Here is a 51,052-nt window from a genome sequence, read left to right as displayed (position 1 = left end):
TGTCTGCGGAGTCGCTTTTTTTGTTTTTAGGCTGTGATGCAGGATTAAACTGCTTCCGTATCACTCGCCAAAGAGGAATCGCTGTTGGCGATGGGATGACGAACGATTTTAACTTCATAGAACGTGATTTTATTTTCAATAATATAGTCCGGAATTTGACGGTGGCTATGGGATTCGCGGAACGCTTCGCTTTTCGTCCAGCCTTGGAAGTTCTCCTTTTCTTTCCAGCGTGTACTGATCGTTACTTCCTCATAATCCTTCGTGTTTTCAGTCAGCAGCACTTCCAGACCGAGAAAACCTTCCATTTTTTCAACTTTTCCTTCTTTGTTAAATCTTTCGATGAGTAGATGTGCATTGCCCGGTGTGATTTTAGATGTATTTGTAACGATAACCATATTAAATTCCTCCTGAATGATGTGGTATGGTCGGTATAATAACCGGATAGCCATTCTCAAATTTGATGGTAGCGTTCATTTCATAAATGTCGCGAAGAAAAGCAGACGTCAAAATCTCACGGGGTTCGCCGGCAACGGCGATTCGTCCCTTTTTAAGCGCAATCATATGATGACAATAGGCCGCAGCTTGCTGCAAATCATGCAGTACCATAACAATCGTCAAGCCGGACTCGTGATTGATACGCCGCAGCATATCCATAACTTCAAATTGGTGGGCGATATCCAGAAAAGTAGTCGGTTCATCGAGCAAAAGAATATCCGTTTGTTGGGCCAAGGCCATTGCAATTCGTGCTTTTTGTTGTTCACCTCCCGATAGAGTATGGAACATCCGATCTGCATAGGGCTGGATGCCCGTGATCTTCATGACATGGTCCACGATTTGCTGGTCCTGTCCGGTATGGCGTACCCTCAAGCCCTTGGCATGAGGAGATCTTCCGTAAGCGACCAGCTCGCGGACCGTCAATAACGGCAGCATATCCTTCATTTGCGGTAGCATTGTAATCGTCTGGGCAAAATCACGCCGCTTGTATTCCTGCACGGGCTTGCCGAGGACGGAAACCTGACCCTGATCCTGCTTGAGCAGCCGGGTCATGATCCGCAAAAGCGTGGACTTGCCTGAACCGTTCGGTCCGACGATCGCGGTGAGCTGACCAGCGGGCAAGGTGATATTCACATCGTCCAGCTTGAAATACCCACGTTGTATGGAGATATGCTCACCCTGAATGGCTGTCATCCAAAATTCCCCCGTTTCTTGAGCAGGATTAAGAAGAACGGTGCCCCGATGACGGCCAGCAAAATACCTACAGGCAGTTCAATCGGGTCAAACCAGGATCGCGCCACCGTATCTGCGAGAACAACCAGCGTTCCGCCGCCCACAATGGAAAGGGGAAGGAGGAAACGATAATCTTCCCCGATCAGCAGCCGTATGACATGGGGAACGACCAGTCCTACAAAGCCGATCAACCCGGCTACACTGACTGCTGTACCGGCAAGCAGGGCAGAAAGCAGGATAATGAGCATGCGTTGAAGCTCTACTCGCTGGCCCAGCAGCTGTGCTGAATCGTCGCCCAGCAGCAGTAGATTAGCAGGTTTAATCGCAAAGAAAGAGGCGATTAATCCAATGATGGCGTAAGGAGCCATGAACTCTAGATGATGCCAACTTCTTCCGTTTAATCCGCCGGATAGCCAAGGAAGAACGGCCTGTACGCGGTCGCTGTACATGACCATTACGCCGTTGGTGAGTGCGCCCAGCAGCGCGTTGATCGCAACGCCAGCGAGCACAATTTTAACAGGCGATGCCCCTCGGTCCCAAGCCAGCAGATAAATGACGATTGCGCTCAGAAAGGCTCCCAAAAAGGCGGTTATCGGAAGAAGGTAGCTAAGCTGTGGAAGCATCACCATGGTAATGACGGCGGCAAGTCCACCTCCAGCCGATACACCAATAATGCCAGGGTCAGCCAATGGATTTTTCATAACACCTTGAAGAAGTGCTCCGGAAGCTGCAAGACAAGCTCCTACGAGTAAACCTACTAATACTCTGGGTAGCCGGAGATCCATCAGGATCGTGCGATATGTAGAATCATCATTATGTAGCAAAACATGATTAATTTCTTGAAGTGGAATCGACACCGAACCGTAGGCCAGACCGTACACAGAGACGGCCAGCAGTAGAATCGGAAGGGTAATCCAGGCGATGGTGCGTCTTCTGGCGCGCTGTAGTTTGTTCATCTCCATCGCCTATTTCGCCGGATACAGCTTTTGATGCATCAAATCCAGCGCTTTAGTGACACGTGTGCCCGGATTCGTACCGAACAGATCTGAAGGTAAAACCTCGACCTGATTGTTTTTGACTGCTCGGATTCCGTTCCAAGCTGCATTTTCCTGCATTTCCTTTATAAATGCGGCTTTAACATCTTCCGTATTGCCATGGGTCATGATGAAGATGTAGTCAGGGTCAGCCTGTATGATGCGTTCTGTGTTCAGCTGCGCGTATTGTGGGAAATTTTGCAGGCCCGGAAAATCAGCGGCGATGTTGGAGCCACCTGCAGCTTCCAGAATGTTTCCACTCAGTGAATTCGGCAGTGCCGCCATATACGTAGCCGGGGCTCCGTATACTAGCAACACCTTCGGTTTGGAGGCAGAAGCGGTTTCCTTTTGCAGCTTAGCTATTTGTTGGTCAATTTGCTGATTTAGCTTCACGGCCTGAGCCTGCTTTTGCAGTAATTGTCCGAACAGCGTAATTTGCGACTGAATATCGTGAACTGAATTGGCTCCCGTCAGCAGCAGCTGTGAACCGACTCCTTCAATGGCTGGAATGTCTTTTTCATTCATAGGATAATTGCCTAGCACGACATCCGGTTTGAGCATCGTAATTTTCTCCAGATCGACTTCATGAGTGGAGCCTACTTGCTGAACATTCTCAGCAGCAGGTACGACGGCAGTTCCATTGGAGGTGGGCCTGCCTACGGCAGTTCCACCCAATGCGTATATGATATCCAGATCGCCATTGCTGAGCGCAATGATATGTTGTGGGACCTTTTGAAACGCCAACGTCCGTTTTGAAAAATCAGTAACTTGAATCGCCGCACCGCTTGTCGTACCAGAAGTGGCAGATACGGATGCACTGGTTGGTTTGTGATCTGCGGTCGAGGCACCATTACTACATCCCGTAAATGCCAATAAAAGCGCTGCGGACGACCACAACACATAAGATTTCATGTTATTCCTCCTGCAATTTTTGAGTTAAACAATAATGATAATCATTTTCATTTATGTATAAGAGAATGATAATGAATATCACTGGGGATTGTCAATTGAAAAAAACAAATTTTAAATAAATTTTGAACTAAAAATAAAAGGGATATATTCGAATTATAGAAGAAGGAACTACAAATTTTTCTTAAAAAATAGCATATATCAAGGGGTTATGTACATGCAAATACATATTGACATTTTCGAAAAGTGTAAGATATATTGGTGATGGGTTTACTTTATTTTGCGAAATTCTGGAATAGAAAGGTGGGAAGACACGGCTCAAAAAGAGCTATTTTTTTTAATTATCAATTGAGAATGATAATCAATTACTTAAATTCTCGTGGGGAGGGACTGCTGTCATAATGAAGAAGGGGTATTCTGCAATTATTGCTGTGTTTCTGCTGGTGAGTGTGCTGAGCTTTTGGCCAACTTCGTCATCTGTAGTAGCCGCTGCGGCTTCTCCAAAATTGGCGGATGGTACATACACGCTCAAATACAATATCCTCAAGGCAGAAAATGATTCGGTGTCCATGGCTAATGATTATTTTGAAAAACCAGCTAAGTTGTATGTAAAAAAAGGTCAAATGACCATGCAAATTAAGCTGAATCATAGCGAATGGACAACCGGGTTTAAAGTAGATTACAAAGGCAAAATCATCGATACAAAGGTCATCCATAAGGATGCCAAAACCGATACCCGCACCGTACAATTTCCAATTACGAGTGTGAACAGCCCGCTAATCTCTAAAATCCATGTTACTGTCCCTGCGTATAACTACGATCATGATTATACGATCCGCTTCGCTTTTGATTCCAAAAGCGTCAAAAAAATAGCAGCCGTCCAGTCAGCAAAATCAACTAAATCTTCCAAGAAGTAAATTCAAGCCATCTTTATCGTTCATAAAATCAACATAAATTCAAGCATAAAAAATTGAGGAGTGTGTGTAGATATGAATATGGTAATGAATCGCTTTGAGCAATTTTCTTTTAAGAAGGTATTTGTAGCATTGATCATGACAGCGCTTGTTTTTGCACTCGTTGCTCCATTCTCAGCTAAAGCGGCAGCAGCCGACGGCACGTATAACGTAGACTATACTGTTTTGAAGGATCAAACCAATGAAACTTCTCGATTGGATAGCTACCTGACGAAGCCTGCTCAGGTTACGGTAGCTAATGGCAAAAATGTCGTTCGTCTGACTGTGAAAAGCAGCAATCTGATTACAACGTTCAAAGTAGAGCAAAATGGCGTACTGCAAGATGCGACTGTAGTAAGCACAGATACTGCTAGCAACACTCGTGTAGTGGAATTCGAAGTTGCTGATCTGAATGCAAAAGTGAATGCTTACGCTGAAATCACAATTCCAGTAATCGGCTACACAGGCAAGTACGATGTACAACTGCAATTCGACGAAATCTAATCCAAAATAAAACGTAAAAGGAGATTAAAAACATGAACATGATTATGAATCGTATGGAAAAATTGTCTTTGAAAAAAGTAATGCTTACTGTACTGATGGCAGCGCTTGTTTTTGTGGTACTAGCTCCATTTTCTGCCAATAAAGCGAATGCGGCTTTGCCTAATGGAACGTATCAATTGCCTTATACCGTTTATAAAGATGGAACCACTCAGCCATCCTACATGGATACAAATGGTTATGTGAAAAAACCAGCCACACTGATTGTTACGAATGGTCAATATAAAGTGAGAGTAGCTATTACCAAAAGTGCTTGGGTTACTGAATTCAAAACTCAACAAAGCGGTCAGTATGTGAATGCGACTGTAGTAAGCACATCAGGGGATACAAGAATAGTCGAATTCCCTGTAACTAGCCCGTCTCAAAAATTGAACGTTAAACTGCATGTAAGTGTGCCTGCAGAATACACTGGTGGTATTCCGTACGATCACGACTATGTGGTTCAATTCCAATTCGACGACAGCGATATCTAAGACTTCTTTTTGAAAATATAATTTTGAATTGAATACTCATTTGGAGCTTAGTTTCAAAGCTCCAAATGAGTATATTTTAAGTAGGGGGATACATCACCTTGAAAAGCCGATTTAACAAATTTATAACGACATTTGCTGCTGTTTTAATGTTGTTTTCTTTATTTTCACCGTACGTAGGAGCAACACCTGAGGATGAGTTCACTTCGTTGAATTTGCCCGATTTAAGCACTACAGTCACTAGTGCTACTTATGCTACTTATGAGATTCCGGTAGAAGTGCCCAGCACATATGCTGAGCCTACCAATGCTGTGACCACTACTGATGCGACCTATGCAGATGGAGAATACCTGATTGATTACAAACCTTTAAGAAAGACAGTCAGCGGTAGCACTAGGGATTCAAGCTTCAAAACAAACTATACCTATCCTGGAGATTTGATCATTAAGGATGGAAAATACCATTTTTCATTTAAGTTTGCGGAATCTCAAGGTCTTTCGAAATTTTTAGTTGAACAAAACGGGGAAACAGTTCCCGCAAAAATAGAGGTGGATTCTGGGAAAACTTCCGGGACTGTAAGCTTCGATGTTTATGATTTTCATCAAAATGTAAATACGGAGTTTGGATTTAATAGCAGTTCTCCATGGTATGTAGATACCGATCCAGACCGTTCAGTGAAGGAATGGATTGAGTTTGATCCTTCCAGTTTGAGACTTAAAAACTCAACGGAGAATCCAACGGTTCCACCTGTAACACCACCGGTAACGCCTCCTAATACAGGAGAGAAACTCGCTGATTTGGACTTTACCCTTTTGAAAGATGAAAGCAATGAAAAGTCAATGATGGATGGGTATACGGAGAAACCAGGCTCTCTAATTGAGCGTGGTGGTAAACGATATGTCCAATTTACATTAAAGAACAGTAAGCAGATTGATGGTTTCAAGGTAGAGCAAGATGGAGTGTTAACCGACACCTCTGTTGTAAGTGAAGATCAAACTGCGAATACACGAATGATCGAGTTTGAAGTAAAAGATCTGCCTGCCAAGCTCAACGCATGGGTGAGCATCAACTGGCCTGAGCTGGGCTACGTGAATACTTATAATGTAGATCTTCAGCTGGCTTCTGTATCCGTACCATCAGATTTGGCGGATGGAACGTACTCGATTAACTTTAACGCGCTGCATGCCACAAAAGATCAATCGTCAGCCATGGCACAATATCTGTTGTCTCCAGCGACTTTGACGGTATCGAAGGGGCAAAAAGAAGTTTCCTTTACCATTAAAGACAGCACCACAGTAACGGAGTTCAAAACAGAACAAAACGGAACGTTAACAGATGCGGATATTGTAAGTGAGGACAAGACAGCCAATACGCGTGTTGTGAAATTCAAAGTAGCGGATTTGGACGCGATTTTAAATGCACAAGTACATGTGAGCACGACCTATCCAGGTGGGGTTTATGAAATGGATCATAAACTTCGTCTTCAGTTCGATAAAAACAGTATCTCGGGAACGGACAACGGTTCATCTCCAGTAACGTCAAATCTGGACTTCACGCTGTTAAAAGACGGTTCAAGTGAAAAGTCAATGATGGATGGTTATACAGAGAAACCAGGCGCTTTGATTGAACGTAATGGCAAGAAGTATGTACGTTTTACATTGAAAAACAGTAAGCAAATTGATGGCTTTAAGGTAGAACAAAATGGACTATTAACTAATGTTGCTACAGTAAGTGAAGACAAAACTGCGAATACACGAGTTATTGAATTCGAGGTTAAAGAAATACCTGCTAAGTTAAGCGCATGGGTAAGCATCAACTGGCCTGAGCTGGGCTACGTGCATACTTATAATGTAGATCTTCAGCTGGCTTCTGTACCCGCACCATCAGATTTGGCGGATGGAACGTACTCGATTAACTTTAACGCACTGCATGCCACAAAAGATCAATCGTCAGCCATGGCACAATATCTGTTGTCTCCAGCGACTTTGACGGTATCGAAAGGGCAAAAAGAAGTTTCCTTCACCATTAAAGACAGCACCACAGTAACGGAGTTCAAAACAGAACAAAACGGAACGTTAACGGATGCGGATATTGTAAGTGAGGACAAGAATGCTAATACACGTGTTGTGAAATTCAAAGTAGCGGATTTGGACGCTATTTTGAATGCACAAGTACATGTGAGCACGACCTATCCAGGTGGGGTTTATGAGATGGATCATAAACTTCGTCTGCAATTTGATAAGAGTAGCATCACTAATGCAACATCCCCGGTTGATCCTGGGACGCCAGGTACGCCTGGAAAAGTTTTAGCTGATGGAACGTATTCGATCCAGTTCAATGCATTGCACGCAACAAAAGATCAAAAATCGGCAATGGCGCAATATTTATTATCTCCGGCAACACTGACGGTATCAAAAGGCAAGTATGAAGCTTCCTTCACGATCAAAGACAGCGCCACAGTGACGGAGTTCAAAACAGAACAAAACGGAACGTTAACAGATGCAGATATCGTAAGCGTGGACAAGAAAGCGGACACACGTGTTGTGAAATTCAAAGTGGCCGATTTGGACGCTATTATGAATGCACAGGTACATGTGAGCACGACCTATCCAGGTGGGGTTTATGAGATGGATCATAAGCTTCGTCTTCAATTTGACCGCAGCAGCATTGCAGTAAAAGGAACAGACGGCGGCACAACTCCCGTGACTGAAAACGGCAGATACAGCATTGATTTCTCCGTACTCAAAAATGGAAGCAATGAAATATCTGTGATGGATGGCTATATGCAGAAACCAGCCACGCTGTTAAGACAGTCCGGTAAAAATGTGATTCAGATCAAAATGGACAAGAGCAGTTGGATTAAAACGTTCAAAGTAAATGGTGCAGAGGCTCAGGTTGTCGATCAATCGAGCTCCGCAGATACAAGAACAGTACAATTCGAAGTACCCAATCTGTCGGATAAAGTGACAGTAAATACGCATGTCATCGTACCTGGATTGGATTTGGGTGGCATCCCTTATGACCACGTATATGATGTGCAGTATCAATTCGAGCCTGCTACCATTCGCAGCTTTGTCGAGCCTTCCTCTTCGGGTGCAGCTGATCCCATTGTTAAATTGGATTTCGACAAGCTTGCCAATGGTAAATATGCTTTGAAATTCAGTATCGTTTTGTCTGATGGTTCCACAGGAGTGGATTCTCCGGCTCAACGCTTCATCACTGACGAATCGGCGCAATTGGTCGTGGAAGGCGACAAACGGTTTGTAGGTCTGAAGCTGCAAAACAGTAATGAAGTGAAGGCGCTGCGCATTTGGGACAACGCAAGCGGGGACTACCGAGACGCAGAAGTGACACAGGAAGATGCAGCAAGCAATACGAAGCACGTTCGTTTTAGCGTGAATGACTTTAAAAACAATGTAAAAGGCCAACTGGTTGTCTATGAAGCCCCTAAAGTGGCAAGTGCCACTCCGATGGTCTTTAAGACTGAGGATCGGGTAGAGAAGGTATACGATTTTGAATTTAAATTTAACACCAGTGATGTTTCTTACTACAACGAAACTAAAGCAGACGAAGTAGAGCAAGGGAAAAACAACTTAGCGGATGGAGAGTACAGTGCGAACTTCCGTGTGCTGGCGAACGGAACGGACAAGGATTCTCTAGCGGCTCCTTTTGTACAGAGTCTAGCGAAGTTGATTGTGAAAAATGGGAAGGTTCAGGCTCATGTAACCGTTACGGACAACCAGGCTTTGAAGCTGTTCCAAACGGATTTTGAAGGCCGTTATGCCAATCCGACGATTATGGGTTCGGACACCAAAGGTGATACGCACACTATTGCGTTCGAAGTGCCTGATCTGGATAAAAAGTTGAGTGTGTACACACAGGTATATCTGCCTGAGAAATACATTCTAAATGAGAAATTCGGCGGACAGATTCAATTTGACCGTGCATCGCTTAAAGGTGAGGGAGTCAATGCAGCTACAACTGCAACCGCTACTGAACCGACAGCGGCCTCTACGGACAAGGCAGCAGAAACGACCACACCTGTGACAGAAAAAAAACCAGTAGTTGAGCAACTGGCTCAAACGGCTTCCGAGAAGCAATACACGATTAATTACAACGTATTTAAAGAAAAAACGAGTGAAGCTTCCGTTATGGACGGTTATCTCGACAAGCCAGCCACACTGATTGAAAAGGGAGACAAGCGCTATATCCAAGTGACCTTGAAAAATAGCTCTTGGATGCCAGCTCTCCAAGTAGAGCAAAACGGTACCCTGAAAGATGTGGAAGTAATCTCGACATCCGGCGATACACGTGTCGTTCAATTCGAGGTAGGGGACTTGTCTCAGAAAATTGGTGCTTACACACACGTCATTGTGCCTGGTTTGGTTCTTGGCGGAGTGCCGTATGATCACTGGTATACAGTTCAGTTCCAATTTGATGAAGAAAGCCTAAAAGCGAAGTAGCCTCAGGTTGTGATAATCAATGTAGTCTGAATAACAGCAAAGTTTGTATGCGAGCAAGTCTTGGTGCCCCGGCATCAAGACTTGTCAGCATTTACATACCCGAGGAATTTGCAAAAATCCAATAAGCGACTTCTAATGAACAATATGTAGATCGAAATGGTCTAGTTCGTCTATATATTGCACCTTGGAGCGACTGGGATCGAATTTTGCAAAATCCGGATACCCGAAAAGTTGGGGCTCCTACTGTTTTTCTATATTTTGAATTGAGGTGACTGGATTTTCATGAAACGGTATATAGCATTGGCTCAAGGAAAAACATTTGGTTTGTATATGTTAATCGGCATCGTGATCTTGTTGCTGGCTGGATGTTCGGGAGGGGCACAGGCCGGGCAGAACCAGAGCGATGGTTCGAAATCAGCGGCAACATCTAATGCAACCGGAAAGTCGTCTGACGGTAAAGCTCAAGCTCCTCGTATTGTGGCGACTACGGTAGCCATTGCGGAAATCACGGATGCACTGGGCCTGGATTTGGCAGGCAAGCCGACAAGCACGAAAGTGCTGCCTGACCGTTACAAGGATGTGCCTGATGTGGGTAATCCGATGAGTCCTGATATGGAAAAAGTGATGTCATTGAAGCCGACGGACGTACTGTCGGTGACGACACTGAAATATGATCTGGAGCCTAAATTTAAAGATTTGAAAATCAATGCCGAATTTTTAAATTTTGAAAGTCTCGCGAATATGCAAAAAGAAATTCAAAAGCTGGGAGACACGTTTGGCAAAGCCGATAAGGCCAAAGAGATTAATGGAGCTTTGGATGCGAAAGTTGCCCAGATTCAACAAAAGATCAAAGGGAAGAAATCCCCTAAAGTATTGATTTTGCTGGGAGTACCAGGAAGCTATCTGGTGGCTACCGAGCATTCCTATATTGGGGATCTGGTTAAAATTGCAGGCGGAACCAATGTGGTTCAGGGCGAGAAGGTGGAGTTCATTGCCCACAATACCGAAGCCTTGCAGCAATCCAACCCCGATATCATTTTGCGCGCTGCACACGGGATGCCGGATGAAGTAGTGAAAATGTTCGATGAAGAGTTCAAAACTAACGATATCTGGAAGCATTTCAACGCTGTGAAAAATGGGCATGTCTATGATCTGCCTGAACCGTTGTTTGGCACAACAGGGAATTTAGCGGCAAACTCGGCGCTGGATGAGCTGATGAAAATGCTGTATCCTTCGAATTAAAGGAAGCTGATGACATGTCCAAAAAAGTATGGAGCCTTATTGTTGTAATTGTCTTGCTCGTCGGCGTCATGCTGTATTCAGCGATGACAGGCAGTCTCAAGGTGGATTTGAGTCAGTTGATGACCGGATTGTGGACAGGTACAGATGATCAGGTGAATGTGGTCAAGGACCTGAGACTACCGAGAATTTTCGTGTCCGTGATGGCAGGTGCAGCACTTGCAGTAGCGGGTGTTTTGCTGCAAGCCGTCATGAAAAACCCACTGGCGGATGCAGGGGTTATCGGCATTTCTTCGGGAGCGGCATTGATCTCGCTGATTGCGGTGACGGTCTTTCCTGCGCTTTATTTCTGGATGCCGTTCTTTTCATTTATTGGCGGTGCGTTAGCCTGTCTAATGGTTTATGGTTTTTCATGGAAATCTGGCTTGCATCCGATTCGTCTCATTCTGATCGGGGTGGCTGTGAACGCCATTTTTTCCGGCCTAGGTCAGTCGTTTAACTATCGAGGCAGTTATGCAGTCACTAGCATTAATCAGGTTACCACTTCAACCTTGTCTATGAAAAAATGGGTAGATGTCGAGGTTATTGTGACCTATGGCGGGATTGGGCTAATTTTAGCCATGCTCGTGTTCTCTTGGTGCAATTTCTTGTCCCTTCAAGATAAAACAGCTAAAAATCTGGGATTCAATGTAACGCGTGCACGACTTTTGATTTCTGTGATTGCAGTGCTGCTTGCAGCAACGGCTACAGCCATCGCGGGAGTGATTGCCTTTATCGGTCTGCTCGTTCCGCATTGTGCCCGCTACCTAGTTGGCTCGGATCATAAGTGGTTGATTCCATTTTCCGCCTTATGCGGCGGCTTGCTGCTGCTGCTCGCGGATACACTGGGGCGGACAGTGCTTGCTCCCAATGAAATCCCGGCTTCTATTATTATGGCCGTCATTGGCGGGCCGTTCCTGATATTCCTGATCAGAAAGGCGGATCGCACCTATGGACATTAAGGATATAACCTTCTCTTATGATCGGAAAACAGATCGTCTGCATGCTATTAATGCTGTTATTGAGTCGGGACGGATCACTACCATTATCGGTCCCAACGGATGCGGCAAATCAACGCTGCTCAGCGTGATGTCCAACAATGCTGTTCCCCGCTTGGGCCAAGTGATTCTGGACGGCAAGGAGATAGCCCACTACAAGCCCAAGGAGCTGGCCCGTCAACTGGCGGTAGTCCATCAGCAGAACGAGGCACCTTCCGACTTGACTGTAGAAAAGCTCGTAAGCTTCGGCAGGTTGCCGCATAAGAACATGTTCACAGCGAGGCGTGACGAGGATGAGGAGGCGATTGAGTGGGCAATAGCCTGCACTAACCTGAACGAACGTAGAACTCGCACATTGGATCAGCTCTCAGGAGGAGAACGGCAGCGTGTATGGATTGCAATGGCCTTGGCACAGCGGACGCCAATTTTATTTTTGGATGAGCCGACCACCTATTTGGATATGTACTACCAGCTTGAAATTTTAGAGCTCATTCGGCAGTTAAACCAGGAACATGGACTGACAATCGTGATGGTGCTGCATGATATCAATCAGGCTATTCGGTATAGCGATGTGATGATTGCCATGAAGGAAGGGCGTATTATAGCGAACGGCCCACCTACAGAGGTCGTTACATCTGAACTGATCCAGACGGTCTATGACGTGGAGGTCGTAATCAAACAGGATGATGAAGTCGGCATGTACCTCATTCCGTTAGGTGTCGGGGTTTCCTGACAATTACAAGCGCATGGAACATCAATGCCGCGACTGAATAACGCGTCTGTCCTAACGGCATCTCAACGAATTTAGAACATGAAAATGGTTCTGGTCCATGTGTTTGTCAGGCGACAATGGTGGAGACAGAAGCATTTTTTATTTTATTTATAAGATATTGGATGAGATTCAGGGGCGGTTATGCTTATACTACGGTTCGAATCCGATCTTTTGTGTGTTATACTATTGCCGTCGGTAATTTTGTGTTTAGCACTTTACTAATGATAAGGATGGTATGCTTATATGATCAGTACAAGCGGCGTAACGCTTCGTTATGGTAAACGCCCACTTTTTGAAGACGTAAATATCAAATTTACTCCTGGGAACTGCTACGGCCTGATTGGGGCGAATGGCGCAGGTAAATCCACCTTTTTGAAAATTCTTTCCGGTGAAATTGAAGCCAATTCTGGCGAGGTTCACATGACACCGGGTGAACGGATGGCAGTCCTCAAGCAGAACCATTATGAATACGATGAATTCCCGGTTCTGGAAACCGTTATTATGGGCCACACGCGTCTGTATGAAATCATGAAGGAAAAGGATGCGCTGTATGCCAAAACGGAATTTACCGAAGCGGACGGTCTACGTGCCGGTGAGCTTGAAGGTGAATTTGCGGAGCTGAACGGATGGGATGCCGAGCCGGATGCAGCTTCCTTGCTGATCGGTCTTGGTATTCCCCGTGATCTGCATGACAAGAACATGTCTGAGCTGAGTGGTAATGACAAGGTACGTGTTCTCCTGGCTCAAGCGTTGTTTGGTCGTCCGAACAATTTGCTGCTCGATGAGCCTACCAACCATTTGGACCTGGAATCCATTCAATGGCTGGAAAATTTCTTGATGGACTATGAAGGCACCGTCATTGTCGTATCCCATGATCGTCACTTCCTGAACAAGGTATGTACGCATATTGCGGATATTGATTTTGGCAAAATCCAGATGTACGTCGGCAACTACGACTTCTGGTATGAGTCCAGCCAGCTTGCGCTTGCCTTGACTCGTGATGCCAACAAGAAAAAGGAAGAGAAGATCAAGGAACTGCAAGCCTTTATTCAGCGCTTTTCTGCGAATGCTTCCAAGTCCAAACAGGCTACTTCACGTAAAAAACAACTGGATAAAATTACGTTGGATGACATCCGTCCATCGAACCGTAAATATCCTTTCCTGAACTTCAAGCCTGAACGCGAAGCAGGCAAACAACTCCTGACAGTAGACCGCCTCAGTAAAACTGTTGAAGGCGAGCAAGTGCTGAATGAGTTCAGTCTGGTTGTGAACAAAGGCGATAAAATCGCGTTTGTTGGCCCGAACGGCATGCCTAAATCGACGCTCTTCCAGGTGTTGATGAACGAGATCGAAGCGGATAGCGGAGAATTCTCTTGGGGGATTACAACTAGCCAGGCTTATTTCCCGAAAGATAATTCCACCTATTTTGAAGGTGTGGATATGAATCTTGTGGAGTGGCTGCGTCAATATTCCAAGGATCAGGACGAAACGTTCCTGCGCGGCTTCTTGGGACGTATGCTTTTCTCTGGAGAAGAAGCGCTTAAGAAAGCAAGTGTGCTGTCCGGGGGCGAAAAGGTTCGCTGTATGCTGGCGAAAATGATGCTGAACGGTGCCAATGTGCTGTTGCTGGAAGAACCGACCAATCACTTGGATCTGGAATCCATTACAGCGCTGAACAATGGTCTGATTGATTTTGACGGTACTATATTGTTCACATCCCATGACCACCAGTTTATTCAAACGATCGCGAATCGAATCGTGGAAATTACACCAAACGGCGTAATCGACCGTACGATGAGCTATGATGAATACTTGGAAAATGAAGAAATCACAAAATTGCGTGAACGTATGTATCCGGTAGAAATCGGCTAAAATCCAAACCGGCTAACTTCAACAACTAGATAAACGAAAGAGGAGCTCCTTAGGCCATTTAGATGGCGGGGAGACTCCTCTTTTTCGTTTTTGTGTCATGCCCATAGCTTACTCGGTTCCGAAGTGAGGTAAGATAGACCTCGTCCGATTTTGCGTACAATATATATACTATGGGGTGGCTTATGATCCGCCTGTACGACGGCGTTGGTTGTTCGGCTTCTTCGTATTTTGGCTTTTCAGTGTTTTGGCGGAACCGCCTTGAAAGCCGCCCTGCTGTGAAGCGCCGGACTGCTGTTTTTTTTGTGCCAGCTTTTCCCGAATGGCATCTGCGAGATTAACTTTACGTGGTTCATTGGCATCGCTCATGAATAAATTCCTCCTGTTGCCGCCAGATTCATGTCAATCATGCTGGATTGAATAAAAACGCGGCTGTGTCCTCATTTTATACGTTTTTAAAAGAAGGGACAAGGGCAACAATGATAACACACATCTGGGGTGGGGTGGAAGAGAAAACCTCTGTTTTTTGCGTGAAGGAAAAAATGTTTTGTATAACCTACAGGAATGGGGCCTGGCAATACTTTTTCGTTGTTACTACAGCGATGCAGAGCGGAAAGACTGTTTCTCTAGACCCACACAAAGTTCGTCTGCTATCCTGAAAATAACAGTTAACCAAAGAAAATTGATATTATTCAGGGCAGCAACGCTGCTATTTTTATTTTTGGGCCCGGTGAGATCGTTCTGCTGGGAACTATATATTTGAAGGAGTGTCCTACGTTGTGGTAAATGTCTATGAAGAGATACGAAAAGGTGAGCGTGGGGCGTGGGTGAGCATTGCTGCTTATCTCTTGCTGTCCGCCTTTAAGCTGATTAGCGGATATATATTTGCTTCTAGCGCGTTGCGGGCGGATGGCTTCAATAATGTCACCGATATTGTAGTGTCGGTTGCTGTACTGATTGGACTGAGAATTTCCCAAAAGCCACCGGACTCTGACCATGCCTATGGACATTTTCGGGCAGAAACGATCGCGGCGCTGCTGGCGTCCTTTATTATGGCTGTCGTCGGTTTGCAGGTGCTTATTGATGGGATCGGGAGCATTTTCAAGGGCGGAAAGCAAATACCGGATATCACCTCCGCGGGTGTAGCTGTGATTTGTGCAGTGATTATGCTGGGAGTGTACCTTTACAATAACAGACTGGCACGGCAAATTAACAATAAGGCTTTGCTGGCAGCGGCCAAGGATAATCTATCGGATGCACTTGTCAGTGTTGGGGCAGCAGTTGGCATTATCGGCGCACAGTTCGGCCTACCCTGGCTGGATACTGTAGCTGCGATCGCGGTAGGATTCATCATTTGTAAAACAGCGTGGGATATTTTTAAGGATTCCACGCACAGCTTGACCGATGGATTTGATGAGCAAGAGCTGTCTGACTTACGGAGTACGATTGCCTGTATACCTGGAGTAGAGGGGATTCGGGACGTTAAGGCACGTGTACACGGCAATCATGCGTTGGTGGATGTGGTCATTGAGGTCAATCCACAACTCAGCCTGATTGAAGGGCATCGAATCAGCGACCGGATTGAGGAACGTCTGCAAGAGGTTCATAATACGATGCATGTCCATGTCCATGTAGAACCCAAATTATAGATTAATTATTGAATAGTTAGCGTTAAAAGTGACTTTAGACCTATATGCAAAAGGCGTATACGCTTCCTTTTGTGACGTTTGGATTATATCTCTCTTCCTGCTGCTTTTACTATAATGAAGGCATGTCCGGCTATATTCGTCGGAATTGGATTTGCTCTTCAAATTCGTAAAAACAGCCAGGAGGTGCAACATTGAGAAGACGCGTGATGGGAATGCTCATGACGTCAGCCGCGCTGTTGGCAGCAATTCATGTGGCGCCGGGTCAGGTTGACGCAGCGGCATCAACAGCATCCACAGGACAGAAGGCAGTTATTCAGGCGGCTGTAAAGCTTAGATCCGGTCCTTCGACTACAGGGGATGTAGTCAGCTTTATGAAGCAGGGAGAGGCCGTAACGGTATTGGAGAAAACAAACAGCTATTGGTATAAGATCAAGACTTCTGATGGAGTAACCGGATATACTAGCAGCTCCGACAAGTACATAAAAGTTGGCGCTACCAGCGTCGCTGCTGCTGTCACTTCATCTGCCAGCCGTAAACCGGAAGCCGCAGAGTCAGTTAAAAATGTTTCAGCTAAAGAGGCTGTAGCCTCAGTGAATAGTTCTGCCGGTCAAACGAAAGCCACGATTCAAACGTCCGTTCGTTTGCGGGCGGAGGCATCCACTTCTTCCGAGGTTTTGGGCTATTTGAATGCAGGGGATGTCGTTACGATTACTGATCCAAGTAATGCCTATTGGTTCAAGGTTACCAATGCTGATGGTACGGTGGGCTATGTCAGCTCGTCTCCACAGTATATTCGTATTGGTGAGGGCGTTGTTGTGCAGCAGCCTGTGGCTGCTCCGGTGACAACCACTCCTGATACTACCGCAATACCTGTGACAGCATCTCCTGCGTCAACTACGAACATGTTTTCCGGTGATGCAGCGGCTGCAATAGAGCAGGTTATTAATACGGGGATGACTTATCTCGGAACTCCATATGAATATGGTTCGGATCGTAACAGTACGGCTACTTTTGATTGCTCGGCATTTACCCGTCAAATTTTCCGTCAGGCTGTAGGTATCCAGCTTCCGGCAGATTCCCGTTCACAGGGTGAGTGGATCAAGCAAAACAGTCAGCCGAATATGGACATGACTACGCTGAAGCGTGGCGATTTACTCTTCTTTACAAATTATAATGCATCTTCCGGGGCGTACACGTCCTTAGATAATTCCTCTCAAACGATTACACACGTAGCTGTATATTTGGGAGACAACAAGCTTCTCCATACGTTTTCTGTAGCGGGTGGCGGTGTAAAAGTTACGGATTTCAGCAAGCCTTGGCAGGACCGTTTCCTGTTTGGGGGCAGCGTGATTCAATAAAAGCGCCGTTAACCGTAAAAAAGCTGCATCAAAAAAGGATGTTCCACAGCCCTGTTGACCAGGGGGGGAACATCCTTTTTTTATAAACATTAGAATATTGCTTTTGTACAGCTAGCATCCGATAACTATGAAACCCGTCTTCTTCCGGTAAAGAGTGAAATGACGAACAACACCAGAAATATCACAAATAATATTTTAGCGATTGTAGCAGCTATGGACACGACGATACCAAAAAAACCTAAGATTCCGGCGATCACAGCAAAAATTAAGAATAAAGCGGACCATTTTAGCATGTTCTGTATCCTCCTTTAATTGTATATAATGTGGCATACTCACGCCCCGATAGAGCGTGGTTGCAGATGACGGTGACTTCTATAGATTACTCGTGGCTGTGCCATCGTTATATGTTGTTTTAAACGGTGCGAGAGTCCGTGAATCATAACGTTTGGAGCGGAGAAGAAGCCAGCCTGGACGTTGTTTCGTGTCTGAATCTAAAGGGTAACTATGCAGTAATCATAAACATCATCGTGAAAGACGAAAGAGAGGTTACGCCATGTTAACACAGGTCAGCATTTTTATTATTGCTATCGCATTTGCAGTTCTCGTTATTTTCCTCATTAAAACGTTGAAAGCAGCACAAGGCTCACTGGATAAGGTGACTCAAACCTTACAGGATGTGCAAAAAACGGTAGATGAACTGAGTTATGAAGTAAAACAAACGGTTCGACATGCGAATGACATCACCGCAGATGTTGATCATAAATTGAAGCAAGTGGAGCCAGTGATGGAATCGGTTAGAAACTTGGGGGAGGTACTCAGCGAAGTGACGCTGGCTGCCAAGCAGGCTTCAACAGCGTTAATGACACGGTTTCAGAAATCGCATAGCGCTGCGAGTAATACTTCCAGAACGGATAATGCGATTAAGGCAACGACACCGAATAGACCTTTGACCGCAACGGAGCGGACGGTTCAGAGCTACAATGCGACTTATGAGGAGCCTGCGGCCAAGCCGGGTAAAAACTGGTTGGGTTATGTAGACATCGCTGCTGGGGTGTGGCAGAAAATGCGTCAGTAGCATAGTGGCTGAACCGTAAACTACAGGAAATTCATTGAAAGGGTGAGATTTATGATGAAGACGTTATTACTAGCTGCTGGTTTGCTCACTCCCTTTTCCGGACAGGATACGGTTCAGCAAACCGTTTCCCCGCAAACAGCGGGGCATATGGTTAGGACTGTGCAGACGATACCCGCTCCACATGCTGTACCAGCAGATTTTCATACCTTAAATGGCATATCTTTGGATGATACACGTGCCGATGTATTGAAAAAGCTGGGCAAGCCACTACGAGTCAAAAAGGATATGCTGCTGCTTTCTACAGAATACCAATATCCAGATGTTGTAGTTGGTATGCGTGATGACGTCGTTTCTTATGTGCATGTAGACCCTGCTGCCGGTCGAATCAAGGTAAATGATGAGTGGCTGCCGCTGCAACGGAAAACGCTGGATCAGGCGCTGGGTGGCTCGCAATTCACGGCGGAAGACGGAGAGGTCTATGTACGCGGACAACGTGCAATCAAAGTGTTTATGGATGAGACGTCTGATAAACCTAAGTATGTCGAGTTTTTTGATGAAACGGAATGGTAATTGATTTTTCCGAGGCGTGACATAACATGGAAGTTTCAAATGGATGTGTGAAGTGTAATAGTCAGAGAAGTCAATCCTTAAAGGAGCGTGAGAAACATGAATCAGACCAATCATAAATCTTATGCCAAAGTGGTAGATAACGGTGTACAAGCCGTTGAAGCAGTAAATGAGTTGCGTAACACGGGCTATCGTTATGAGGATGTGTTCGTGCTCGCTCATGATCAGGATCGGACAGATCGTATTGCCGATACAGTGGATGCCAAGGAAATCGGGATTAAGGAAGAGGGCGTTTTCGACTCATTAGCCAACTTGTTCCGTTCCCGCGGCGATGAGCTTCGCGCTAAAATTACTTCCTTGGGATTTACAGATACCGAAGCTGACTTTTATGAAAAAGAACTGGATCAGGGTAAAGTGCTGGTCATTGCTAAAAAAGCGTGATATTGCTGTTCACCATAAAAGCAGAGTGGCATTAGATTCGAAAAAGAGGATGTTGACCGCAGCACAAGTGTTTCGCGGGTCCTCCAAAAACATAGATAAGGAATGGGGTTCCAGCCTCATTCCTTATCTATGTTTTTGGAATGCCTTCTTACGGAAACACTACTTCTATTGAACAAGGGTGTTGCCGTTTAAGCAGGTATAGTATAATACATGAGTTACAGATAAGGAGAGGCCAATGAGAATTCTAATTGTTGACGATAACCCGACGAATGTCATTATTATTCGTGAAATACTGAAAAAAGAAAATTATCGGGATGTGATCTCTGCTAGCTCGGCCGCAGAAATGTTGGAGCATCTGGGAATCGGCGATCGTACCATTAGTCTTCGACCCCGTCCTTCAGATATTGATTTGGTGCTGCTGGACATGATGATGCCTGAAATGGACGGCATTGAAGCTTGCAGTATTGTGCAGGAATATGAGCATTTAAAAGATATCCCGATTATTATGGTAACGGCAGTAGGCGATTCCAAAAAATTGGCCGAAGCTCTGGATGTGGGAGCCGTCGATTATGTCACAAAGCCGATCAACAAGGTAGAGCTAATGGCGCGAATCCGGTCTGCTTTGCGTCTCAAACAGGAGAAGGACTGGCATAAGGATCGGGATCAGCGAATTCAGGATGAGTTGAAGCTGGCCGCGATGGTGCAGCAGGCGGTGCTTAGTCCTGCCATTCAGGACCCGGTACTGCAAGTGAATGCGCTCTATCAGCCTTCCTTTGAACTGGCAGGGGATTTATATTCATGGTATCCGTTAGGGGAGGGGCGATATGCCATCATTTTGCTTGATATGATGGGGCATGGCATTTCTTCCTCGCTGTTCTGCATGTTTATTGCGTCTGTACTTAAGGATACGGTGACCACATATGTGGAGCCTGAGAAAGTCATACAAGAGCTAAATCGTCGTTTTAATCAACTGGATCTGGGCAAGCAGCTGGTTCAGTATTATTTTACGGCGATTTATATGGTGATTGATACCCGTTCACGGCGAATTGACTATGTAAATGCGGGACATCCTCCCGGTTTGCTGTTCAACCAGGATGGCAGCATTACCAAATTTGACCGTGCATGTAGCCCGGTTGGTTTGTTTGATAAGATTGATGCAGAAATGCACACGATTCATTATGAAGGAACTGGACATATCGCTTTGTATACGGATGGCTTGCTGGAAGCGGTGGAAGGTGAATATGAGGAGCAGTTGGAGTATCTGACTGAGTGCCTACGTAAGTATGAGGATTGGAATGAAGAAGCGATGCTGGATGCATTTTTTCGTAATGAGGCGCCACAGGATCGCGATGATGATAAGTGCCTGATCTGGATTTCATTGAAAGAGGGAGAGAGCTTGCATGAAAATCAGAAATAAACTGCTGATCGGCTTTGGATCGCTTATGGCGATCCTCCTTGTGCTGACGCTAATCAGCTATGACCGTATGGGGAGCCTGAATGAGCAGCTGAATCAGGTTTACCAGGACCGATATGTGAAGGTCCGGAAAACAACGGCTATTCGCGGTCAGGTGAATGATATGGCCAAAGTTATGGCCAACCTGATTTTGAATCCGGGCTCCTCCGTCGGCGAGGCCAAACGTGAGCTCGATGATATTTCCGCTACTGGAACGAAAGTGCTGGCAAGTCTGCAAACAAACTCAGGCACCAGTGAAGAGCAGCAGCAGGTTGATCGGGTAGCCGTCGCCTGGAATGAATTTCTAAGTTACGAACAAAGGTTAGTTTCCTTGCTGGGACAAGATCGCATTGATGAGGCTAACGCTTTCCGCAATAGTACTGGTTTGCCTGCTCAAGAGGAGGCAATGGACAGCATTAATGCCCTTGCCGTTTTTCAGGATCGGGAGATTGATAACGACATGAAGCAAGCCAATCAGGCCTATGAGGAATCTGTACAGATTACCACAATTCTGATGGCCGCCGGTCTGATCATGGGCTTACTGGTTATTTTGTGGGTGCTCCCAAGCATTGCCAAAGGTCTAAATATCGTTAGTCTCATGATTAATGGTTTTGGCAAGGGAAAGTACAGGGCCATCAGCCGAATGAGTGTTGCCTCCAAAGATGAAATCGGTGAGGTCGCTCGTGTATTTCAACAAATGGCCGGGGACTTGGAAGAAAAGCGGAAATTCGAGCATTCTGTCCTTCAAACGCAGAAGGATCAAACTTGGCTTAATGCCAATACTGCTCGGGTGACTGAGCTGTTCCGTGGTGTGAATTCACTGGAGCAGGTTGCTCAGATGTTCATTAGTGAGTTTACGCCCATCTTGGGAGGCAGCTATGGAGCTATCTATTTGCAAGGAAAAGATGTAGAAGACAACCGTTTTAAGTTATACGGCTCCTATGCAAAGGTGACTGGCGAAAATTCGATTAGGGACGTTATCCATGTGGGCGAAGGGTTGCTCGGACAATGTGTTCTGGATCGTAAGCCGATCTTGATTACAGAGGCTCCTGACGGATATTTGTCCATAGGCTCTGCCTTAGGAGAAAGTAAGCCAGTGGGAATTATGATTTTCCCTATTTTGTTCGAGGATGAGTGCATCGGTGCTATAGAAATAGCGTCACTGGATCGCTTCAGTGATCTGGAAACGAAGCTATTTGCTCAATTAGTAGAGAGCTTGGGGATCATTCTGAACAATATCAAGGGACGGATGCGTGTAGAGCAATTGCTGCGCGAATCCCAGGCACTTACTGAGGAATTGCAATGCCAGTCCGAGGAGCTGCAAACTCAGCAAGAGGAACTCAAGCGCTCCAACGAAAATTTGGAGGAGCAAACAGAGGAGCTCAAGCGTTCAGAGGAATTGTTACAGCGTCAACAGGAAGAATTGGAGCATTTTAATACTGAACTGATTGCCAAAACTAGAGCGCTGGAAGAACAAGTTCGAGAAGTGGAAGAAAAGAACGATGAGATTGAACATGCACGAGCTCAGTTGGAGCAACAGGCCATGCAGCTAGGAATCACAAGCAAATACAAATCTGAGTTTTTGGCCAATATGTCTCATGAGCTGCGTACTCCGCTAAATAGCTTGCTTATTCTTTCTCAGCTCTTGTCTGAGAACAAGGAAGGCAATCTCAAGCCAAAGCAGGTGGAATATGCACAAACCATTTATATGTCAGGCGCGGACTTGTTGAAAATGATTGATGAAATTCTGGATTTATCCAAAGTGGACGCTGGAAAAATGGATATTAACCATGAAGCGGTCCATTTGAAGGAACTGGAACTGTTTGTGGAGCAGAATTTTGCTCCGGTCGCAGCCAAACGTGAGCTTCAACTGCATACCGAAATCGAAGAGAACTTGCCAGATGCCATTATCAGTGACGGTTATCGTCTCAAACAAATTTTACGTAATTTGCTGTCTAATGCCTTCAAGTTCACCACGGAAGGTTCTATTCGTTTCATTGTATCTCGGGCAAACGGAGAGCAGCTTCCTGGTCTGCTAAATCCACGAAGATCCTATCTGGCTCTATCTGTGCGTGATACGGGCATTGGGATTGCTTCCGATAAAACGGATCTGATCTTCGAAGCCTTCCAGCAGGTAGACGGTACAACCAGCCGGAAATATGGGGGGACAGGACTAGGTCTGTCGATCAGCCGCGAGCTTTCCAGATTGTTGGGCGGCGTTATTACGGTGGAATCCGAGCAGGGACAGGGCAGTTGTTTTACATTGTATTTGCCGGAACAAACGCCAACGGCTGAGGATATGGAGTCTCATTCGAGAGAGGAATTTAACGGTGCGGATGTGAATTCGGGTTTTGAGAGTGTCGCAGCCTCGGTAGAAACGGACCTTCCCATGATTATGCCTGCTAAACGGTTGCCATTATATCAGATGCCTTCGAAAAACAAAGCGGAGGACATTATACATCCGGGGGACGACCGAAACGAGATTACCTCGCAGGATAAAGTGCTGTTGATTATTGAGGATGATATTAATTTTGCTAATATTTTGTACGATATGGCCCGTAGCCGGGGCTTTAAGGCACTGATCGCTCTCCAAGGAGACGATGGGCTCAACATGGCTCAATCTTATTTGCCGGACGCTATTATACTAGATATTCAATTACCTGTGATGGATGGCTGGTCCATTTTGGGCGAGCTGAAAGGAAATTCATCGACACGTCATATTCCAGTGCATGTTATTTCGGTCATAGATGATGTGAAGCAGGGCTTAATGATGGGCGCGATTGCCTATCTCAAAAAGCCTTCCTCGAAGGAAAGTCTGGATAAGGCATTTTCACATATAAAATCGTATACGGACCAAATGGTCAAACGTCTCCTTGTGGTTGAAGATGATGATAATCAGCGTAAATCCATTATTGAGCTGATCGATCATGATGATGTTGCCATTACGGCGGTATCGACAGGTCAGGAAGCACTGAATGAGCTGGCTATCCAGCGGTATGACTGCATGGTACTGGATCTGATGCTGAGCGACATGACTGGTTTTGAACTGCTGGATCGTATTCGAGAGAACGAGCAGCTAACTGATCTGCCGATCATTATTTATACAGGCAAAGATCTGGATAGCAAAGAAGAAACGCAACTTCGCAAATATGCAGAGTCTATTATTATTAAGGATGTTAAATCGCCGGAACGGCTTTTAGACGAAACAACGTTGTTCTTGCATCGTGTAGAGGCGAATCTTCCTGAGGATAAACGCAAAATTTTGCAGAAGCTATACAACAAGGAAGAACTGTTTGAAGATAAAAAAATATTGTTGGTAGACGATGATATTCGCAATGTATTTGCTCTGTCCAGCGTGCTGGAAAGCTATCGTATGGAGGTTACCTTTGCGGAAAATGGAAGAGAAGCACTGGAACTGCTGGAACAGACACCTGATTTTGATCTGGTTCTGATGGATATGATGATGCCGGAAATGGATGGATATGAAGCGATGCGACGTATCCGGCTAATGCCACAATTCGAGAAGTTGCCTATTATTGCCCTGACAGCCAAGGCCATGAAGGATGATCGTTCCAAGTGTATTGAGGCAGGCGCTTCCGATTATGTAAAAAAACCGATTCAAACCGAACAGCTTTTATCATTAATGCGGGTGTGGTTGTATTCGTAACCCAAAAAATTGGGTAATATAAATCGACACATGATTGGAGCGGCACAGGCAAAACCTATTTAGGAATTGGAGAGAGATTATGACATCTAAGGATATGGCGGATAATGCTGCTAATGAAGTGAAATCGAATGATACTGAGCGGGAATTGATTGAGATTGAGCTGTTGCTGGAAGGTATACATCGGCTGTACGGCTACGATTTTCGTAACTACGCTCTGCCATCGATTAAGCGGCGTGTTTATTATCATGCGCAGTCCGAGAATGTAAGCACGATATCAGGACTTCAGGAGAAGGTGCTGCATGATCGCAGCGCCTTCGATAGACTGGTGCAAAGCCTTTCCATTCCGGTGACCGAGATGTTCCGTGACCCGGAGCTGTTTCTGAATTTTAGGCAGAAAATCATTCCTATTTTGCGAACGTATCCGTACATTCGAATATGGCATGCAGGTTGCTCCACAGGTGAGGAAGTATATTCTATGGCGATCTTGCTGCATGAAGAAGGCTTATATGATAAGGCCCGCATTTATGCGACGGATATGAATAACCTGTCTTTACAGCAGGCGAAGGAAGGCGTATACGGGATCGACAGAATGAAGCTGTATACCAAAAATTATTTGGAGTCCGGGGGCACGCAATCGTTCTCTGAATATTATACAGCCAAGTATGATTCAGTGATGTTTCATCCTTTTTTACGGAAAAATATTATTTTTGCGGAGCACAACTTAGCGACTGACCGGTCCTTTAACGAGTTCAATGTTATTTTTTGCCGGAATGTCATGATCTATTTTAACGACGAACTTCGCAACCACGTGCATGGGTTGTTTTATGATAGCTTGAGTCATTTTGGTGTGTTGGTGCTTGGGGCCAAGGAATCCATACATTTTACCGATTATAGTGATTCCTACGAGCCGCTGGACCGGATAGAAAAAATTTACCGGAAGATTAAATAGAGATGCTTAGGAGGATTCCATGGGGCTTCATGAACCGATTCATATATTGCTGGTAGATGACAGACCTGAGAACCTGCTCGCTCTTGAGGCGGTGCTGGAGAGTGAACAATATAATTTGGTAAAGGCCACATCCGGGGAAGAAGCGCTGCGATGTCTATTAAAAGATGAATTTGCAATCGTAGTCCTGGATGTGCAGATGCCGGGTATGGATGGAATTGAGACCGCAAAGTTAATCAAGGCCAGAGAGAAAACGAAGGATATTCCGATTATCTTTATTTCAGCTAACAGCAAGGAAGCGGAGCATTTATTTGCGGGGTATTCAGCGGGCGGTATTGATTATATGGTGAAGCCGTTCATCCCTCAAATTCTCAAGTCCAAAATTGAAGGCTTCGTGCAAATGTATCTGACAAACAAGCGCTTGAAGACACAGTCCATGCTGCTTCATCAGAAGACCCAGCAGCTGGAGAAGATGAACAGCGAACTGATTGCCGCCAAGGAGGCAGCAGAGATTGCTGCCAATGCCAAAACGGAATTTCTGGCGATGATGAGCCATGAGATCCGCACACCTATGAACGGCGTCATTGGCATGATTGATTTGCTGATGGAGACGGAGCTGCAAAGTGACCAACAGGAATATGCCGATATCATCCGTCGTAGTGCAGACGCGCTGGTAGCAGTCATTAATGATATTCTGGACTTCACTAAGCTGGAGTCAGGCAAAATGGAGGTAGAGGAATATCCTTTTGATCTGGTTTCCTGTATCAAGGAGGTTTTCAGCCTATTTACGGTAGAGGTGAACCGAAAGAACTTGGAACTGGTTTATTTCCTCGATGAACAGATGCCTCCTGTGTTATATGGAGATATGGGAAGATTGCGTCAAGTATTGATTAACCTGGTATCCAATGCCGTCAAATTTACAGATCGGGGCGGGGTGTATGTCTTCGCATCTGTCAAAGAGCAAAGCGACAATGGACTTACCGTTGAGTTTTCTGTGAAGGATACAGGCATTGGTATTGATCCCGCTAAGGTTGGAAGGCTGTTTCAGCCCTTTTCCCAACTGGATTCTTCAATGACGCGTAAATATGGTGGAACCGGGTTAGGACTCGCCATTTGTAAAACCTTAGTGAATATGATGGGCGGAGATATCCGTGTAGATACGAGCGGAGAACAGGGCGTGACGTTTCATTTTACAATGAAGCTTGGCTTTGCTCAGGAAAATGAACTGGAGGGGGAGTCCAGCCACGACTGGGAAATTCCACATCGGGAATCTCCAAGCCGTAAACCTGTACTGGTCGTAGATGATCATCCGATTAACCAGAAGCTGATGGTTAATATACTGGATAAGCTCGGTTTAGCTTCAGATGTGGCAGCAGATGGGCAACAGGCGCTTGAAATGGTCATGGCGAATCAGGACTATGATTATATCTTTATGGACTTGCAGATGCCTGTGATGGACGGTCTGGAGTGTACGGGTAGAGTGCGTGAGCAATTGGCGGGAAGATCCCAACCTGCCATTATCGCCATGACGGCTAATGTGATGGAGGGTATTCAGCCTCGATGTATTGAAGCTGGGATGAACGATTATATCAGTAAGCCCGTTAAAATCAGCAGTGTAAAACAGGCGTTGCTACGGCATTCTCCGGACCATTTTCCAATGCAGCCGGGTAAAGAACAAATCAATGAAGCCTAGATGGTGGCATTTGGTAGTGTTTAAAAAGTTATACCGTGATTCAAACGATCGTATAATGGGTTAGTATGTAGGGAAATCTTTTTTCGGGAGAGTAGGCCTATGAATACAAATAAAAATGAGAAGTTTAATGCAATTACAGAAACAACCGATGGCGTAAATACCGTTTATCTGAGTGGAGAGTTGGATCTTTCGGTAGCACCTGATTTTCGCCTGGTGATGGAGCCTTTGGTGGGGGAGTCCAGCCAAGATTTGATTATTAACTTGAGAGACCTTAAATACATTGACAGCACGGGGATTGGTATCTTGTTATCCATTTTAAAAGCAAGGCATGGGATGGAGTCTCGCTTTGCTGTTCAAGAGGTACCACCTCAAATTCAAAAGCTGTTTGATATGACCGGTATTGCCAAATTCTTTGTCCCCCAGGAGAATTCCCAATAGGAAAGGAAAGAAAAAGAAATGAATGCTCAAATTCAAAAAGTAGTTCTTAATTTGCCGGCAACTGCTGACTTTGTTGATATTGTAAGATTAAATTTATACGGTATTGCCGCGAAAATGGGATTCTCTTATGAGGATATTGAAGACATGAAAGTGGCTGTATCGGAAGCGTGTAATAACTCTGTCCTTTATGCTTATGGTCATGAGGGGGGAGTCGTGGAAGTAATATTCGAATTTGATGAAGTTTCGTTGTCCATTCGTGTCAAAGATGAAGGGGAGAGCTTTGAACGTGTGGAGGACCCGTCCCGTATCGCATCCTTGCATGACAAGGAGTTGAATGATGCGCAGATAGGCGGATTAGGCTTTTATCTCATGCAGGCGCTTATGGACGATGTCCATATCTTGAATGAGACAGGAAAAGGCACCGAAGTGGTGCTTGTAAAGCGACTGACCAGAAGTGAGGAAAGAGTATGAATGAAAAGGTAACTCCCCCGGAGTCGATGGATGAAGCCGTTGGTCTAATCTGGGAGTACCAGCAAACAAAAGATAACGAGATTGCTACCGTGCTGATCCGTAAGTATGAGCCGATGGTCAAGATGGCTGCTGGGAAGATCTCCCGTAACCGTCCGGACTTATACGAGGATTTATATCAGACCGGTCAGATGGCTTTGATACGTCTGCTTCAGCAATACGATATCAGCTTGGGTATCCCATTTGAACCATACGCTATGAAAAGTATGCTGGGACATATGAAAAATTATTTGCGCGACAAATCCTGGTACATCCAGGTTCCTCGCCGCATTAAAGAAAAGGGTGCGCTTGTTCAACATGCTATTGATGAACTGACCGTTAAATTGGAACGCTCACCCAATGTGGACGAGATTGCGACCTATTTGGATCTTACCGTGGAAGAAACGATTGAGGTGCTTGCTGGCCGTGAGTGCTATCACTATGTTTCACTGGACTCGCCTTTATCCCAGGATGAGAGTGCAGCTACGTTAGGCGAGCTCATTAGCTCGGATGCTAACGATTATGACACTGTGGAAAAACGAATGGATTTGCAGCAGGCTTTAAGCCAACTGAAGGAGCAGGAACAAAAGGTGCTTCTTCTGGCATTTCAGGACGGTCAATCTCAACGTGCGATTGCACAGACGTTGGGCGTATCGCAGATGAGCGTTTCCCGTATTCAGAAGCGGGCAACGGAAAAGCTGAAGCAGATTATGTCTAATTCCTCTATTTCATGAGTAGATGGCAGATTATATGGCTTAAAATATTTGACGTCACATCGTAAGGACACGTTATTCCGATATGGGAAGCGTGTCCTTTTTATAAAGCGAAAAAGGTTGGGAGGAAGCTTGGAATCCATGACAGCATTTGAACAGATTTCTTCCTTTCGTGGAGGATGGGAATGGTGGGACATCAGTGCTGGGAATTGGCAAGATTCGGTCATACAGCATTTGAAGGAGAAGCTCCCAGAAGCCTCAGAATGGCTGGACAAGGTAGAGGACATTCCATCCAGCTTTATATCTGTGCGCTTTCCAGATGGCGATCAGCCCTTAATGTACGGGTCGCTGATCTACTCTGTTCAGGAGGAGATCGACAGTCAGCGCAATTGCAACAAGTTTTATTTTCTGGTCCTAAATCAGAAGTTAGTGACGTTAAATTTGGATCAAAATACCCGTGAAATTATGCACACAGCGGAACGTCAAAAAATGCTGGAACAGTGTGAGGATGCAGCTGACGGCATGTTTGTATTGGCGAGAGCCGTGCTTCATTATTTTCATACTGGTATGGATAAGTTCGAGATCAACCTGAGAAAACTGGAAGAGGACATGGAGAAAAGGAATGCTCGGACGCTGATGGATTCTATATTGAATGCACGTTTCGAGCTGTTGTATTGGAGCAATATGTTCATTCCTTTTTCAGAGCTGGTAACGGCTTCTCGGGAGGCATATCTGGATAAACTGGAGGAGAACCGCTTTTTTAAGCAGTTACTTTACCGTGTTACTCGGATGGAAGGGCTTTTCCTGCATTATGAAAAGGAAATCGACACATTGATCTCCATTGACGACGCCATTTCCGCATTTAGAGGGAATGAGATTACGAAGACGCTGACCATTGTCACCGCCGTATTTACACCAGCAACCGTAGTGGGCGCTATATGGGGCATGAACTTTGAAAATCTGCCTTGGATTAAAACAGGCTGGGGTTTTACCACCGTGATTATTGCCACATTGCTAAGTATGTTGGGAATGTACGGCTGGCTGATGATGAAGGGGTGGACAGGAGACTTATTGAAGGCTAACAAGCGCAACAAATTGTAGCGGCTGACTACAGCTGTTACAATTTACAAATAAAAAACGATCCATCGTAACTGGAGGCTCTTTGAGGAGTCTGTTATCGGTTACGATGGATCGTTTTTAAATGAGATAGGAACAATTACTTAGTACCTTGGCTCATTTTGATATATCCTAATAATTCGGCGATGAAATCTCCGATGACCGGAAGATTTAATTGTACCAGGAAACTGAGCAACCAAGCGAGCAAGGCGAGTATGACCACTGTACCCAGCGTAAGGCCGAGACCACGTGCAATCCCTGCGGTCAGATTGCTCATAATTCTTCTTTTAGTGCTGGAGTAGTTCTCCAGAATATCTTTGAACTCTGCTCTTTCGAGCGTATCTGCTATTTGATCTAAGCGTTTGTTAAGCCGCTTGACCTCATGGCGCAGCTCAAAAGGATGCTCATTTACATCAAAGTCTCTCTCGTGATCATGCGTTTTAACATGATTGGGAGTAGAAGAAGCCTGCTTGGATGAAACCTCATCTGGCTGATCTTGAGCCTGTAGGGGATGAAAGGTTCTTTTGTTGTTCGCGGTAAGATCATCTCCATAGGAGTTTGGCTTGCTCATTGTCATCCCAGCCTTTCTATCATTTAAAAACAGCCAGCTTCTTGCATGCTGGCTGTTCAGTGTCTAGGGCTTATTTTTTTGTCATCTGAATGTGTAACTATTAGGAATTAGCATTCAATTGTTTCTGTGTATCCTTGGCCGCCTGAGCCGTTGCATCCATAACTTCTTTATCCGCTTTGGCCGCTTCATTAGCCACATCGGCAGAAGCTTTGGTTACGCTGGAAACGATATTGTCTTTGCTCTCGGATACCGTTTTGGCTACATCTGCTGTTTTGGTGGAAACGGTTTTGGCCAAATCTGTCGCTTTGCTGCTAACTACAGATGCCACGTCCTTTGTTTTATCGGAGACAACTGTAATTTTATCAGACAGATCACTACGCAAATCACGACCCGGCTTCGGCGCGAACAGCAGGGCTGCGGCAGCACCAATCAAACCTCCAATAAATAAACCTTTTGCAAAACCTGAAGTACCTGCCATATTTTGATTGTCAATGTTACTCATGTTATATCACTCCTCTTATAGAATAAAAAATATATATAAATGTTAGGTAGCCCTTCTTAATAGCCTGGACACAAGTCCGAGCAAGAACACGAACAATGCGGTTCCGAGTATGGCTGGAATGACTGCAAAATCTCCGATGACCGGGCCCCAGTCTCCCAATAGCATGACACCTAGCCAAGCTCCTACAAATCCAGCAATCATAGAGCCCGCAATGCCGCCAGGCATTTCATGACCAGCCAGTGCATCGCCAATCAATCCGATAATAATAGCCATTACAATACTTAGTACAATTCCCCACACAAGGATCGCCTCCCTTATCCTAAGTTCACAAAACCATAACGTTTTTAATGAAGGCTGAGCTTCGATATTGCTGAGCCTTGCTTACTTCGTATATAAACGTCGTGACCCGGAGTGAAACAAAAAGCCGTCTCGGACATTTACCAGTGGGGAGTGGAAGGAAGCTTCATGCGCGCTCGCCAATAGATCACAGGAACGGTAAACACCAGCCAAATTATACCTGCAATATAGCCACCCACAATATCTGTAGGAAAGTGAACGCCTAGATATACGCGGCTTAATCCAATCAAGAGAATCAGTAGTGCACCAAGAACACACGGAAGAAAGAGCGAACGCCCACGAATCTTTCGTTCTATGGCCCAAATGGCAAATATCATTCCGAAAAATCCCATGGAAATCATCGCATGACCGCTGGGAAAACTGTAGCCCCCGGCTTCAACCAAATGTTGAAGTGATGGGCGTTCCCGTTGCAAAATTTCTTTAATGAGCGTATTCAGCACCCACATTGCCGTAAAGCTGCTTAGGATCGCAAAGGAATAAGCTTTTGAGCGAAGACTGACCCAACACAAGGTGGCAGCACCGAGGGCGATGATTAAGGACATGCGGAATGAACCGAAAGATGTAATGAATATAGCGATGGTTAGCAGTTGGTAGCGAGCAGCTGCTGTGTCTGGAAAAATGGCATCCTGTATGCGTTCATCCCAATATAGAAAAGGAGCTGTGCCAATCCATTTCACAGAGTAGGCGACGAGAAGCAACACAGCGATCATGATAATAGATGCATACAGACTACGGCGCAAATAGCTCGGTAGGAAACGGGATGATTGGGGTTCATGAGATAGCATATGTAATAAATCTCCTCCTTATGGCTGTGATAGATTCAATTTTTCGTACTATTAACTTAACTAATAATGAACTTAAGAGCAAAACCCGACGGAGACGACAGGCTGATTGAGGCATATAAGCCCGGGGTAAAGGGATCGTATCACAGCGTTTGTAATGCCAGGGCCGGAAGTGGAATAGTCATCACGAAGCAAAGCTGCTTTACGGAACTGTAATCCATGGAGGTGTTAAGGATGATTAAAATAGTGACATCGGCAGAAAGACATACCTCAAATAAAGGGTGGATTCATAGCGAGTTTAGCTTTTCGTTTGCCGATTATGAAGATCCGAGCAATGCCCATTTTGGCTGTATGCTAGCCCATAATGATAACGAGCTTGAACCGCAGCAAGGCTTCAAAAGACATCCGCATCACGATTTGGAAATCATCACCTATGTAATTGAAGGCCAATTGCATCATAGCGACAGCTTAGGACATGAGCAGGATTTGAAAAGCGGCTCGATCCAGGTTCTGAGTGCAGGCACCGGAATTGAACATGAAGAGCGAAATACTGGGGATGAAAGACCAGTTCGTTTTTTGCAAATGTGGTTTTTACCCGAGAGTCCTGGCATTCAGCCTTCTTATCAGGTGCAAAGATTCAAGCACAGTGAACGTCTAAATCGGCTTCAGCCTGTTGTGTCTGGTTCAAAAGTGGAGGGAGCGTTATCCATCGCGCAGGATATAAATCTGTATCTGAGCAGATTGGAAAAAGGACAGCAGCTTGAATATCCGCAGCAAGAGGAGCGCCGCACCCACATCTATGTAGTTAGCGGTCATGTGGAAGTTACGTGCCAGGATGGGGATTTTCAGTTAGGGCCTGGTGATGCCGCGCGAATTCAAAAAAGCTGTACATTAAAGATACGAGCTACAGGTAATGAGGATATATCTGAACTGGTGTTAGCTGATTTGCCTTGAAGCATCCTTGAGTGAAGAAGTGTATGAAAATGCGCATATGCAATCGAAAAAATAAAGCTCGTATCCCGTTGCACGTCTGCTGAGACGACCGGAGATACGAGCTTTATTTACGCTGACAGGGCTACTATCATGAAGGCTGTTGCTCATGATGATAGGATGTAATACAGCTAAGCTGGCTGTCCTACAAGCTGATTCAGGAGGACTTGCGCAATCTGCCCAGTTCAGAAACAATAGCTTCAACCTCTGAAATGCTCAGGTTAGGCTTGCTTATCACCATATCATAGACATCATGAATGTCCTCGTATTGCTCCAGCGAGAAAGCGGATGCCTGCATAGCAGCACCACTCGCCATACGGAGCTTGGTTTTAATACCCTCAATCATATACTCAATGTTGGCATGAGACGGTACAGACAAATCCATCGTTAATTTTCCATCCTTTCATAACAGGGGAAGTTGCCTGTATTGTATCATGTTTTTGTTGTAGAATGTACTGAAAGCCAGATTACCGATATACAACCGAATCAAGGAGGATGGACAAAGTTGTCTTTGTATAATCGAGCTTCCGCACCCGGTCGCTCGTCCTTAGAACATAATGTAAAGAAAACAGATCGAGATGGACTCGCGCCGTTTTTCCGAGAAATTCATCATCAGCATGCTATAGATAAGTTGACTTTTGTTTGCATCGGTACGGATCGCTCATCGGGTGATTCACTTGGGCCACTGGTAGGCACCATGCTCAAGGAGCAAGGCTTTCCGCACGTGATTGGCACAATGACGGAGCCCTGTGATGCAGATCATCTGGTTTCATACTTGGAGTGCATTCCCCAAGATCATCATGTGATCGCCATAGATGCTTGTCTTGGACAGCACGGCTCAACGGGAACGTTTCTTATTGCGTGTGAACCGCTAACTCCTGCGCGATCGGTTGGGCTGTCTCTGCCGTCTGTTGGTCATTATAGTGTTGCAGCGATTGTGAATGAGCGCAGTCCCAAACCCTATTGGACACTCCAAATGACGTCGCTTCACTTGGTCATGACAATGGCTGCGCATATTGCTAATGCGGCGGCTTATGAATTTGGTTTAAAAACAGCTTCGCAAGATTTTCCGGAGGGTTACCGTTTCAGATATTGATGGTCTGCTTAATAATATACATCAGCATTGTTCTACTTAATAATATATTCAGCTCCAATAGATTATATACAGAGAAGGAAGGGTTCCATATGGAAAAGGTATTATGCGAAGGAACGACGATCTGCTATGCCGAACAGGGAAAAGGAGATCCGATCATTTTATTGCACGGTTTTTGCGGAAGCTCCTCCTATTGGGATGAGGTTGTTCCATTGCTGTCCCAAAGCTATCGTTGTATTGTTCCAGACTTGCGTGGACACGGACGCAGCGATGCTCCACTAGGAGCCTATACTATTGATCAAATGGCAGATGATGTGCTTAAACTTCAAGAACAATTGGACATCCCTCAGGCTGCCTGGTTTGGCCACTCCCTAGGAGGCTATCTAGCCCTTTCGGCAGTGCAGAGACATGCAGAGCGCCTTACAGCCTTTGGACTGATTCATTCCACAGCTTATGCAGATACGGACGAAGGTAAAGAAAAGCGGAATAAGGCTGTATCCACCATCCAAACGGAGGGGATTACGACCTTTGTAGATGGACTCGTACCGGGACTGTTTGCTCCTGATCATGTGGAGTCGATGTCCAGCCAATTACTGAAAGTCAAAGAAATTGGCTACAAAACACCGCCACAAGGAGCCGTAGGAGCATCACTGGCTATGCGCGAGCGTACTGATCGTCGGGATGTATTGTCGGCTTCTGCATTGCCGGTCCTTTTAGTAGCGGGTGAGCAGGATCAGGCGGTTCCTCCAGCGCGGACGTTTACAACAGATCGGGCCGGAGTAACTCAGGTTACCCTACCGGAAGCAGGTCACATGAGCTTGTTCGAAGCACCGGAGTTATTAGCGAACGCTATCTTGACATTTTTAGAGCAGAACTTGAAAAAATAGACTAAGGGAAGCCCAAAAAACCGGAACCTTCTGAGGTGATAATCAGAAGGTTCTGGTTTTTTGTGTAGTCAATTATTTTTAGGAGTGTAAGGTGTCTAATTTATATTGCTTTTGTTTAAGGCAAACGCTGTCGGCAAACCGTCAATACTCTCCAGATTTTTCTCATAGGCATATTTTTTAAGTGCTTCTTCTCCCATCTGAATTGAGACTTCCTTCAGCTTTTCCCGTTCGCTCGTGTATGTCATGAAGGGAACCGCAAAACCACATGAATTCTGAACCATGTGAATGTCCACAACAATGATTTGTCTTGCACCGGGAAGCGGGTTGAAGAGTGGGTACAGCTCATTCCATTGCTTAGTATCAGGCAGCGCGACGGTACCAGTGCCATAGAGCTTTAATACACTGGGAGCGCCCTCAAATGCACAAAACATGATTGTTACCCGTCCGTTCTCGATAATGTGAGCGCTTGTCTCGTTGCCGCTTCCCGCCAAGTCGAGATAGGCTACCCTTTGGTCCGATAGAATACGAAAGGAATCATATCCCTTGGGGGAAAGGTTAACGTGCCCTGTCTTGGATAGCGGTGCTGATCCTACAAAGAAAATGTGCTGCCGCTGTATAAACTCTTGATGTTCCGGTAATATCGAGCTAAATTGTTTACCCAAACTCCATCATCCTTTCTCACAAAAATATTCATATAAATTTTGTTTCTAAAGAAAATAATTATTATAAATAATTTTATGGAATGTTTAAATATACTGATTAATTTTTTATTTCGTATGAAACAAAAAATATCACAACACTAACGATGAAGCAATATTGATTTTAAAAAAACTCATCATTCGCTATTCACATGATCAGCTACAAAGTACTGTACCGTAGGTATTTCACTGCCATACGTGAGCATTCTGACTTCCTGATCATTGATGTTGTTAACTGAGGGTGAAGGTTATAAGTGGTATTTCTGCATGGTAGGGCATTTGGCTTTTAGACAAGGATGTCTTACAATCAGAAGGGACAGGGTTCCTGGTTGTCTAGGCATCGGAATGAAAGGAAGGGAACGGCTTGCTTAGAAAAGATTATTTGCTCAGTATGATGGAAGAATTGACATCGGCAGTAGCATCGGTGCTCGGTCTAAGGCGTGAAAATAAACACGTCGAAGCGCTAAAACAGCTAGATGACCTGCTCAACAAGCAGTTTCGTCTTCGTTCAGATTTGCTCAGACGATTGCCGCCGGAACAAATTATTGAGCTTTTCCGATTGGGCCCTGGAATTGAAGCGGATAAGCTTCAGCAGGTGGCTCGCATTTTGGAAGAAGAAGCCGTGATTTACCTGGAAACCAGCAGAACAGACGAGGGCATACGAATCTTGATGAAATCTCTTCATTTATATTTGTACCGCGATACGAATGGCGCGACTCGTGATCTGCAGGTCTTGCCTGAACGAATAGCGTGTATCGTGCAACTGGTGCATGAATATGAGCTTCCCCCTGAAACCAGCAAACTGTTGGCTGTTCATTACGAGCGAGAAAACAGGCTGGACGAAGCCGCCGATGTCTGGTTTGGATTGGCCTGGGAGCAGCCAGAGCTGCTAGCGGAAGCTGAGACGTTTTATAGTCAATTACTGGATAAGACCAATGCAGAGCTGGAGCTGGGTGGAATTTCACGCCAGGAAGTCACCGAGGGTTTGACCGAGATCACCCAATTACATGAAAGAAAGTGAGATGTACCTTTTGGATTCACTGCGCGAACTTATATACCAATTGACCACGGGAGGATCCCTTATCACAGCGACGCTGAGTCAGCTTCGCAAACGGGAGGATGCTTCTTTTACTAAAGTGCAAATCAAACCTGTAGAATTGAAAAACAAGCTGCATTACCAGTTTGCTTTTCATTATAGCAACAAAGTCATTCATGAAAATCTGACCCCTGACGAAGCTAATGAGCGTATGACTGCCTTGTTTGAGGACACGTTCCGCCAAGGACTTTTATGCGCCAAGGATGCAGACTACCAAGTGCTGATCAGTAAAAAATATAAAGTATCCATTCTGACAAAGTCACCGAGCAAAAGTAAAGCCGACCTGTCTCATAATCGCAAAAAGCAATATGTGCTCGAAGAAGGGGAACGAATTCCTTTCCTGATTGAGCTGGGGATTATGAATGAGGATGGTAAGGTACTGGCCCGCAAGTATGATAAGTTTCGTCAAATTAACCGGTTTCTCGAAATGGTGCAGGATGTATTGCCTAGCCTTCCGGTAGGCCGCCCATTGACGATTGTGGATTTTGGCTGTGGCAAATCGTATTTGACCTTTGCGCTGTATCACTATTTGGCTGTACAGCAAAAGCGACCATTGCAGATCGTTGGTTTGGACTTGAAGGCAGATGTCATTGAAACCTGTAATGTTCTGGCTCAAAAGCTGCAATATCGACAGTTGGAGTTTCTGGTTGGTGATATCGCAGACTATAACGAACTGGAACAGGTGGATATGGTTGTTACCTTGCACGCTTGTGATACTGCAACGGATGCGGCGCTGGAAAAGGCCGTCCGCTGGGGAGCTTCTGTCATTTTGTCGGTTCCGTGTTGCCAGCATGAGCTGTTCAGCCAACTGGAAAATCCGGTATTGGAGCCGTTGCTTTCCCATGGTATTTTAAAGGAGCGTTTTTCAGCACTGGCAACGGATGGAATCCGGGCCAAACTGCTGGATATGATGGGATATCGGACACAGCTGTTGGAATTTATCGACATGGAGCATACACCTAAAAACATTCTGATTCGTGCCGTCAAAGGGCAAGCGGGAGAACAATCCGTTCTGTGGCATGAATACACAGCATTTCGGGATTTTATTCATGCTGATCCTTATTTGGAACGCGCTTGTGCGGATTTGCTTCCCGATGGAGCAGGGAAAAAGCAGACACACAGCTAGGAATATAGTAAAAGTGGAGCCACTGCGGGGTGGCTCCACTTTTTTTGTAGTTCACGGTTCATAGTTGCAGCACGCAAACATCTATCCACCATAGGCACTTCTAAAAGCGGTGCACAAAACATCGCGATCCACCTTCCACAATGCTGCGAGCTCCTCACTGACATCTTCGTCCCACCAGTCGCATAGTAGTTTGCGGTTACTATGGTTTTCCGCAATCCAGATAAGGTGTCCGACGACCTTGCGGCAGTATAGCTCCTCGCCCTGCTTGACCAGATCAGGAGCAATGTGAACAGGCAGACGTTTGCAGGTTCGATACAACTCTTTGATACATGCGCGGCGAATACCACGAGCCGTGGGTAAACGGGATTGTGAATTGTCATGTTTGGGGAATTTGCCGGGAGGCATATTGTACCCCCTCCTCTCTCTCTCAACTTATGCGGGCAGAGGGGTCGGGGTCACTGACCTCCCTATTTGGGCGAAGTGGCGACTTGTTCTGCCGCTGTGATACACTAATGAAAATAGAGAAACAGGCAGGGAGTGGGAAGAGAAGTGGACCAAATATCTAGTATCATTAATTATTTGTTTGAGATCATTCGTAGTCTTGGGTATTTTGGTATTATGCTAGGCTTGATGGTTGAGGTCATTCCAAGCGAAATTGTCCTCGCTTATGGTGGCTTTTTGGTATCCTCGGGTCATATTAATTTTTTTGGCGCAGTCGTTTTTGGAACGATTGGCGGGGTGCTGGCCCAGCTATTCATTTACTGGATTGGGCGCTATGGCGGCAGACCGGTATTAGATAAGTATGGGAAATACATACTTATCAAAAAAAGTCATGTCGACCATGCTGAAGCCTGGTTTAACAAATACGGCACAGGGGTCATTTTCACAGCTCGCTTTATTCCTGTTGTGCGTCATGCCATCTCAATCCCTGCCGGGTTGGCTCGAATGAACGTATGGCGCTTTACTATTTTGACAACGCTAGCGATTATACCTTGGTCTGTTTTGTTTATATATTTAGGTATGCTGCTAGGAGACAAGTGGGAGCAAATTGACGAAGTTGCAGCACCTTACATCAAACCGATTTTGCTGGTTGCCCTTGCACTCTTGATCATTTATTTTGTTATCAAGTGGATTTTGTCCAAAAACAAAAAAGGAAGTGTATAACATGAGCCGTACTAATGTATCGCAATACTTCGGAAAGGGCTTAAGCCCTGAACAGTTTATGGAGGGCATGGAAAAGAACAAAGAAGCCTTCCGCTCTGGGTACGATCAGTTTGTATGGAATCGCGAAGAGGATCGAGAGTATTTTGAAAGCTTGAACCATCGGGATGATCTGCGCGTGCTTATTTTGGCTGCCGACTGGTGTGGGGACGTGGTGCGCAATGTGCCAGTTGTGTTCCGCGCGCTGGAGAATAGCGGGATTCCGACCGAAGTATTAATCTTGGAAAACCATCAGGCGCTGATGGATGACTTCCTGACAATGGGCGGACGTGCTGTTCCGATTGTGATTTTTGCGGATACAGGAGGTCACGTACTTGGCCACTGGGGACCACGCCCTGCACATGTCCAACAAATTATGATCGGATTCAAACGTGAAAATCCAGATCGGGAAGCTGATGATTATCAAGAAAAAATCGCAGTTGCTCGTAAAGAAATGGCTGAAAAATATGGGGAGGGAACCGAGGTCCATCCTGTAATTGTTCAGGAATTACGCGAGCTGATCTCGGGATTTTAACTTATGACGTTATCTATTCGCAGCTTTAATCTCGGTCCTCTCCAAACAAATGCTTATTTGCTTCAAGGGGATGATCCGCAGCGCGCCGTTATTATTGATCCGGGGATGAATCCGGGTCCTTTGCTCAGAGCTATTGAGCCACTGACCATTGAAGCTATCCTGCTGACTCATGCCCATTTTGACCATATCGGTGGAGTAGAGGAGATTCGCAATACCAAAGGCTGCCCGGTTTATCTGCACGCCTTGGAGCAAGACTGGCTCACATCTCCTAAGCTGAATGGTTCCTTGATGTGGCCAGAGGCATCCCCTCCGATCTCGACGGAACCTGCCGAGTATGATTTGGCAGAAGGTCAGCAATTGAACCTGATCGGGCACACGTTCCGGGTTTTCCATACACCGGGCCATTCACCCGGAAGTGTCAGCTTTTTGTGCGGCAAAGATCTTTTTTCCGGGGATGTGCTATTTCGTCAGGGCGTCGGACGCACGGATCTGACGGGTGGCCGGGAACGGGATCTATACGATTCTATTCAGAACAAATTGTTTCCGCTCGGAGATGACGTTACAGTCTATTCCGGTCACGGTCCCAAAACGTCTATCGGTTATGAGAAAGCTAATAATCCGTATATCCGGTAAATGTGATGAACGTTTTCAGTAGGGGCAAAATCAAAGGTGTGACAGGTTTTGCCCCATTTCGACAACAAATTATAAATTATGTATAGACAAAGGTTTTTATTTTTGTTAACATAAATTTATTAAAGTTACATACTAAACTCGCGAAGCACGCAAGCTGTGGATGAATCCCGGTTTGCGTTCTTTTTTTTGCCCATTAAGAGGATAAAGAGGCATGAGGCCGTCAGATCACAAGGGGGAGCAAGAATGAAAAGAAAACATATATTTGGGGTACAACGTGAGATTGGAGGTAGTTTCCGTGTTCCCAATATAATAGATATTGAAGATTCTGTGGTAGGTTCCGAGCCGAAGATCATGACTTGGAAAAAGGTGAAACGACGGAGCGGAATCCCTTCACAAAACTGGCATGTGAGGCTGAATGAACACAGGTTGGGACGTGGAGACGGTCGATTATGAAGATACATAGATGATATAGACAAGCTACTTTTTTTTTAGTAGACTTAGCAGATAAGTTCAGACAAACGGGGGGGCTAACGATGCATCATTTAGGAGCTAGAATTATGATCGTCGCGGATGCTTTTGAGCAGAATCTTCCTGTGGGCGAACATGGTTATATCATTGCTTACGACCGTAATGCGGACAATGCTTTTGACTATGTCATTCGCGTACCGAAGGTGAACCGCAACTTTTTTGTACCATCCGGGGACATCGAGCTGGAAGAGAGTATTCTCAAGCTGGAAGCCGAGCGGATTGAGCGTGAAGCGCTGATAGATTACGCCCTTGCTACTCATAATGAGAAACTGTTCAAGCATGTAATGAACGGTGGTCTTGATTCGGTAGAGACTGAAGAGGAAGAAGAAACCGCGGCAGAGTTGTTGTCACAGGCTGATTTTATCAGACAAGTCAATTTGCGTGCTTGGATATAGGAGTCGGCTACTGCCGACTCTTTTTAAAAATATATAATGGGCACAATCTCAGCTCCTATAGTTTTCTCGAAAGAGCACCGAGAGGTGCTTTTTTTATATCCTTTTAGCAACATTTACCTCATTGATGTACAGTTTGCTTCTGTACCGCGTCAAAGATTGAATTGTAAAGGGTTCTATCCTATAATTAAAAACGTTATTTCGAAGTTCGGTGCAGCATTTTTTAATATCAGGATTTTGCAAAATTCAATTCCAGTCGCTCCGAAGTGCAATATATAGATGAACTAAACCATTTTGATCTATATCTTGCTCATTGGAAGCCGCCTATAGAATTTTTTGCAAAATCCTCATATACATGAGGAGGGTTTTGTATGAACATTTCCACGGAAGATGTCCGTCACGTAGCCAAGCTGTCCAGGTTGAATCTGACCGCGGCTGAGGAAGAAACGATGACAGGACAATTAAACGCCATTCTCCATTATGCGGAGAAGCTGAATGAGCTGGATACGGAGCAGGTAAAACCGACCACTCATGTGCTGCACGTCAGCAATGTCATGCGAGACGACGAAGTTCGCGAAAGTTTGACACATGAGCAAGTGATGCGCAATGCACCTGAAGAAGAAGACGGACAGTTTAAGGTTCCTGCTGTTCTGGAATAGATCTCATATTTGAAAGGAGGATGCAAATTGAGCTTGTTCAATAACACATTGCCCGAGATACATAACAAGCTGCATCAAAAGGAAATTTCCGTGAGTGATCTGGTGGGACACGCTCTGGAGACGATTGGTGCGCGGGAAGACAAGATCAGAGCTTATATTACCGTTGACGAGGAACAGGCCCGTGCATCCGCACGTCAGCTGGATGATCAGCTGATTTCCGGAGAGGAAAGAGGGCTGTTGTTTGGCCTGCCGGTTGGTATTAAGGATAATATCGTGACAGAAGGGCTGCGTACAACATGTGGCAGTCAGTTTTTGAAAAATTTTGATCCCGTTTACGATGCCACAGTTGTTAGCAAGTTACGCGCAGCGCAAACCGTGACACTCGGTAAAATGAACATGGACGAATTCGCCATGGGCGGCTCTAACGAGAACTCCAGCTTTTTCCCTGCACGTAACCCTTGGGATTTAGAACGTGTTCCCGGCGGTTCCAGTGGCGGCTCAGCTGCGGCTGTTGCAGCGGGTGAGGCTTATTTCACACTCGGTTCGGATACAGGTGGTTCCATTCGCCAGCCTGCTTCTTACTGCGGTGTAGTTGGCCTGAAACCAACCTATGGTCTAGTATCCCGTTTTGGACTGGTGGCTTTTGCCTCCTCTTTAGACCAAATTGGACCCATTACTAAAAATGTTCAGGATTCAGCCTATGTCCTACAAGCCATTGCAGGTTATGACCAGAAGGACTCCACTTCTGCGAAGGTAGACATTCCTGATTATTTGAACGCTTTAACCGGGGATGTAAAAGGACTTCGTATCGCTGTGCCTAAAGAGTATCTTGGTGAGGGCGTCGATCCTCAGGTCAAGGAAAAGGTGCTGGATGCACTGAAAACGCTGGAAGGACTGGGTGCTGTTTGGGAAGAAGTGTCTCTCCCTCACACAGAATATGCGGTAGCTACATATTACCTGCTGGCTTCATCCGAAGCGTCATCCAATCTGGCCCGTTTTGACGGCGTGCGCTATGGTGTGCGTTCTGACAATCCGGACAACCTGCTTGATCTATACCATCAGTCCCGTACGCAGGGGTTTGGTCCCGAGGTGAAGCGTCGGATTATGCTGGGTACCTATGCACTCAGCTCCGGGTACTACGATGCCTATTATTTGAAAGCTCAAAAAGTGCGCACACTGATTAAACAGGATTTTGATCGTGTATTTGAACAATATGATGTGATTATCGGACCTACTGCACCGACAACTGCTTTCAAAATCGGCTCGCAAGTGGACGATCCATTAACAATGTATTTGAACGATATTTTGACGATTCCGGTAAGCTTGGCTGGTGTGCCAGCCATCAGCATTCCGTGTGGTCTTGCGGATGGAATGCCAGTCGGACTACAAATTATCGGAAAAGCCTTTGACGAGTCTTCCGTGCTACGCGTAGCTCATGCTTTTGAACAAAATACCGAATTTCACAAGCAGCGTCCGCAGCTGTAATTTGCCAAAAAGGAGGGAACCTATTCATGTCTACAACTACATCCAAATATGAGACGGTCATCGGACTTGAAGTGCACGTGGAATTGCATACGAAGTCTAAAATATTCTGTGGATGCTCGACATCCTTCGGAGCACCACCCAACTCTCATACATGTCCGGTCTGTCTCGGTCATCCAGGGGTGCTGCCGGTATTGAACCGTCAGGCCGTTGATTATGCGATGAAAGCAGCAATGGCGCTGAATTGCACCATTGCTGATGTGAGCAAGTTTGACCGCAAGAACTATTTTTACCCCGACTCACCTAAGGCTTACCAAATCTCACAATACGATCAACCCATTGGCGAAAATGGCTGGATTGATATTGAAGTGAATGGTGAGACAAAGCGTATCGGTATTACCCGACTGCATCTGGAAGAAGACGCAGGGAAATTAACACATGTTGATGGTGGCTACGCATCTTTGGTCGATTTTAACCGGGTCGGCACACCATTGGTCGAGATCGTTTCGGAGCCGGAAATATCTTCGCCGGAAGAAGCCAAGGCCTATCTGGAAAAAATACGTGCCATTATGCAGTATTGTGACGTATCCGATGTGAAGATGGAGGAAGGATCACTTCGCTGCGACGCGAATATTAGCCTTCGTCCGCATGGACAAAAAGAGCTGGGAACTAAAGCGGAACTGAAAAACATGAACTCCTTCCGTGGCGTACAGCGCGGACTGGAATATGAACAGTTCCGCCAGGAGCAGACGCTGGACGAAGGCGGAACGATTGTACAGGAGACACGTCGTTGGGATGAAGCGCAAGGTAAAACTTTATCCATGCGTGGTAAGGAACAGGCCCATGACTATCGTTATTTCCCAGACCCGGATCTCGTTACACTGCATATAGATGAGGAATGGAAAGAACGCATTCGTGCTTCGATTCCTGAATTGCCTGACCAGCGTAAAGCACGCTACACTTCGGAATATGGATTACCTGAGTATGATGCCCAGGTGATTACGTCCTCCAAGCCATTGGCCGATTTGTTCGAGGATAGCCTTCAATTCACCAAGGATGCCAAAGCAGTATCCAACTGGATTATGGGGGATTTACTCGGTTATTTGAACAGTGCCGGTGTGGAGCTGTCGCAGGTTAAATTGACCGGACGGGGCTTGGGTGAAATGATCGGACTGCTGGAGAAGGGAACGATCAATAGCAAAATCGCTAAAACGGTCTTCAAGGAAATGCTGGAAAGTGATAAACTGCCACAGCAAATTGTTGAAGAAAAAGGGCTTGTACAAATCAGTGATGAGGGTGCAATCCTGACGATTGTCGAACAAGTTGTAGCAGCTAACCCGCAATCGGTCGAAGATTACAAAGCTGGCAAGCAAAAGGCCATCGGCTTCCTAGTCGGTCAAGTGATGAAGGAGAGCAAGGGGAAGGCAAACCCTGGTCTTGCTAATAAGTTGCTGACGGAAGTGCTGAACCGCTAATGGCATAGATTTGACAGGGGCTTGTCTTTTAGGGACAGGCCCCTTTTGCATAGACGCTGAGAACGGTTGGCGCGAACAAGCTTTAGAATCCTGATGGCATTTTATGAGTTTCCTTAGGAGGGAAAACAGCATGGTTACCCTATGTTCATTGGAAGATGATGATATCGTCAGTCAGATATGGCGTCTACAGCACGTTGCCTATAGGTTGGAAGCTGAGCTGATTGGGTTTGATGAGATTCCTCCACTGATGGATACATTGGATACGCTGAAAAGCTGTGGAGAGTCTTTTTATGGGTGGCTGGAGGACGGTGAATTGCTAGGAGCACTGGCTGTGCAGTCTGAGTCGCCCGATTCGCTTACCCTTACACGTATGATGGTTCACCCGGATCATTTTCGTAAAGGCATTGCGGACTCTTTAATGAAGCATGTTTTGAGTGAATATCAAAATATCCCGTTGTTTATCGTCTCTACAGGAACCTTAAATACTCCTGCGGTGACATTATATCGAAAACATGGCTTTCGCCCCGTATCTGCGGCCGAGGTCGCCCCAGGCGTGGAATTAACCACCTACCATCTGCATAAGGTGGAATAGCATTGAGATAACATTAAATTGGCATTAAAAATGCACATAAGCCCACAAACCGCGCACCCGGAGTGGGAAGCACGACATAACCGGGAGGAGAGACTCGAATGAATAATCCGTGGATTATAGACGATTCACATATCATTTTACGGCTTTTACTGTCCATGCTTCTCGGTGGATTCATTGGTTTTGAACGCGAACGTTCCAATCACGCAGCTGGTTTGAGGACTCATATTATGGTCAGTCTTGGTTCGACGCTGATTATGCTACTCTCCATTTACGGCTTTGCCGATTTCATTAAAGAAGTTAATGTACGCATAGATCCCGCTCGTTTGGCTACGGCTGTGATCACTGGCGTAGGCTTTTTGGGTGCAGGGACGATTATGTTCACAGGTAAATCCATTACCGGACTAACGACTGCGGCTTCCATTTGGGTCGTGGCTGCTATTGGCCTTGGGGTGGGAGCAGGCTTTTATTTCCCGTCTATAGCGGCGACAGCGCTCGTATTTTTAAATTTATGGGTGTTTAACAAAGTTGAACTTCGGTATATGCGTGGACGCAAGCGTCATCTTATTACATTGTACGGATTGTCCTCTCACGGACTGCTGGAGCAGATTTCGACTTATTTAGAGCAAGAAAAAGTGGAAATACGTAAAATAATGATTAAAGAACATGAAAATGTCCCATTTCACGAATTACACCCAGATCGGCAGAGTATGGAGGTTTCCCTAGAGGTGCTGGCCCGTCATGATTTTAATCCCGTACGTATTGCAGCTGATTTACGACAATGGGAAGATATAGCTGCTGTCTCCGTTGAGTAATAGTCTACCTTTTTTTAACAGTTACTCTTAAATCCGATTGGGGTACTATGTAAGCATCGAAGTATTTTCAGCGGAGCCACGCATGGGATTCAAAGGGGAGGATGGCATGAACTCGGAACAACCGTTACCGTCTGGTGAGGATGGACAGCTACAAGCATCGGAACAGCGGGAACAGCCCAGACAGGGGAAACGTCTAAAATACGCTAAATTTCGCAAAGTGATTGCTATTATCATGGCGGCATTGTTACCCGGACTGGGACATCTTTTTTTAGGGCTGTTTATTAGGGGACTTAGTTTTATTGTATTGCTCCTGCTAGATATTTTTGCGATGTTGTATGTTTCCTCTGACGGCTTGAGGATCAACATTCCATTACTTATTTTGCTTGGATTGTTCATACCCGTTTTATATTTTTATAATGTATATGATGTCTTACAGTCAGCAGATTACATGGTTCGTTATCGGCGTAAGCCAGATCGTTATGCACGAATGGATGCTAGAGGCCAGCAAAGTAGTCCTTTTTATGCATGGGAGAGAGGCTTTGCTTTTGCTGTGCTAATGGTGGCAGGCGGTGGACTTATGATTTTGTTTCGCATGAAACCTCGCTGGTTGAGTAATTTCTTTGAGGATTATGGATTCCTTACGCTGGCCATTTTATTAATGATGATCGGTTTATTCCTTTTTCTAAGGGAAGCCTTTCTGAACTTTAAGCGTAAAAAGTTGAAAGAAAGAGGGTGAAGCTGGCGTGCACCGCAAAATAAGAGTCGGGCGCTACACCTCTTCGCTTCTGTTGATGGCTGTAGGCATTTTGCTTATTGTAGATGTGTTTCAAAATACTGAATATATGCTTCAGCTCCTCGTTTGGTGGCCCGTAATCTTTGTGCTTTGGGGACTGGAGTATCTGATTTTTTTTGCCATGTACTATCGGAAAGAAGGCAAGTCTGACAACGGAAGGCGATTCAGACCTGACCTAAAGGGGATTCTGTCCGCTTTGGTAGTGGCAGCCTCGGTTTTTATCGTGACCCAGCAAAATCATTATATGTATCTGTGGAACCGGGTCAGTCTCAATCTGACGTCAGCCTCTATGGATTTTAGCCAGGCTAAAGAGAATCGGTATGATATGGGTGGTATGCTGGTACCTGTAACTATGCAGACGTCCGATTTAGTAGTTGATTCGGTTAATGGTGATGTAACACTGATCAGACGGCCTGTGTCCAATATAGAGGTACGAGGTACTCTGTGGGTGGATCAAGCGCCTGCTGCCGAAGCGGACAAGATTGCTCAAGCTTCTTCACTGACTTCTACCGACGGCAAGACTATCCAGATTCGTCCGGAGGCAAAGTCGTACGGAGCATCAAGCAAACGTCAGCCTCGTGTGAACATGCTGATCACCGTGCCGGAGGACCGGCGGTTCAATGTGCAGATTAGAACCTCCAACGGGAATATTTCCTTGAATGGAGTTGATGCAATTGACAGCATTCGGCTTGAGAGCGGTAATGGAAATCTCACTGTTAATGACGCTATCGGCAATGTCAAGGGAGGCACGCTGAACGGTCAGGTTAAATTGCATCGGATTTCTGGAGATGTGGATGTGCGCACGAACCGTGGCGACATGCAAGCAGGCGATATTGAAGGAGCTGTGACACTGCACACCATGGTAGGTGATATTCAGCTCGCTCGTTCGGAAGGGGACATCACCGTAGATACTCAGAATGGTGACATGAATGTGCTGAATTCTACAGCCAAGCTGAATGCAAATTCGCTTAATGGCTCTATCAAAGTGCATAGCGAGCAGATAGGCGGAGATTGGAAAATATACAGTGCTGTCGGTGATATCGTATTGGATCTTCCGTCGAATGGAGATTTTCAGTTAGAGGGTTCAAGCAGTTATGGTAATCTTCAATCCGATTTTCCATTTAAAATAGACAGTAAAAGTATTTCAGGCCAAAACGGGACAGGCAAGTATGCGATCAACGTAGAGGGCAACAGTAATTTAACCATTAAAAAGTTACTGATGCCGTCGTTACCCGACTTGGATGATTCCGGGGGTACGACTGCGCCCGATACATCTGAAAGCTCTGCGGCTGAACCGGGAGCTTCTGAGACAGATACCTCTATAGGAATATCCGGCGACAATACGGCGCGTTGACAAGAAACTTGAGTAGACCGTACAATGTGAGTAGGTTTAGAAGTGAATTGTAAATAGATGCGTGGTAATTGATAGGATCGTAAGTAAGGGATAAGGCGGTGGACATATATGGCAGCACGCGTCCAGCATGCTTTGGAACTTCTGAAGAAGACAGGTGTACGCATAACACCCCAGCGTCATGCCATATTAAACTATTTAATGGAAACTATGGGGCACCCGACTGCAGATGAAATATATCGAGCGCTTGAGTCCAAGTTTCCAAGTATGAGTGTGGCTACGGTTTATAATAACTTAAAGATGTTTATAGAAGCGGGTATGGTACATGAGTTGACCTATGGAGATAACGCCAGTCGTTATGATGCCAATATTTCGGAGCACTATCACATCATTTGCGAAAAATGCGGAAAGATTGAAGATTTCAGTTATCCGTATTTGGCCGATGTGGAACGCCATGCCGCGTTGGAAACAGGCTTCGAGGTGCATGGACATCGTATGGAGTTACACGGAGTATGCAAAGCTTGTAGTAACAAACAAACGTAACGAAACAAGGAATAGAAGTTTTTTGTGCGGTATGTATATATTGTAATGGATTGGAAACGTGAGGAATTCCCCATAAGCGGGGATTTACCGCGTTTTTTTGTTTAAATCACTTTATTTTTGTTTTAAGTAATCTGTTGAGGTTACAAAATACGGAAATTCAAAGTTCATAAAATGGAGGTTCAATATTGGCCAGAAATCATTCCAGACGCCGCCGTAAACGTTCACGATTCAAAGGAGCGGCAAGCCTGCTATTATTTGCAGCGATTATATGTGCAATTACTGTTGTATGGTTTGGCAATCCCCTTCACGAGAAACCCGATTGGCAGGGCAGTGTCCGTCCTATTTTTATGCAGGGAAAGTTGACTGGGTATGAAGCTCAGAGCTCCGGCAAGAACATGCTGATGCCGCTTAAATTGGTGCAAAGTAAAATTGATCCTACGGTTCGCTATGAGGATGACAGCCAAACCGTCATTATGGCGACGAGACAAAACCTGCTCCATATGAAGGTTTCGAAGGCACAAGGGGAACTGAATGGTAAAACATATGCGCTGAGCGCAGCCCCTCAGGTAATCAGTGGAGAGGTATATATCCCGATAGAGGCTGTACGTGAAGTATACGGCGTTTCTATACACGAAGATCCTGTGACTGGTGCTGTCATCCTAATGAAGGCTGGGGAGAAGGTCAGGCTGGGGAGTGTAGAAAAGAAGGATGGCCCACAGGATGCTACAATCGCCTTACGTAAAGAAGCCTCTAGCCTATCTTTCATTTTGACAGATATATCTCAGCGGACGAAGGTGCGTATTTGGTCCAAACAGGGCGATTGGTATTTTGTTCAGTTAGACAATGGTTATGCAGGATACATTAAGTCAGACCATGTCGCTGAAGGAGAAGAGCTTGTGATCCCTTCGGTTAAGGACGATTTGTCCATCTCGGAAAAACATTGGGAGGGTAGATCAGTAAACCTCGCTTGGGAAGCTGTCTATAATCGCAAGCCCGATCCTTCCAAGTTTGATCCTATGCCTGGAGTAAATGTGGTGAGCCCTACGTGGTTCAGTGTCGTCGATCATGAAGGTACTGTAGAAAGCAAGGCAGATCCTGCCTATGTCAGCTGGGCACATCGCAAGGGGATGGAGGTTTGGGGCTTGTTGAGCAACAGCTTTAATCCCGAATTAACAACAGAAGCTTTGTCCACCTTTGAACGTCGAAAGTCGATTGTAGATCAGATGATTTCACTTGCCCTAGAAAATGATCTGGACGGTATTAATATTGACTTTGAAAATGTTCATACGAAGGATGGCCCAAATGTCACCCAATTTTTGCGGGAACTTAAACCGATGGCCCGGGAACATGATTTGATACTGTCCATTGATGTAACGCCTAAATCTCAAAGTGAGATGTGGTCAGCTTTTTTAGATCGAAAATCATTAGGCACCATCACAGATTACCTCATGGTAATGGCATATGATGAACATTGGGCGGCTAGTCCAAAGGCTGGTTCTGTCGCCTCGCTACCATGGACGGAAGCGTCAATTAAGCGAATTATTCAGGAAGATGAAGTGCCGCCTCAAAAAGTGGTTTTAGGTATTCCATTATATACTCGCGTGTGGTCCGAGACTCCCAAAGAAGGGAAGATTAAGGTCTCCTCCAAATCACTTGGTATGGAGTCAGCAGCGGATATCATAGCCAAATTTAAGTTGAAGCCTAAGTTTAGAGCTTCCGAAGGCCAAAATTATGTCGAGTATACAGAAGACGGCGTGGTCAAAAAGATTTGGCTAGAGGATCAGGTATCTCTAAAAGC

The 51,052-nt window shown here is 45.5% G+C and carries 53 protein-coding genes (1 of these 53 cut by a window edge); 40 read left to right on the top strand and 13 right to left on the bottom strand.

The window, feature by feature from the left end:
• Positions 1-44: 44 nt before the first annotated feature.
• Genes isdG through MKX30_RS10190 form a run of 4 tightly spaced genes read right to left on the bottom strand, consistent with a single transcriptional unit; the run spans position 45 to position 3,173 of the window.
• Positions 45-395, bottom strand: a complete 351-nt coding sequence (gene isdG, locus MKX30_RS10205) for a heme oxygenase (RefSeq protein WP_023990297.1) — start codon at positions 393-395, stop codon at positions 45-47.
• Between the two features lies 1 nt (position 396).
• On the bottom strand, positions 397-1,188 hold the full coding sequence (locus MKX30_RS10200; RefSeq protein WP_110455567.1) for an ABC transporter ATP-binding protein: 792 nt from the start codon (positions 1,186-1,188) through the stop codon (positions 397-399).
• Positions 1,185-2,183, bottom strand: coding sequence for a FecCD family ABC transporter permease (locus MKX30_RS10195; RefSeq protein ID WP_341062783.1), 999 nt, complete (start codon positions 2,181-2,183; stop codon positions 1,185-1,187). The genes MKX30_RS10200 and MKX30_RS10195 overlap by 4 nt, the downstream gene beginning before the upstream one ends.
• Before the next feature lie 9 nt (positions 2,184-2,192).
• On the bottom strand, positions 2,193-3,173 hold the full coding sequence (locus MKX30_RS10190) for an ABC transporter substrate-binding protein (protein ID WP_341062782.1): 981 nt from the start codon (positions 3,171-3,173) through the stop codon (positions 2,193-2,195).
• A 398-nt stretch (positions 3,174-3,571) separates the two neighbouring features.
• On the opposite strand from MKX30_RS10190, the gene isdC reads away from it, so the two are divergent.
• The 8 genes from isdC (at position 3,572) to MKX30_RS10150 (ending at position 14,537) form a co-directional block, all read left to right on the top strand.
• Positions 3,572-4,087 carry a heme uptake protein IsdC gene (gene isdC / locus MKX30_RS10185; protein WP_028541839.1) on the top strand — a complete coding sequence of 172 codons (516 nt, stop codon included), beginning with the start codon at positions 3,572-3,574 and terminating at the stop codon, positions 4,085-4,087.
• A gap of 72 nt (positions 4,088-4,159) precedes the next feature.
• A complete protein-coding gene (locus MKX30_RS10180; RefSeq protein WP_029519187.1) occupies positions 4,160-4,627 on the top strand; it encodes an NEAT domain-containing protein in 468 nt (155 codons plus the stop codon).
• A 32-nt stretch (positions 4,628-4,659) separates the two neighbouring features.
• Positions 4,660-5,157, top strand: a complete 498-nt coding sequence (locus MKX30_RS10175) for an NEAT domain-containing protein (RefSeq protein ID WP_053326092.1) — start codon at positions 4,660-4,662, stop codon at positions 5,155-5,157.
• Between the two features lie 98 nt (positions 5,158-5,255).
• Positions 5,256-9,617 carry an NEAT domain-containing protein gene (locus MKX30_RS10170; RefSeq protein WP_341062781.1) on the top strand — a complete coding sequence of 1,454 codons (4,362 nt, stop codon included), beginning with the start codon at positions 5,256-5,258 and terminating at the stop codon, positions 9,615-9,617.
• A 282-nt stretch (positions 9,618-9,899) separates the two neighbouring features.
• Complete coding sequence (gene isdE, locus MKX30_RS10165; protein ID WP_341062780.1) at positions 9,900-10,859, top strand: heme ABC transporter substrate-binding protein IsdE; 960 nt, start codon at positions 9,900-9,902, stop codon at positions 10,857-10,859.
• A 14-nt stretch (positions 10,860-10,873) separates the two neighbouring features.
• On the top strand, positions 10,874-11,857 hold the full coding sequence (locus MKX30_RS10160) for a FecCD family ABC transporter permease (protein WP_028541843.1): 984 nt from the start codon (positions 10,874-10,876) through the stop codon (positions 11,855-11,857).
• Entirely contained in the window at positions 11,847-12,626 is a 780-nt protein-coding gene (locus MKX30_RS10155; protein ID WP_023990285.1) for an ABC transporter ATP-binding protein, read from the top strand. Before MKX30_RS10160 ends, MKX30_RS10155 begins: the two co-directional genes overlap by 11 nt.
• A gap of 282 nt (positions 12,627-12,908) precedes the next feature.
• Positions 12,909-14,537 (top strand): ABC-F family ATP-binding cassette domain-containing protein, encoded by a 1,629-nt coding sequence (locus MKX30_RS10150; RefSeq protein ID WP_023990284.1) that lies wholly within the window; start codon positions 12,909-12,911, stop codon positions 14,535-14,537.
• Between the two features lie 180 nt (positions 14,538-14,717).
• Here the strand turns inward: MKX30_RS10150 and MKX30_RS10145 are convergent, their stop codons facing one another.
• A complete protein-coding gene (locus tag MKX30_RS10145) occupies positions 14,718-14,903 on the bottom strand; it encodes a hypothetical protein (RefSeq protein WP_013311941.1) in 186 nt (61 codons plus the stop codon).
• Positions 14,904-15,313: 410 nt separating this feature from the next.
• Between MKX30_RS10145 and MKX30_RS10140 the strand changes: the two genes are divergently transcribed.
• A complete protein-coding gene (locus MKX30_RS10140; RefSeq protein ID WP_025718735.1) occupies positions 15,314-16,183 on the top strand; it encodes a cation diffusion facilitator family transporter in 870 nt (289 codons plus the stop codon).
• 191 nt (positions 16,184-16,374) lie between these two features.
• Complete coding sequence (locus tag MKX30_RS10135) at positions 16,375-17,541, top strand: C40 family peptidase (RefSeq protein WP_028541845.1); 1,167 nt, start codon at positions 16,375-16,377, stop codon at positions 17,539-17,541.
• Between the two features lie 125 nt (positions 17,542-17,666).
• On the opposite strand, the gene MKX30_RS10130 is transcribed toward MKX30_RS10135, so the two are convergent.
• Positions 17,667-17,834: a DUF1328 domain-containing protein gene (locus MKX30_RS10130; RefSeq protein WP_023990280.1), complete on the bottom strand. Its 168-nt coding sequence runs from the start codon at positions 17,832-17,834 to the stop codon at positions 17,667-17,669.
• A gap of 260 nt (positions 17,835-18,094) precedes the next feature.
• On the opposite strand from MKX30_RS10130, the gene MKX30_RS10125 reads away from it, so the two are divergent.
• The 11 genes from MKX30_RS10125 (at position 18,095) to MKX30_RS10075 (ending at position 30,142) form a co-directional block, all read left to right on the top strand.
• Entirely contained in the window at positions 18,095-18,616 is a 522-nt protein-coding gene (locus MKX30_RS10125) for a DUF948 domain-containing protein (RefSeq protein ID WP_013311938.1), read from the top strand.
• A 51-nt stretch (positions 18,617-18,667) separates the two neighbouring features.
• Complete coding sequence (locus MKX30_RS10120; protein WP_053326087.1) at positions 18,668-19,186, top strand: hypothetical protein; 519 nt, start codon at positions 18,668-18,670, stop codon at positions 19,184-19,186.
• 96 nt (positions 19,187-19,282) lie between these two features.
• On the top strand, positions 19,283-19,624 hold the full coding sequence (locus MKX30_RS10115; protein WP_023990277.1) for a general stress protein: 342 nt from the start codon (positions 19,283-19,285) through the stop codon (positions 19,622-19,624).
• Between the two features lie 235 nt (positions 19,625-19,859).
• Positions 19,860-21,041: a PP2C family protein-serine/threonine phosphatase gene (locus MKX30_RS10110; protein WP_023990276.1), complete on the top strand. Its 1,182-nt coding sequence runs from the start codon at positions 19,860-19,862 to the stop codon at positions 21,039-21,041.
• On the top strand, positions 21,025-24,744 hold the full coding sequence (locus tag MKX30_RS10105; RefSeq protein WP_339200895.1) for a response regulator: 3,720 nt from the start codon (positions 21,025-21,027) through the stop codon (positions 24,742-24,744). The genes MKX30_RS10110 and MKX30_RS10105 overlap by 17 nt, the downstream gene beginning before the upstream one ends.
• A 79-nt stretch (positions 24,745-24,823) precedes the next feature.
• Positions 24,824-25,693 (top strand): CheR family methyltransferase, encoded by an 870-nt coding sequence (locus MKX30_RS10100; protein ID WP_023990274.1) that lies wholly within the window; start codon positions 24,824-24,826, stop codon positions 25,691-25,693.
• A 19-nt stretch (positions 25,694-25,712) separates the two neighbouring features.
• Positions 25,713-27,383 (top strand): response regulator, encoded by a 1,671-nt coding sequence (locus MKX30_RS10095; protein WP_279835143.1) that lies wholly within the window; start codon positions 25,713-25,715, stop codon positions 27,381-27,383.
• Positions 27,384-27,482: 99 nt separating this feature from the next.
• Positions 27,483-27,821 (top strand): STAS domain-containing protein, encoded by a 339-nt coding sequence (locus MKX30_RS10090; protein ID WP_023990272.1) that lies wholly within the window; start codon positions 27,483-27,485, stop codon positions 27,819-27,821.
• Positions 27,822-27,839: 18 nt separating this feature from the next.
• A complete protein-coding gene (gene rsbW / locus MKX30_RS10085; protein ID WP_023990271.1) occupies positions 27,840-28,292 on the top strand; it encodes an anti-sigma B factor RsbW in 453 nt (150 codons plus the stop codon).
• Positions 28,289-29,062 (top strand): sigma-70 family RNA polymerase sigma factor, encoded by a 774-nt coding sequence (locus tag MKX30_RS10080; protein ID WP_028541852.1) that lies wholly within the window; start codon positions 28,289-28,291, stop codon positions 29,060-29,062. The genes rsbW and MKX30_RS10080 overlap by 4 nt, the downstream gene beginning before the upstream one ends.
• Before the next feature lie 120 nt (positions 29,063-29,182).
• Positions 29,183-30,142: a magnesium transporter CorA family protein gene (locus MKX30_RS10075; protein WP_341062779.1), complete on the top strand. Its 960-nt coding sequence runs from the start codon at positions 29,183-29,185 to the stop codon at positions 30,140-30,142.
• Positions 30,143-30,257: 115 nt separating this feature from the next.
• Here MKX30_RS10075 and MKX30_RS10070 read toward each other — a convergent pair whose 3' ends face one another.
• The 4 genes from MKX30_RS10070 to MKX30_RS10055 all read right to left on the bottom strand — a co-directional run bounded on the left by MKX30_RS10070 (position 30,258) and on the right by MKX30_RS10055 (position 32,372).
• Positions 30,258-30,734, bottom strand: coding sequence for a DUF5665 domain-containing protein (locus MKX30_RS10070; RefSeq protein WP_254348999.1), 477 nt, complete (start codon positions 30,732-30,734; stop codon positions 30,258-30,260).
• A gap of 94 nt (positions 30,735-30,828) precedes the next feature.
• A complete protein-coding gene (locus MKX30_RS10065; protein WP_068938232.1) occupies positions 30,829-31,230 on the bottom strand; it encodes a YtxH domain-containing protein in 402 nt (133 codons plus the stop codon).
• A 42-nt stretch (positions 31,231-31,272) separates the two neighbouring features.
• Positions 31,273-31,530: a GlsB/YeaQ/YmgE family stress response membrane protein gene (locus MKX30_RS10060; protein WP_013311925.1), complete on the bottom strand. Its 258-nt coding sequence runs from the start codon at positions 31,528-31,530 to the stop codon at positions 31,273-31,275.
• Positions 31,531-31,667: 137 nt separating this feature from the next.
• Positions 31,668-32,372, bottom strand: coding sequence for a phosphatase PAP2 family protein (locus MKX30_RS10055; protein WP_254348998.1), 705 nt, complete (start codon positions 32,370-32,372; stop codon positions 31,668-31,670).
• A 231-nt stretch (positions 32,373-32,603) separates the two neighbouring features.
• Here MKX30_RS10055 and MKX30_RS10050 point away from each other — a divergent pair, with 231 nt between their 5' ends.
• Positions 32,604-33,323: a pirin family protein gene (locus MKX30_RS10050; RefSeq protein WP_341062778.1), complete on the top strand. Its 720-nt coding sequence runs from the start codon at positions 32,604-32,606 to the stop codon at positions 33,321-33,323.
• A gap of 193 nt (positions 33,324-33,516) precedes the next feature.
• On the opposite strand, the gene MKX30_RS10045 is transcribed toward MKX30_RS10050, so the two are convergent.
• Positions 33,517-33,744 carry a DUF1128 domain-containing protein gene (locus MKX30_RS10045; RefSeq protein WP_013373034.1) on the bottom strand — a complete coding sequence of 76 codons (228 nt, stop codon included), beginning with the start codon at positions 33,742-33,744 and terminating at the stop codon, positions 33,517-33,519.
• 120 nt (positions 33,745-33,864) lie between these two features.
• Here MKX30_RS10045 and yyaC point away from each other — a divergent pair, with 120 nt between their 5' ends.
• Positions 33,865-34,455, top strand: a complete 591-nt coding sequence (gene yyaC, locus MKX30_RS10040) for a spore protease YyaC (RefSeq protein WP_049828442.1) — start codon at positions 33,865-33,867, stop codon at positions 34,453-34,455.
• A gap of 89 nt (positions 34,456-34,544) precedes the next feature.
• On the top strand, positions 34,545-35,339 hold the full coding sequence (locus tag MKX30_RS10035) for an alpha/beta fold hydrolase (protein WP_341062777.1): 795 nt from the start codon (positions 34,545-34,547) through the stop codon (positions 35,337-35,339).
• Positions 35,340-35,434: 95 nt separating this feature from the next.
• Here MKX30_RS10035 and MKX30_RS10030 read toward each other — a convergent pair whose 3' ends face one another.
• Positions 35,435-36,001, bottom strand: a complete 567-nt coding sequence (locus MKX30_RS10030) for a pyridoxamine 5'-phosphate oxidase family protein (protein WP_340959871.1) — start codon at positions 35,999-36,001, stop codon at positions 35,435-35,437.
• A 400-nt stretch (positions 36,002-36,401) separates the two neighbouring features.
• On the opposite strand from MKX30_RS10030, the gene MKX30_RS10025 reads away from it, so the two are divergent.
• Both MKX30_RS10025 and MKX30_RS10020 read left to right on the top strand, forming a co-directional pair.
• On the top strand, positions 36,402-37,058 hold the full coding sequence (locus MKX30_RS10025) for a DUF6483 family protein (protein ID WP_341062776.1): 657 nt from the start codon (positions 36,402-36,404) through the stop codon (positions 37,056-37,058).
• Positions 37,045-38,259, top strand: a complete 1,215-nt coding sequence (locus MKX30_RS10020; protein ID WP_341056679.1) for a class I SAM-dependent methyltransferase — start codon at positions 37,045-37,047, stop codon at positions 38,257-38,259. The genes MKX30_RS10025 and MKX30_RS10020 overlap by 14 nt, the downstream gene beginning before the upstream one ends.
• Positions 38,260-38,340: 81 nt before the next feature.
• On the opposite strand, the gene MKX30_RS10015 is transcribed toward MKX30_RS10020, so the two are convergent.
• Positions 38,341-38,664, bottom strand: coding sequence for a hypothetical protein (locus MKX30_RS10015; RefSeq protein ID WP_023990260.1), 324 nt, complete (start codon positions 38,662-38,664; stop codon positions 38,341-38,343).
• A 144-nt stretch (positions 38,665-38,808) separates the two neighbouring features.
• Here MKX30_RS10015 and MKX30_RS10010 point away from each other — a divergent pair, with 144 nt between their 5' ends.
• The 14 genes from MKX30_RS10010 to MKX30_RS09945 form a co-directional block, all read left to right on the top strand.
• On the top strand, positions 38,809-39,423 hold the full coding sequence (locus tag MKX30_RS10010; RefSeq protein WP_013311915.1) for a DedA family protein: 615 nt from the start codon (positions 38,809-38,811) through the stop codon (positions 39,421-39,423).
• Position 39,424: 1 nt separating this feature from the next.
• The gene (locus MKX30_RS10005) at positions 39,425-39,994 is read left to right on the top strand and encodes a thioredoxin family protein (RefSeq protein WP_013311914.1); all 570 of its coding nucleotides are present in this window, start codon (positions 39,425-39,427) and stop codon (positions 39,992-39,994) included.
• 3 nt (positions 39,995-39,997) lie between these two features.
• A complete protein-coding gene (locus tag MKX30_RS10000; protein ID WP_023990259.1) occupies positions 39,998-40,627 on the top strand; it encodes an MBL fold metallo-hydrolase in 630 nt (209 codons plus the stop codon).
• A gap of 243 nt (positions 40,628-40,870) precedes the next feature.
• Entirely contained in the window at positions 40,871-41,080 is a 210-nt protein-coding gene (locus tag MKX30_RS09995; protein WP_023990258.1) for a hypothetical protein, read from the top strand.
• A gap of 80 nt (positions 41,081-41,160) precedes the next feature.
• Complete coding sequence (locus tag MKX30_RS09990) at positions 41,161-41,550, top strand: hypothetical protein (protein WP_013311911.1); 390 nt, start codon at positions 41,161-41,163, stop codon at positions 41,548-41,550.
• Between the two features lie 368 nt (positions 41,551-41,918).
• Positions 41,919-42,206, top strand: a complete 288-nt coding sequence (gene gatC, locus MKX30_RS09985; protein ID WP_013311910.1) for an Asp-tRNA(Asn)/Glu-tRNA(Gln) amidotransferase subunit GatC — start codon at positions 41,919-41,921, stop codon at positions 42,204-42,206.
• A gap of 27 nt (positions 42,207-42,233) precedes the next feature.
• On the top strand, positions 42,234-43,691 hold the full coding sequence (gene gatA, locus MKX30_RS09980; protein ID WP_023990257.1) for an Asp-tRNA(Asn)/Glu-tRNA(Gln) amidotransferase subunit GatA: 1,458 nt from the start codon (positions 42,234-42,236) through the stop codon (positions 43,689-43,691).
• Positions 43,692-43,717: 26 nt separating this feature from the next.
• Positions 43,718-45,163, top strand: a complete 1,446-nt coding sequence (gene gatB, locus MKX30_RS09975; RefSeq protein WP_013311908.1) for an Asp-tRNA(Asn)/Glu-tRNA(Gln) amidotransferase subunit GatB — start codon at positions 43,718-43,720, stop codon at positions 45,161-45,163.
• Between the two features lie 130 nt (positions 45,164-45,293).
• The gene (locus MKX30_RS09970) at positions 45,294-45,755 is read left to right on the top strand and encodes a GNAT family N-acetyltransferase (protein WP_028541861.1); all 462 of its coding nucleotides are present in this window, start codon (positions 45,294-45,296) and stop codon (positions 45,753-45,755) included.
• Positions 45,756-45,853: 98 nt separating this feature from the next.
• The gene (locus MKX30_RS09965) at positions 45,854-46,567 is read left to right on the top strand and encodes an MgtC/SapB family protein (RefSeq protein WP_341062775.1); all 714 of its coding nucleotides are present in this window, start codon (positions 45,854-45,856) and stop codon (positions 46,565-46,567) included.
• An 82-nt stretch (positions 46,568-46,649) separates the two neighbouring features.
• Positions 46,650-47,303 (top strand): hypothetical protein, encoded by a 654-nt coding sequence (locus MKX30_RS09960; RefSeq protein WP_341062774.1) that lies wholly within the window; start codon positions 46,650-46,652, stop codon positions 47,301-47,303.
• A 7-nt stretch (positions 47,304-47,310) separates the two neighbouring features.
• Positions 47,311-48,714, top strand: a complete 1,404-nt coding sequence (locus tag MKX30_RS09955) for a DUF4097 family beta strand repeat-containing protein (protein WP_028541863.1) — start codon at positions 47,311-47,313, stop codon at positions 48,712-48,714.
• 108 nt (positions 48,715-48,822) lie between these two features.
• Complete coding sequence (locus MKX30_RS09950) at positions 48,823-49,254, top strand: Fur family transcriptional regulator (RefSeq protein ID WP_013311903.1); 432 nt, start codon at positions 48,823-48,825, stop codon at positions 49,252-49,254.
• 185 nt (positions 49,255-49,439) lie between these two features.
• On the top strand, positions 49,440-51,052 hold the 5' portion of the coding sequence (locus tag MKX30_RS09945) for a glycosyl hydrolase family 18 protein (protein ID WP_341062773.1). Its footprint extends 106 nt past the window's final position; only the first 1,613 of its 1,719 coding nucleotides appear in the window; its start codon is at positions 49,440-49,442; its stop codon lies beyond the right edge, outside the window.

Source organism: Paenibacillus sp. FSL P2-0173 (assembly GCF_038008045.1).
In the GTDB taxonomy this organism is placed as follows: domain Bacteria; phylum Bacillota; class Bacilli; order Paenibacillales; family Paenibacillaceae; genus Paenibacillus; species Paenibacillus polymyxa_B.
The sequence above is the reverse complement of the archived record's forward strand: the minus strand, read 5'-3'. Positions and strand labels throughout refer to the sequence as shown.

Coding starts and splice junctions, on each gene's coding strand:
- isdG (WP_023990297.1), bottom strand. CDS start 395: ATGGTTATCGTTACAAATACATCTAAAATCACACCGGGCAATGCACAT.
- MKX30_RS10200 (WP_110455567.1), bottom strand. CDS start 1,188: ATGACAGCCATTCAGGGTGAGCATATCTCCATACAACGTGGGTATTTC.
- MKX30_RS10195 (WP_341062783.1), bottom strand. CDS start 2,183: ATGAACAAACTACAGCGCGCCAGAAGACGCACCATCGCCTGGATTACC.
- MKX30_RS10190 (WP_341062782.1), bottom strand. CDS start 3,173: ATGAAATCTTATGTGTTGTGGTCGTCCGCAGCGCTTTTATTGGCATTT.
- isdC (WP_028541839.1), top strand. CDS start 3,572: ATGAAGAAGGGGTATTCTGCAATTATTGCTGTGTTTCTGCTGGTGAGT.
- MKX30_RS10180 (WP_029519187.1), top strand. CDS start 4,160: ATGAATATGGTAATGAATCGCTTTGAGCAATTTTCTTTTAAGAAGGTA.
- MKX30_RS10175 (WP_053326092.1), top strand. CDS start 4,660: ATGAACATGATTATGAATCGTATGGAAAAATTGTCTTTGAAAAAAGTA.
- isdE (WP_341062780.1), top strand. CDS start 9,900: ATGAAACGGTATATAGCATTGGCTCAAGGAAAAACATTTGGTTTGTAT.
- MKX30_RS10160 (WP_028541843.1), top strand. CDS start 10,874: ATGTCCAAAAAAGTATGGAGCCTTATTGTTGTAATTGTCTTGCTCGTC.
- MKX30_RS10155 (WP_023990285.1), top strand. CDS start 11,847: ATGGACATTAAGGATATAACCTTCTCTTATGATCGGAAAACAGATCGT.
- MKX30_RS10150 (WP_023990284.1), top strand. CDS start 12,909: ATGATCAGTACAAGCGGCGTAACGCTTCGTTATGGTAAACGCCCACTT.
- MKX30_RS10145 (WP_013311941.1), bottom strand. CDS start 14,903: ATGAGCGATGCCAATGAACCACGTAAAGTTAATCTCGCAGATGCCATT.
- MKX30_RS10130 (WP_023990280.1), bottom strand. CDS start 17,834: ATGCTAAAATGGTCCGCTTTATTCTTAATTTTTGCTGTGATCGCCGGA.
- MKX30_RS10125 (WP_013311938.1), top strand. CDS start 18,095: ATGTTAACACAGGTCAGCATTTTTATTATTGCTATCGCATTTGCAGTT.
- MKX30_RS10120 (WP_053326087.1), top strand. CDS start 18,668: ATGATGAAGACGTTATTACTAGCTGCTGGTTTGCTCACTCCCTTTTCC.
- MKX30_RS10115 (WP_023990277.1), top strand. CDS start 19,283: ATGAATCAGACCAATCATAAATCTTATGCCAAAGTGGTAGATAACGGT.
- MKX30_RS10110 (WP_023990276.1), top strand. CDS start 19,860: ATGAGAATTCTAATTGTTGACGATAACCCGACGAATGTCATTATTATT.
- MKX30_RS10105 (WP_339200895.1), top strand. CDS start 21,025: ATGAAAATCAGAAATAAACTGCTGATCGGCTTTGGATCGCTTATGGCG.
- MKX30_RS10100 (WP_023990274.1), top strand. CDS start 24,824: ATGACATCTAAGGATATGGCGGATAATGCTGCTAATGAAGTGAAATCG.
- MKX30_RS10095 (WP_279835143.1), top strand. CDS start 25,713: ATGGGGCTTCATGAACCGATTCATATATTGCTGGTAGATGACAGACCT.
- MKX30_RS10090 (WP_023990272.1), top strand. CDS start 27,483: ATGAATACAAATAAAAATGAGAAGTTTAATGCAATTACAGAAACAACC.
- rsbW (WP_023990271.1), top strand. CDS start 27,840: ATGAATGCTCAAATTCAAAAAGTAGTTCTTAATTTGCCGGCAACTGCT.
- MKX30_RS10080 (WP_028541852.1), top strand. CDS start 28,289: ATGAATGAAAAGGTAACTCCCCCGGAGTCGATGGATGAAGCCGTTGGT.
- MKX30_RS10075 (WP_341062779.1), top strand. CDS start 29,183: ATGACAGCATTTGAACAGATTTCTTCCTTTCGTGGAGGATGGGAATGG.
- MKX30_RS10070 (WP_254348999.1), bottom strand. CDS start 30,734: ATGACAATGAGCAAGCCAAACTCCTATGGAGATGATCTTACCGCGAAC.
- MKX30_RS10065 (WP_068938232.1), bottom strand. CDS start 31,230: ATGAGTAACATTGACAATCAAAATATGGCAGGTACTTCAGGTTTTGCA.
- MKX30_RS10055 (WP_254348998.1), bottom strand. CDS start 32,372: ATGCTATCTCATGAACCCCAATCATCCCGTTTCCTACCGAGCTATTTG.
- MKX30_RS10050 (WP_341062778.1), top strand. CDS start 32,604: ATGATTAAAATAGTGACATCGGCAGAAAGACATACCTCAAATAAAGGG.
- MKX30_RS10045 (WP_013373034.1), bottom strand. CDS start 33,744: ATGGATTTGTCTGTACCGTCTCATGCCAACATTGAGTATATGATTGAG.
- MKX30_RS10035 (WP_341062777.1), top strand. CDS start 34,545: ATGGAAAAGGTATTATGCGAAGGAACGACGATCTGCTATGCCGAACAG.
- MKX30_RS10020 (WP_341056679.1), top strand. CDS start 37,045: ATGAAAGAAAGTGAGATGTACCTTTTGGATTCACTGCGCGAACTTATA.
- MKX30_RS10015 (WP_023990260.1), bottom strand. CDS start 38,664: ATGCCTCCCGGCAAATTCCCCAAACATGACAATTCACAATCCCGTTTA.
- MKX30_RS10005 (WP_013311914.1), top strand. CDS start 39,425: ATGAGCCGTACTAATGTATCGCAATACTTCGGAAAGGGCTTAAGCCCT.
- MKX30_RS10000 (WP_023990259.1), top strand. CDS start 39,998: ATGACGTTATCTATTCGCAGCTTTAATCTCGGTCCTCTCCAAACAAAT.
- MKX30_RS09995 (WP_023990258.1), top strand. CDS start 40,871: ATGAAAAGAAAACATATATTTGGGGTACAACGTGAGATTGGAGGTAGT.
- MKX30_RS09990 (WP_013311911.1), top strand. CDS start 41,161: ATGCATCATTTAGGAGCTAGAATTATGATCGTCGCGGATGCTTTTGAG.
- gatC (WP_013311910.1), top strand. CDS start 41,919: ATGAACATTTCCACGGAAGATGTCCGTCACGTAGCCAAGCTGTCCAGG.
- gatB (WP_013311908.1), top strand. CDS start 43,718: ATGTCTACAACTACATCCAAATATGAGACGGTCATCGGACTTGAAGTG.
- MKX30_RS09970 (WP_028541861.1), top strand. CDS start 45,294: ATGGTTACCCTATGTTCATTGGAAGATGATGATATCGTCAGTCAGATA.
- MKX30_RS09965 (WP_341062775.1), top strand. CDS start 45,854: ATGAATAATCCGTGGATTATAGACGATTCACATATCATTTTACGGCTT.
- MKX30_RS09960 (WP_341062774.1), top strand. CDS start 46,650: ATGGGATTCAAAGGGGAGGATGGCATGAACTCGGAACAACCGTTACCG.
- MKX30_RS09950 (WP_013311903.1), top strand. CDS start 48,823: ATGGCAGCACGCGTCCAGCATGCTTTGGAACTTCTGAAGAAGACAGGT.